At 67.3% G+C, this 56,938-nt stretch carries 57 protein-coding genes (2 of these 57 cut by a window edge); 44 read left to right on the top strand and 13 right to left on the bottom strand.

The annotated features are described in order from the left end of the window. Nucleotides 1-763, bottom strand: partial view of an aldo/keto reductase gene (locus tag AWC31_RS17170; RefSeq protein WP_085145296.1) — the 5' portion only. The gene continues 89 nt to the left of window position 1, outside the view; only the first 763 of its 852 coding nucleotides appear in the window; its start codon is at nt 761-763; the stop codon falls past the left edge of the window. A 5-nt stretch (nt 764-768) separates the two neighbouring features. Further along, entirely contained in the window at nt 769-1,596 is an 828-nt protein-coding gene (locus AWC31_RS17175; protein ID WP_085145297.1) for an aldo/keto reductase, read from the bottom strand. A 13-nt stretch (nt 1,597-1,609) separates the two neighbouring features. Here AWC31_RS17175 and AWC31_RS17180 point away from each other — a divergent pair, with 13 nt between their 5' ends. The 11 genes from AWC31_RS17180 (at nt 1,610) to mutM (ending at nt 12,396) form a co-directional block, all read left to right on the top strand. Continuing rightward, nucleotides 1,610-2,734 carry an alpha/beta hydrolase gene (locus AWC31_RS17180; protein WP_207626370.1) on the top strand — a complete coding sequence of 375 codons (1,125 nt, stop codon included), beginning with the start codon at nt 1,610-1,612 and terminating at the stop codon, nt 2,732-2,734. Nucleotides 2,735-2,767: 33 nt separating this feature from the next. Beyond that, a complete protein-coding gene (locus AWC31_RS17185) occupies nt 2,768-3,520 on the top strand; it encodes a thioredoxin domain-containing protein (protein ID WP_085145299.1) in 753 nt (250 codons plus the stop codon). After that, entirely contained in the window at nt 3,517-4,149 is a 633-nt protein-coding gene (locus AWC31_RS17190) for a vitamin K epoxide reductase family protein (RefSeq protein ID WP_085145300.1), read from the top strand. The genes AWC31_RS17185 and AWC31_RS17190 overlap by 4 nt, the downstream gene beginning before the upstream one ends. Nucleotides 4,150-4,183: 34 nt before the next feature. Further along, nucleotides 4,184-7,567 (top strand): pyruvate carboxylase, encoded by a 3,384-nt coding sequence (locus AWC31_RS17195; RefSeq protein ID WP_085145301.1) that lies wholly within the window; start codon nt 4,184-4,186, stop codon nt 7,565-7,567. After that, nucleotides 7,564-8,118 carry a 16S rRNA (guanine(966)-N(2))-methyltransferase RsmD gene (gene rsmD / locus AWC31_RS17200; RefSeq protein ID WP_085145302.1) on the top strand — a complete coding sequence of 185 codons (555 nt, stop codon included), beginning with the start codon at nt 7,564-7,566 and terminating at the stop codon, nt 8,116-8,118. The genes AWC31_RS17195 and rsmD overlap by 4 nt, the downstream gene beginning before the upstream one ends. Before the next feature lie 36 nt (nt 8,119-8,154). After that, nucleotides 8,155-8,631 (top strand): pantetheine-phosphate adenylyltransferase, encoded by a 477-nt coding sequence (coaD, locus tag AWC31_RS17205; RefSeq protein WP_067854153.1) that lies wholly within the window; start codon nt 8,155-8,157, stop codon nt 8,629-8,631. Between the two features lie 85 nt (nt 8,632-8,716). Continuing rightward, nucleotides 8,717-9,283, top strand: a complete 567-nt coding sequence (locus AWC31_RS17210) for a hemerythrin domain-containing protein (protein WP_085145504.1) — start codon at nt 8,717-8,719, stop codon at nt 9,281-9,283. A 187-nt stretch (nt 9,284-9,470) separates the two neighbouring features. Further along, a complete protein-coding gene (sepIVA, locus tag AWC31_RS17215; protein ID WP_067854155.1) occupies nt 9,471-10,208 on the top strand; it encodes a cell division protein SepIVA in 738 nt (245 codons plus the stop codon). 58 nt (nt 10,209-10,266) lie between these two features. Continuing rightward, entirely contained in the window at nt 10,267-10,857 is a 591-nt protein-coding gene (locus AWC31_RS17220) for a YceD family protein (RefSeq protein ID WP_085145303.1), read from the top strand. After that, nucleotides 10,854-11,546 (top strand): ribonuclease III, encoded by a 693-nt coding sequence (gene rnc, locus AWC31_RS17225; protein WP_067854160.1) that lies wholly within the window; start codon nt 10,854-10,856, stop codon nt 11,544-11,546. Before AWC31_RS17220 ends, rnc begins: the two co-directional genes overlap by 4 nt. Then, complete coding sequence (gene mutM / locus AWC31_RS17230) at nt 11,539-12,396, top strand: bifunctional DNA-formamidopyrimidine glycosylase/DNA-(apurinic or apyrimidinic site) lyase (RefSeq protein WP_085145304.1); 858 nt, start codon at nt 11,539-11,541, stop codon at nt 12,394-12,396. Before rnc ends, mutM begins: the two co-directional genes overlap by 8 nt. A gap of 4 nt (nt 12,397-12,400) precedes the next feature. Here mutM and AWC31_RS17235 read toward each other — a convergent pair whose 3' ends face one another. Then, nucleotides 12,401-13,156 carry an Rv0361 family membrane protein gene (locus AWC31_RS17235; RefSeq protein ID WP_085145305.1) on the bottom strand — a complete coding sequence of 252 codons (756 nt, stop codon included), beginning with the start codon at nt 13,154-13,156 and terminating at the stop codon, nt 12,401-12,403. Between the two features lie 140 nt (nt 13,157-13,296). Between AWC31_RS17235 and AWC31_RS17240 the strand changes: the two genes are divergently transcribed. From AWC31_RS17240 to AWC31_RS17270, 7 genes are all read left to right on the top strand, one after another. Further along, nucleotides 13,297-13,704 carry an OsmC family protein gene (locus tag AWC31_RS17240; protein WP_067854169.1) on the top strand — a complete coding sequence of 136 codons (408 nt, stop codon included), beginning with the start codon at nt 13,297-13,299 and terminating at the stop codon, nt 13,702-13,704. Beyond that, the gene (locus AWC31_RS17245; protein WP_085145306.1) at nt 13,701-13,997 is read left to right on the top strand and encodes an acylphosphatase; all 297 of its coding nucleotides are present in this window, start codon (nt 13,701-13,703) and stop codon (nt 13,995-13,997) included. Before AWC31_RS17240 ends, AWC31_RS17245 begins: the two co-directional genes overlap by 4 nt. 26 nt (nt 13,998-14,023) lie before the next feature. Further along, on the top strand, nt 14,024-17,614 hold the full coding sequence (gene smc / locus AWC31_RS17250) for a chromosome segregation protein SMC (RefSeq protein WP_085145307.1): 3,591 nt from the start codon (nt 14,024-14,026) through the stop codon (nt 17,612-17,614). 54 nt (nt 17,615-17,668) lie between these two features. Beyond that, nucleotides 17,669-19,039 carry a signal recognition particle-docking protein FtsY gene (gene ftsY / locus AWC31_RS17255; protein WP_085145308.1) on the top strand — a complete coding sequence of 457 codons (1,371 nt, stop codon included), beginning with the start codon at nt 17,669-17,671 and terminating at the stop codon, nt 19,037-19,039. 196 nt (nt 19,040-19,235) lie between these two features. Next, entirely contained in the window at nt 19,236-20,585 is a 1,350-nt protein-coding gene (locus tag AWC31_RS17260; protein WP_067854182.1) for an ammonium transporter, read from the top strand. A 33-nt stretch (nt 20,586-20,618) separates the two neighbouring features. Then, on the top strand, nt 20,619-20,957 hold the full coding sequence (locus tag AWC31_RS17265) for a P-II family nitrogen regulator (RefSeq protein ID WP_003881099.1): 339 nt from the start codon (nt 20,619-20,621) through the stop codon (nt 20,955-20,957). A gap of 100 nt (nt 20,958-21,057) precedes the next feature. Further along, on the top strand, nt 21,058-23,517 hold the full coding sequence (locus tag AWC31_RS17270; protein ID WP_085145309.1) for a [protein-PII] uridylyltransferase: 2,460 nt from the start codon (nt 21,058-21,060) through the stop codon (nt 23,515-23,517). Between the two features lie 7 nt (nt 23,518-23,524). Here the strand turns inward: AWC31_RS17270 and AWC31_RS17275 are convergent, their stop codons facing one another. Beyond that, complete coding sequence (locus AWC31_RS17275; protein ID WP_085145310.1) at nt 23,525-25,708, bottom strand: molybdopterin-dependent oxidoreductase; 2,184 nt, start codon at nt 25,706-25,708, stop codon at nt 23,525-23,527. Between the two features lie 84 nt (nt 25,709-25,792). On the opposite strand from AWC31_RS17275, the gene AWC31_RS17280 reads away from it, so the two are divergent. From AWC31_RS17280 to AWC31_RS17290, 3 genes are read left to right on the top strand one after another with little or no spacing between them, the layout of a single operon-like run. Further along, nucleotides 25,793-26,425, top strand: coding sequence for a TetR/AcrR family transcriptional regulator (locus AWC31_RS17280; RefSeq protein ID WP_110775117.1), 633 nt, complete (start codon nt 25,793-25,795; stop codon nt 26,423-26,425). Nucleotides 26,426-26,469: 44 nt separating this feature from the next. Next, entirely contained in the window at nt 26,470-28,029 is a 1,560-nt protein-coding gene (ffh, locus tag AWC31_RS17285; RefSeq protein WP_067854191.1) for a signal recognition particle protein, read from the top strand. After that, a complete protein-coding gene (locus AWC31_RS17290) occupies nt 28,029-29,099 on the top strand; it encodes an amidohydrolase family protein (protein ID WP_085145311.1) in 1,071 nt (356 codons plus the stop codon). The genes ffh and AWC31_RS17290 overlap by 1 nt, the downstream gene beginning before the upstream one ends. A gap of 61 nt (nt 29,100-29,160) precedes the next feature. Here AWC31_RS17290 and AWC31_RS17295 read toward each other — a convergent pair whose 3' ends face one another. From AWC31_RS17295 to AWC31_RS17305, 3 genes are all read right to left on the bottom strand, one after another. Beyond that, nucleotides 29,161-30,774, bottom strand: coding sequence for a diflavin oxidoreductase (locus AWC31_RS17295; protein ID WP_085145312.1), 1,614 nt, complete (start codon nt 30,772-30,774; stop codon nt 29,161-29,163). 102 nt (nt 30,775-30,876) lie between these two features. Further along, nucleotides 30,877-31,692 carry a D-alanyl-D-alanine carboxypeptidase gene (locus AWC31_RS17300; RefSeq protein WP_085145313.1) on the bottom strand — a complete coding sequence of 272 codons (816 nt, stop codon included), beginning with the start codon at nt 31,690-31,692 and terminating at the stop codon, nt 30,877-30,879. Between the two features lie 93 nt (nt 31,693-31,785). Next, nucleotides 31,786-32,673, bottom strand: coding sequence for a D-alanyl-D-alanine carboxypeptidase family protein (locus AWC31_RS17305; RefSeq protein WP_085145314.1), 888 nt, complete (start codon nt 32,671-32,673; stop codon nt 31,786-31,788). A gap of 32 nt (nt 32,674-32,705) precedes the next feature. Here AWC31_RS17305 and AWC31_RS17310 point away from each other — a divergent pair, with 32 nt between their 5' ends. The 5 genes from AWC31_RS17310 to trmD all read left to right on the top strand — a co-directional run bounded on the left by AWC31_RS17310 (nt 32,706) and on the right by trmD (nt 35,249). Further along, nucleotides 32,706-33,125: a nuclear transport factor 2 family protein gene (locus tag AWC31_RS17310; protein WP_085145315.1), complete on the top strand. Its 420-nt coding sequence runs from the start codon at nt 32,706-32,708 to the stop codon at nt 33,123-33,125. 183 nt (nt 33,126-33,308) lie between these two features. Next, nucleotides 33,309-33,776 (top strand): 30S ribosomal protein S16, encoded by a 468-nt coding sequence (gene rpsP / locus AWC31_RS17315; RefSeq protein WP_085145316.1) that lies wholly within the window; start codon nt 33,309-33,311, stop codon nt 33,774-33,776. 8 nt (nt 33,777-33,784) lie between these two features. Continuing rightward, entirely contained in the window at nt 33,785-34,027 is a 243-nt protein-coding gene (locus AWC31_RS17320; RefSeq protein ID WP_003881089.1) for an RNA-binding protein, read from the top strand. Nucleotides 34,028-34,037: 10 nt separating this feature from the next. Beyond that, on the top strand, nt 34,038-34,559 hold the full coding sequence (gene rimM / locus AWC31_RS17325) for a ribosome maturation factor RimM (RefSeq protein ID WP_067854213.1): 522 nt from the start codon (nt 34,038-34,040) through the stop codon (nt 34,557-34,559). Between the two features lie 12 nt (nt 34,560-34,571). Beyond that, on the top strand, nt 34,572-35,249 hold the full coding sequence (gene trmD / locus AWC31_RS17330) for a tRNA (guanosine(37)-N1)-methyltransferase TrmD (protein ID WP_067854216.1): 678 nt from the start codon (nt 34,572-34,574) through the stop codon (nt 35,247-35,249). An 11-nt stretch (nt 35,250-35,260) separates the two neighbouring features. Here trmD and AWC31_RS17335 read toward each other — a convergent pair whose 3' ends face one another. Next, nucleotides 35,261-36,205, bottom strand: a complete 945-nt coding sequence (locus tag AWC31_RS17335; protein WP_085145317.1) for a serine hydrolase — start codon at nt 36,203-36,205, stop codon at nt 35,261-35,263. 311 nt (nt 36,206-36,516) lie between these two features. Here AWC31_RS17335 and rplS point away from each other — a divergent pair, with 311 nt between their 5' ends. The 5 genes from rplS (at nt 36,517) to AWC31_RS17360 (ending at nt 40,149) form a co-directional block, all read left to right on the top strand. After that, nucleotides 36,517-36,858 (top strand): 50S ribosomal protein L19, encoded by a 342-nt coding sequence (rplS, locus tag AWC31_RS17340; protein WP_067854222.1) that lies wholly within the window; start codon nt 36,517-36,519, stop codon nt 36,856-36,858. 67 nt (nt 36,859-36,925) lie between these two features. Beyond that, nucleotides 36,926-37,762 carry a signal peptidase I gene (lepB, locus tag AWC31_RS17345; RefSeq protein ID WP_085145506.1) on the top strand — a complete coding sequence of 279 codons (837 nt, stop codon included), beginning with the start codon at nt 36,926-36,928 and terminating at the stop codon, nt 37,760-37,762. 22 nt (nt 37,763-37,784) lie between these two features. Continuing rightward, nucleotides 37,785-38,546, top strand: coding sequence for a ribonuclease HII (locus AWC31_RS17350; RefSeq protein WP_165765992.1), 762 nt, complete (start codon nt 37,785-37,787; stop codon nt 38,544-38,546). 65 nt (nt 38,547-38,611) lie between these two features. Continuing rightward, nucleotides 38,612-38,917 (top strand): DUF2469 domain-containing protein, encoded by a 306-nt coding sequence (locus tag AWC31_RS17355; RefSeq protein WP_019346355.1) that lies wholly within the window; start codon nt 38,612-38,614, stop codon nt 38,915-38,917. Nucleotides 38,918-38,943: 26 nt separating this feature from the next. Then, on the top strand, nt 38,944-40,149 hold the full coding sequence (locus tag AWC31_RS17360; RefSeq protein ID WP_207626382.1) for an amidohydrolase: 1,206 nt from the start codon (nt 38,944-38,946) through the stop codon (nt 40,147-40,149). Here AWC31_RS17360 and AWC31_RS17365 read toward each other — a convergent pair. Together AWC31_RS17365 and AWC31_RS17370 are read right to left on the bottom strand one after the other, a co-directional pair. Further along, nucleotides 40,136-40,840, bottom strand: a complete 705-nt coding sequence (locus tag AWC31_RS17365; protein ID WP_067854228.1) for a dienelactone hydrolase family protein — start codon at nt 40,838-40,840, stop codon at nt 40,136-40,138. The genes AWC31_RS17360 and AWC31_RS17365 overlap by 14 nt on opposite strands. A gap of 42 nt (nt 40,841-40,882) precedes the next feature. Next, complete coding sequence (locus AWC31_RS17370) at nt 40,883-42,358, bottom strand: protein adenylyltransferase SelO (protein ID WP_085145319.1); 1,476 nt, start codon at nt 42,356-42,358, stop codon at nt 40,883-40,885. A gap of 103 nt (nt 42,359-42,461) precedes the next feature. Here AWC31_RS17370 and AWC31_RS17375 point away from each other — a divergent pair, with 103 nt between their 5' ends. After that, the gene (locus AWC31_RS17375) at nt 42,462-43,127 is read left to right on the top strand and encodes a DUF899 domain-containing protein (RefSeq protein ID WP_085145508.1); all 666 of its coding nucleotides are present in this window, start codon (nt 42,462-42,464) and stop codon (nt 43,125-43,127) included. A gap of 11 nt (nt 43,128-43,138) precedes the next feature. Here the strand turns inward: AWC31_RS17375 and AWC31_RS17380 are convergent, their stop codons facing one another. Together AWC31_RS17380 and AWC31_RS17385 are read right to left on the bottom strand one after the other, a co-directional pair. Next, nucleotides 43,139-43,525: a DUF2237 family protein gene (locus tag AWC31_RS17380; RefSeq protein WP_085145320.1), complete on the bottom strand. Its 387-nt coding sequence runs from the start codon at nt 43,523-43,525 to the stop codon at nt 43,139-43,141. Nucleotides 43,526-43,689: 164 nt separating this feature from the next. After that, a complete protein-coding gene (locus AWC31_RS17385) occupies nt 43,690-45,330 on the bottom strand; it encodes a PucR family transcriptional regulator (protein WP_085145321.1) in 1,641 nt (546 codons plus the stop codon). A gap of 121 nt (nt 45,331-45,451) precedes the next feature. Between AWC31_RS17385 and AWC31_RS17390 the strand changes: the two genes are divergently transcribed. From AWC31_RS17390 to AWC31_RS17410, 5 genes are all read left to right on the top strand, one after another. Continuing rightward, the gene (locus AWC31_RS17390; protein WP_085145322.1) at nt 45,452-46,954 is read left to right on the top strand and encodes a CoA-acylating methylmalonate-semialdehyde dehydrogenase; all 1,503 of its coding nucleotides are present in this window, start codon (nt 45,452-45,454) and stop codon (nt 46,952-46,954) included. A gap of 13 nt (nt 46,955-46,967) precedes the next feature. After that, the gene (locus AWC31_RS17395) at nt 46,968-48,353 is read left to right on the top strand and encodes an aspartate aminotransferase family protein (RefSeq protein WP_085145323.1); all 1,386 of its coding nucleotides are present in this window, start codon (nt 46,968-46,970) and stop codon (nt 48,351-48,353) included. A gap of 137 nt (nt 48,354-48,490) precedes the next feature. Continuing rightward, a complete protein-coding gene (locus AWC31_RS17400; protein ID WP_085145324.1) occupies nt 48,491-49,264 on the top strand; it encodes an HAD-IIA family hydrolase in 774 nt (257 codons plus the stop codon). 112 nt (nt 49,265-49,376) lie between these two features. Beyond that, nucleotides 49,377-50,105, top strand: coding sequence for a GntR family transcriptional regulator (locus tag AWC31_RS17405; protein ID WP_085145325.1), 729 nt, complete (start codon nt 49,377-49,379; stop codon nt 50,103-50,105). Next, complete coding sequence (locus AWC31_RS17410; protein WP_085145326.1) at nt 50,102-50,563, top strand: RidA family protein; 462 nt, start codon at nt 50,102-50,104, stop codon at nt 50,561-50,563. Before AWC31_RS17405 ends, AWC31_RS17410 begins: the two co-directional genes overlap by 4 nt. Before the next feature lies 1 nt (nt 50,564). Here AWC31_RS17410 and AWC31_RS17415 read toward each other — a convergent pair whose 3' ends face one another. Next, nucleotides 50,565-51,152, bottom strand: a complete 588-nt coding sequence (locus AWC31_RS17415; RefSeq protein ID WP_085145327.1) for an SRPBCC family protein — start codon at nt 51,150-51,152, stop codon at nt 50,565-50,567. A gap of 146 nt (nt 51,153-51,298) precedes the next feature. Between AWC31_RS17415 and AWC31_RS17420 the strand changes: the two genes are divergently transcribed. The 7 genes in view from AWC31_RS17420 to AWC31_RS17450 are tightly spaced (at most 54 nt apart) and all read left to right on the top strand, a layout consistent with a single transcriptional unit that may run on beyond the window. Beyond that, on the top strand, nt 51,299-52,246 hold the full coding sequence (locus tag AWC31_RS17420) for an LLM class flavin-dependent oxidoreductase (RefSeq protein ID WP_234816887.1): 948 nt from the start codon (nt 51,299-51,301) through the stop codon (nt 52,244-52,246). Next, a complete protein-coding gene (locus AWC31_RS17425) occupies nt 52,239-52,523 on the top strand; it encodes a hypothetical protein (protein ID WP_085145328.1) in 285 nt (94 codons plus the stop codon). Before AWC31_RS17420 ends, AWC31_RS17425 begins: the two co-directional genes overlap by 8 nt. 54 nt (nt 52,524-52,577) lie before the next feature. Continuing rightward, nucleotides 52,578-53,561 (top strand): ABC transporter substrate-binding protein, encoded by a 984-nt coding sequence (locus AWC31_RS17430; protein ID WP_085145329.1) that lies wholly within the window; start codon nt 52,578-52,580, stop codon nt 53,559-53,561. Between the two features lie 34 nt (nt 53,562-53,595). After that, nucleotides 53,596-54,396, top strand: coding sequence for an ABC transporter ATP-binding protein (locus tag AWC31_RS17435; RefSeq protein ID WP_067854262.1), 801 nt, complete (start codon nt 53,596-53,598; stop codon nt 54,394-54,396). Next, nucleotides 54,393-55,244 (top strand): ABC transporter permease, encoded by an 852-nt coding sequence (locus AWC31_RS17440; RefSeq protein WP_085145330.1) that lies wholly within the window; start codon nt 54,393-54,395, stop codon nt 55,242-55,244. The genes AWC31_RS17435 and AWC31_RS17440 overlap by 4 nt, the downstream gene beginning before the upstream one ends. Beyond that, a complete protein-coding gene (locus tag AWC31_RS17445) occupies nt 55,241-56,038 on the top strand; it encodes an ABC transporter permease (protein ID WP_085145331.1) in 798 nt (265 codons plus the stop codon). The genes AWC31_RS17440 and AWC31_RS17445 overlap by 4 nt, the downstream gene beginning before the upstream one ends. Next, nucleotides 56,017-56,938, top strand: the 5' portion of a protein-coding gene (locus AWC31_RS17450; RefSeq protein WP_085145332.1) for a xanthine dehydrogenase family protein molybdopterin-binding subunit. It continues 1,412 nt past the right edge of the window; the window shows 922 of its 2,334 coding nt (coding positions 1-922); the start codon lies at nt 56,017-56,019; its stop codon lies beyond the right edge, outside the window. Before AWC31_RS17445 ends, AWC31_RS17450 begins: the two co-directional genes overlap by 22 nt.

Raw genomic sequence — 56,938 nt, forward strand, 5'->3', positions numbered from 1 at the left:
CGAAGTCGAACACGTTCAGGTTCGACGCGATGCGGTCCGGATTCGCCGATCGCGGGATCACGATGTTGCCCAGTTGCACACTCCAGCGAATGAGCACCTGCGCCGGGGTCTTGCCGTGCGCCTCGGCGACGGCCGTGACGGCGGGGTTGTCGAGCAGGCGGCCGACGCCGAGCGGCCCGTACGCCTCGGTGGCGATGTTGTGTTCGGCGTTGGCCGCGCGCAGCTCGGCCTGGTTGAGCAGCGGGTGCAACTCGATCTGGTTGACCGCGGGAGTGAAGAACGTCAGATGGACGATCGTCGAGAGGTCGTCGGCGCTGAAGTTGCTGACGCCGATCGAGCGGGCGACGCCGTCCTCCTTGGCCCGCATCAGGCCGCCCCAGCTGTCGACGTACTTGCTGGTGTCACCGCCGGGCCAGTGGATGAGGTACAGGTCGACGTAATCGAGGCCGAGACGTTCGAGGCTCGCGCGGGCCGCGTCCTGCGACGACTGGAAGCCCTGGTCGCTCGTGGCGAGCTTCGTGGTCACGAAGATCTCGTCCCGGGGGAGGCCCGACGCGGCGATCGCGCGCCCGACGCCTGCCTCGTTGCCGTAGGCGGCGGCCGTGTCGATCAGCCGGTAGCCGGCCTCCAGCGCGGCCGAGACCGAGCGCTCGGCCTCTGCGTCGGACAGTTCGCCGACACCGAGGCCGACGACCGGCATCGTGTTGTCGTCGTTGAGCGTGACGGTGGGAATTGCTGCCGCCTGCCCATGGGACGAGGTCATGTCACCTACCCTGTGAAATTGAAGGTTCGTGGATCGGGACCCAAACGTGTTCCGTTTTCCAGCGACGCGATGGACGTCATGTCCTCTTCGCTGAGATCGAAATCGAACACGTCGAAATTGCTCACAATCCGTTCTGGGTTCACCGACTTGGGGATGACGATATTACCCAGGTGTATATGCCACCGAATCAGCACCTGGGCGGGCGTTTTCCCGTGCCGATCGGCGATGCCCGTGATCACGGGGTCGGACAGCAACGATCCCTGCCCGAGCGGACTCCACGCCTCGGTCGCGATGCCCAATTTGGCGTGCACGTCCCGCAGTTCCTGCTGAGGCATTAGCGGGTGGAGTTCGATCTGGTTCACCGCGGGAACGATGCCCGTCGCGTCGATCAATATGTTCAGGTGTTCGGGCTCGAAGTTGCTGACGCCGATCGAACGAACACGTTGCTGGTCGTGTAGATGTGCGAATGCCTTGAACGTGTCGATGAAGGTGTTTTTCGCAGGCATCGGCCAATGGATGAGGTAAAGGTCGAGGTAGTCGACTCCGAGCCGCTCCAGGCTCGCGTCGAAGGCCGCGAGCGTGGAGTCGTACCCCTGGTCGCTGTTCCAGAGCTTGGTCACGAGGAAGATGTCCTCGCGCGGCACACCTGAGTTGGCGATCGCGCGGCCGGTTTCGGTCTCGTTCTGATACGCCGCCGCGGTGTCGATGTGTCGGTAGCCCGCCTGCAAGGCCGCGGTGACGGCGCGTTCGGTGTCTTCGGCAGGCGTCTGCCAAACTCCCAACCCGACCTGCGGTATCGAATTACCGTCGTTGAGCGTGACGCGAGGATTCACAGAGGAAGCTGCCATGACCAGAAGTCTGCCAGGCGAGGACGTCGCTGTCGGAAGTCCAGGTGAACGGACCGGAACCGTCCGAGACATGCTGCTGGGCCGCGCCACCAAGTTCACGCTCAACGCCATCCCGAACATCTCGGACCGGCGTAAACGCCTGCTGCTCGGCGGGCGCACCGTAACCATCGACGGCAACACGCTGGACACCACACTGCAGTTCATGCTGGCCGCCCAGCAGTCCGCCGGTTTGGCCGGCCTCGTGGCGGATTTCACCCCGGTTTCCGGGGTGGCCGTATCGCGAGCCCAGTTGCGCACGACCGCGGCCATGATGCCGGGCAGCATTCACGTGGACGTGAGCGACATGTCCATCCCTGGCCCCGCCGGGCCGATGGCGGCGCGGCGTTACATGCCGGTCGACGCCGGGAAAGTCACCGCACTCCTGCTCTTCTTCCACGGGGGCGGCTTCGTGATCGGCGACATGGACACCCACGACGGCTTGTGCCGGCTCATCTGCCGTGACGGCGGTATCCAGGTGGTTTCGGTCGACTACCGCCTCGCGCCGGAACACAAGGCTCCGGCGGCGGCGGAAGATGCCTATGCCGCCTACCAGTGGGCGCTCGACCATGCCGCCGGACTGGGCGCGACACACATCGTGGTGGGCGGCGACAGCGCCGGCGGCAATCTCGCCGCGGTCGTGTCCCAGTGGGCGCGTGACGACGAACTGCCGCTGCCGGCACTGCAGCTGCTGCTGTACCCGGTCACCGACTTCTCCAGCGAGACGCGTTCGCGGACGCTGTTCTCCGACGGCTATTTCCTGACCAAACGCGATATGGACTGGTTCAGGGACCACTATCTGGATGGCGCGGACGTCACGGCCGAGGATCCGGCGGTATCGCCCCTGTTGGCCGAGGACCTCTCCGGGCTTCCGCCCGCGCTTGTGATCACGGCCGGGTTCGATCCGCTGCGTGACGAAGGCAACCGTTACGCGCATGCCATGCGAGATGCCGGGGTGCTGGTTGACCTGCGAGAAGAGCGCTCGCTGATCCATGCCTTCGCCAACTTCTTCCCACTCGGCGGCGGCAGCGCAAAAGCGACCGCGGCCATGATCTCGGCGCTGCGGGCTCATCTGAGCCACGCCTGAGGTGGCGGTCGTCGTCGCCGGTACGCTTGATCCGTGGCCAAACCGAAGAAGACCGCCAAGTACGACCTCAAGGCAGCCGACCGCAAGCGCAACCTGTGGGTGCAAATCGGGCTGACCTCGGTCGTCGTGCTGTTCGCCGTCGCACTGGTGCTCTACATCGTGATGACCGGTGAAAAGCGGCCCGACGCGAATGCGGGCAAAGCCGTCCGGGTGGCGTCGAGCAACGTGATCACAAACGAAGGCTCGAGCGATCCGAAGGCCGTGATCGGCCTCTACGAGGACTTCCTGTGCCCCGCGTGCGGCAACTTCGAGCGTCAGTTCGGTCCGACCATTCGCAAGCTCATCGACACCGGCGCGGTGGCCGCCGACTACTACATGGTCGGCATCCTCGACCGCGCCGGCAACGGCTACTCGTCGCGGGCCGGTGGTGCGGCCTACTGCGTCGCCGACGAGTCGAACGACGCATTCCGTCGCTTCCATGAGGCGCTCTACACCAAAGAGCTTCAGCCACAGGAGAACAGCGGCATCTACCCGGACAACGCCCGGCTGATCGAACTCGCCCGGCAGGCCGGCGCCGCCGGCGGCGTGGCCGACTGCATCAACAACGGGCGCTACGTCGAGATGGTCCAGGGCATGGCCGGCGCGACGGGCATCAACGCCACCCCGACCATCCGGATCAACGGTGAGGACTACGAGCCGTCCACGCCGCAGGCCCTGGTGGACAAGATCAAGGAGATCGTCGGCGACGTGCCGGGTCTCGAAGCCGTGGCACCGGCACCGCAATGACCGTCACCGCACGGCCGGCAGCTGACTCCGAGCACACTCCCGACGACCGCCCGTCGGGGGTGCCGGTCGCGCGGGCCAGCGCGGTGTGGGTGCTGATCGCCGGCGTGATCGGCCTGGCGGCATCGTTGACGCTCACGGTCGAGAAGATCGAAATCCTGATCAACCCGGCGTACGTGCCGTCCTGCAGCATCAATCCGGTGCTGTCGTGCGGTTCGGTGATGGTCACCCCGCAGGCGTCGGCGTTCGGGTTCCCCAACCCGCTCATCGGCATCGTCGCGTTCACGCTCGTCACGGTGACGGGCGTGCTGGCGGTCGCCGGCATGCGGCTGCCACGCTGGTACTGGGGCGGGCTGGCCGCAGGGACGCTGCTGGGTGCCGCGTTCGTGCACTGGCTGATCTTCCAGAGCCTCTATCGCATCGGTGCGCTGTGCCCGTATTGCATGGGTGTCTGGGCGGTGACGATCCCGCTGCTCGTCGTGGTGAGCTCGATCGCGCTGCGTCCCCTGGCAGGCAACGCGGTCGCGCGGGGCATCTACCAGTGGCGATGGTCGCTCGTGGCGCTGTGGTTCACGGGCCTGATACTGCTGATCCTGGTCCGGTTCTGGGATTACTGGTCAACACTGTTGTAACACTGCGGAAACATCTGGGCGGTTAGGGTTACGCGTGATCTCCAAGGTGCTGGTAGCCAATCGTGGCGAGATAGCGATCCGTGCGTTCCGTGCTGCATACGAGATGGGCATCGCCACGGTGGCGGTGTATCCGTATGAGGATCGGAATTCACTGCATCGCCTGAAGGCAGACGAGTCGTACCAGATCGGCGACGTCGGTCATCCGGTGCGGGCCTATCTGTCGGTGGACGAGATCATTCGGGTGGCCAAGCATGCCGGCGCCGATGCGGTGTATCCCGGCTACGGCTTCCTGTCGGAGAACCCCGAGCTCGCCGCGGCATGCGCCGAGGCGGGCATCACGTTCGTCGGCCCGTCGGCCGAGGTGCTTGAGCTGACGGGCAACAAGTCGCGTGCGATCGCTGCGGCGCGGGCGGCGGGCCTGCCGGTGTTGGCGTCGTCCGAGCCGTCGTCGTCGGTCGAGGATTTGGTGGCGGCCTCGGCCGGCATGGAGTTCCCGCTGTTCGTCAAGGCGGTATCGGGTGGCGGCGGGCGCGGCATGCGCCGGGTCACCGACCGCGAGGCGTTGGCGGAGGCGATCGAGGCGGCTTCGCGCGAGGCCGAGTCGGCGTTCGGCGACGCGTCGGTGTATCTGGAGCAGGCGGTGCTCAATCCCCGCCACATCGAGGTACAGATCCTGGCCGACGGGCAGGGCAATGTGATGCACCTGTTCGAGCGCGACTGCAGTGTGCAGCGGCGCCATCAAAAGGTCATCGAGCTCGCGCCCGCACCCAACCTGCCCGAGGAACTGCGCGCCAAGATCTGTGCCGACGCGGTGGCGTTCGCGCGCCAGATCGGTTACTCGTGTGCGGGCACCGTCGAGTTCCTGCTCGACGAGCGCGGCCATCACGTCTTCATCGAATGCAACCCGCGCATCCAGGTCGAACACACGGTGACCGAGGAGATCACCGACGTCGATCTGGTGGGTTCGCAGTTGCGTATCGCGGCCGGCGAGACGCTGGCCGACCTCGGCCTGAGCCAGGAGCGGTTGGTGTTGCGTGGCGCGGCGATGCAGTGCCGCATCACCACCGAGGACCCCGCGAACGGTTTCCGCCCGGACACCGGCCGCATCACGGCATACCGGTCGCCGGGCGGGGCGGGCATCCGGCTCGACGGTGGGTCGAACCTGGGCGCCGAGATCAGCGCGCATTTCGATTCGATGCTGGTGAAGCTGACGTGCCGGGGCCGGGACTTCTCGGCGGCGGCATCGCGGGCGCGCCGGGCGTTGGCCGAGTTCCGTATTCGCGGTGTGTCGACGAACATCCCGTTCCTGCAGGCCGTGATCGACGATCCGGATTTCCGGGCGGGTCGGGTCACGACGTCGTTCATCGACGACCGGCCGCACCTGCTGACCTCGCGCGAGCCCGCCGATCGCGGCACCAAGATCTTGAACTATCTGGCCGATGTCACGGTGAACAAGCCGAACGGGGAGCGGCCCTCGGCGGTGTATCCGCAAGACAAGCTGCCGGTCATCGATCTGGAGGCGCCGCCCGCGGCGGGCTCCAAGCAGCGCCTGGTCGAGCTGGGGCCGGAGGGGTTCGCTCGCTGGATGCGTGACAACCCGGCGGTGGGGGTCACCGACACGACGTTCCGCGACGCCCATCAGTCGTTGCTGGCGACGCGGTTGCGGTCGACGGGTCTGCTCAAGGTGGCGCCGTACGTTTCGCGGATGATGCCGGAGTTGCTGTCGATCGAGTGCTGGGGCGGGGCGACTTACGATGTGGCGCTTCGCTTTTTGAAGGAAGACCCGTGGGAGCGGCTGGCCGCGCTGCGCGAGGCGGTGCCCAACATCTGTCTGCAGATGCTGCTGCGGGGCCGCAACACCGTCGGCTACACGCCTTACCCGGAGATCGTGACGTCGGCATTCGTCGAGGAGGCGACGGCCACGGGCATCGACATCTTCCGGATCTTCGATGCGCTCAACAACGTGGATTCGATGCGTCCGGCGATCGATGCGGTGCGCAACACCGGCACCGCGATCGCCGAGGTCGCGATGTCCTACACCGGTGATCTGAGCAACCCGGCCGAAAACCTCTACACCCTGGACTACTACCTGCGGCTTGCCGATCAGATCGTGGAGGCGGGCGCGCATGTGCTCGCGATCAAGGACATGGCCGGGCTGTTGCGGCCGCACGCCGCCCACACGTTGGTGAGCGCGCTGCGCAGCCGGTTCGATCTGCCGGTGCACGTGCACACCCATGACACGCCGGGCGGGCAGTTGGCCACGTATCTGGCGGCCTGGCAGGCCGGGGCGTCGGCGGTCGACGGCGCGGCGGCGCCGTTGGCGGGCACCACGAGCCAGCCGGCGTTGTCCTCGATCGTGGCGGCTGCGGCGCACACCGACCGTGACACCGGGCTGGACCTGGGTGCCGTGTGCGAGCTCGAGCCGTATTGGGAGGCGCTACGAAAGGTGTACGCGCCGTTCGAGTCTGGGCTGCCCGCCCCGACCGGCCGGGTGTACTCCCATGAGATCCCGGGCGGTCAGCTGAGCAATCTGCGCCAGCAGGCGATCGCCCTCGGGTTGGGGGACCGGTTCGAAGACATCGAGAACGCGTACGCCGCGGCCGACCGGATCCTGGGCCGGCTGGTCAAGGTCACGCCGTCGAGCAAGGTGGTCGGCGACCTCGCGCTGTCGTTGGTGGGCGCGGGGATCAGCGCCGAGGAGTTCGCCGCCGACCCGGCGCGCTTCGACATCCCCGACAGCGTCATCGGCTTCCTGCGTGGCGAGTTGGGTGATCCGCCGGGCGGCTGGCCGGAACCGTTGCGCACCAAGGCTCTTGAGGGCCGCGGCCCGGCGAAGCCGACCGAGGAGCTGTCGGCCGAGGACGAGGCGCTGCTGGCGGCGCCCGGGGTCAAGCGGCAGGCCGCGCTCAACCGGCTGCTGTTCCCCGGCCCGACCAAGGAGTTCGAGGCACACCGCGAAACCTACGGCGACACTTCGTCGTTGAGCGCCAACCAGTTCTTCTACGGGCTGCGCCACGGTGAGGAACACCGTGTCGCGCTGGAACGCGGTGTGGAGCTGCTGATCGGTCTGGAAGCCATCTCGGATGCCGACGAGCGCGGCATGCGCACGGTGATGTGCATCCTCAACGGCCAATTGAGGCCGGTGCTGGTGCGCGACCGCGGCATCGCCAGTGAGATCCCGGCCGCCGAGAAGGCCGACCGGAACAATCCTGACCACGTCGCGGCACCGTTCGCCGGGGTCGTCACGGTCAACGTGGCCGCCGGTGACACCGTCGAGGCGGGCGCGACGATCGCCACGATCGAGGCCATGAAGATGGAAGCCGCGATCACCGCGCCCAAGGCAGGCACCGTCGACCGTGTCGCCGTGTCAGCGACCGCACAGGTCGAGGGCGGAGACCTCCTGGTGGTCGTGCGCTGACCCGGATCATCGCCGGGGCCCTCGGTGGTCGCCGAATCGCGGTGCCGCGCAGCGGGACACGGCCCACGTCGGATCGTGTGCGCGAGGCCGTGTTCAACGCGCTGACGGCGCGCGTGGATTTCACTGGGCTGGCAGTGCTCGACCTGTACGCGGGCTCGGGAGCGCTTGGCCTGGAAGCGCTTTCGCGTGGCGCGGCCTCGGCACTGTTCGTCGAGGCCGATCAGCGGGCGGCGGCCGTCATCGCCAAGAACATCGCGGCATTGGGCGTGACTGGTGCGACGGTGCGGCGGGGGACCGTCGCGTCGCTGCTCGCGGCCGGTACCGATCGGCCCGTCGACCTGGTGCTGGCCGATCCGCCGTATGACGTCGAGGCCGCTGCCGTCGATGCGATGGTCACCGCACTGGCCGACGGTGGATGGGTCGGCGAGGGAGCGGTGGTGATGGTCGAACGGCGTGCGACAAGTGATCCGGTCGCCTGGCCGGACGGCTGGACCGCGCTGAGCGCACGTCGATACGGCGACACCCGTGTCGAGCTCGCCGAGGTGGGGTAGCCCCCGCCGCGTGGCGACCCTGTACCGTCGTCACCCATGAGCGGCGCGGTGTGCCCAGGATCCTTCGACCCGGTGACCCTCGGGCATATCGACATTTTCGAACGCGCGGCCGCGCAATTCGACGAGGTCGTGGTGGCGGTTCTGGTGAACCCCAACAAGAAAGGCATGTTCGACCTCGACGAGCGGATGGCGATGATCGTCGAGTCGACGGCCCACCTGCCGAACCTCCGGGTGGAGTCCGGTCAGGGTCTGGTGGTCGACTTCGTGAAGTCGCGCGGACTCACCGCGATCGTCAAGGGCCTGCGCACGGGTACCGACTTCGAATACGAGCTGCAGATGGCTCAGATGAACAAGCATGTGGCAGGCGTGGACACGTTCTTCGTCGCCACCACACCGCAGTATTCGTTCGTGTCGTCCTCGCTCGCCAAGGAGGTCGCCTCGCTCGGCGGCGACGTTTCGGCACTGCTACCCGAGCCCGTCAACGTCCGGCTCCGGGCAAAACTGAACGGTTAGCGCACACCGGTAAGCGGGTAATCAGCGAGCGGCGCACAGCCCATGGCGCCCACTCGTCCAAGCCCGATTCCCGGAGGTGGCCACCGTGTCCAACACATTCGTCCAATCCACCGACGACGTCGTCAAGTTTCTCCGCGACCAGCACAACCTGATCAAGGATCTGTTCGAAGAGGTGTTCTCCGCCTCGACCGACGAGGCGCGCGAGAAGGCCTTCATCGAATTGCGTCAGCTACTGGCGGTCCACGAGACCGCCGAGGAGATGGTGGTGCACCCGCGGGTCCGGCGTGAGGTTGCCGACGGCGAAGAGATCGTCGAGGCCCGGCTCCACGAGGAGCACGCCGCCAAGGAGCAGTTGTCCAAGCTCGAGAGCATGGACATCGGCTCCGAGGAGTTCATCACCGAGCTCACGAAATTCCGTGAGGCCGTCATCGATCACGCGGACCACGAGGAGCAGGAAGAGTTCAACAAGCTCCAGCGCAAGCTCGACGCCGACGACCTGGAGCGCATGGCCAAGGCTGTGCAAGCGGCCGAGGCCATCGCACCGACGCGGCCGCACGCCGGTGTCGAGTCGGCTACCGCGAACTTCGCCATCGGTCCGTTCGCGTCGATGCTCGACCGCGCTCGCGACCTGATCGGTGCCGCGCTGCGGTAACTCATAGCTGTTCGGCGCCCCGGCGGTCACCCGGCGGGGCGCCGACGCATGTGTCCCATTGCCATAATGGCGTCGAGGCGAATGTGCTGGGTGTGGCCGTGCGAGCGACACACCGCCAGTGCTCCACAGTCACAGGCGTAACACCAGGCACACTAGTCACTAACAACGACGCCTGGAGGGTTTTGCCGTGTACCGAGTTTTTGAAGCGCTCGACGAGCTCGGCGCGATCGTCGAAGAAGCGCGCGGTGTGCCGATGACCGCGGGTTGTGTGGTGCCCCGCGGTGACGTGCTCGAGCTCATCGACGACATCAAGGACGCCATCCCCGGCGAACTCGACGACGCGCAGGATGTCCTCGACGCGCGCGATTCGCTGCTTCGGGAAGCCAAGGAGCATTCCGAGTCGGTGATGTCCAAGGTCAACGCCGATGCCGACGGCATGATCAACCACGCCAGGGCCGAAGCCGATCGGTTGCTGGCCGATGCGAAAGCACAGGCTGACCGGATGGTTGCCGAGGCGCGCCAGCACAGCGAGCGCATGGTGGTCGAGGCGCGTGAGGAAGCTGCCCGGATGTCGGCGGCAGCAAAGCGCGAATATGAGGCGAGCACCGGCCGGGCCAAGGCCGAGGCCGACCGTCTCATCGAGAACGGCAACATCTCCTATGAGAAGGCCATCCAAGAGGGCATCAAGGAGCAGCAGCGCTTGGTGTCCCAAACGGAGATCGTCGCGACCGCCAATGCCGAGGCCACCCGCGTCATCGACGCCGCGCACGCCGAAGCGGACCGGCTGCGCGGTGAATGCGACATCTATGTCGACAGCAAACTTGCCGAGTTCGAGGAGTTCCTCAACGGAACGCTGCGCTCGGTGGGCCGAGGCCGTCATCAGCTACGCACCGCCGCGGGTACGCACGACTACGCGACTCGCTGACGGCCCCGTCAGCCATAACGCGTCGTCGTTCGCTGAAGCGTCGCCGTAGGATTGCTGCATGGCGACGCATGCGAGCGCGGGAAGGCACCGCGAGTCACGATCGCCGCTGGTGATCAGTGTTTCCCGACTGGGCCGGCGGCCGGGATCGATGCTGACTCACCGCGAGACGGTGCCAAGCCCCGCACGAATCGGTCTGGAACTGGTCGGAATCGAGGCCGGTGCCCCGCTCGATCTCGACCTTCGGCTGGAGTCGGTGTCGGAGGGCGTGCTGGTCACCGGAACGGTGTCGGCGCCGACGGTCGGGGAATGTTCGCGCTGCCTGACCCCGATCACCGGTGACGTCGAGATCGATCTCACCGAGCTCTTCGCCTACCCCGACAGTGCGACCGATGAGACGACTGAGTCCGACGAGGTCGGGCGGGTCGTCGATGACACCGTCGACCTGGAGCAGGCGATCGTCGACGCGGTGGGATTGGCGTTGCCGTTCGCGCCGCTGTGCCGGCCGGATTGCGCCGGGCTGTGCTCGGAGTGCGGCATCGCGCTGGCCGACGCCGAACCCGGGCATCACCACGAACGGATCGATCCGCGCTGGGCCAAGCTCGCGGCGATGCGGCCGGCCGACGAGGATCCCAGCGGGAGCGGCGAGTGACGGATTCGCACGCGGCGCTGCTCGCGGCGCTGGGGGTCGCGCTGCCCGAAGAGCTGCTGACCATCGCGCTCACCCATCGCAGCTATTCCTACGAGAACGGTGGTCTACCCACCAACGAGCGCCTGGAGTTCCTCGGCGACGCGGTCCTCGGGCTCACCATCACCGAGGAGCTCTACCACCGCCACCCCGACCGATCCGAAGGCGATCTGGCCAAGCTGCGCGCGAGCATCGTCAACACCCAGGCGCTCGCCGATGTCGGCCGCGGGCTCAGCGACGGTGGGCTCGGTGCGCACCTGTTCCTGGGCAAAGGCGAGGAGAACTCGGGTGGCGCCGACAAGTCGAGCATCCTTGCCGACGGTGTCGAATCTCTGCTCGGCGCAATCTATCTGGAGCACGGTCTGGAGGTCGCCCGCGAGGTCATCCTCCGGCTCTTCGGTGAGCTGCTGGACACGGCGCCGACGCTCGGGGCCGGGCTGGACTGGAAGAGCAGCCTGCAGGAGCTGACCGCGGCCCGCGGGCTCGGCGCGCCGTCCTATGTGGTGACGTCGACCGGCCCGGACCACGACAAGGAGTTCTCGGCGACGGTGGTGGTCGGTTCGGTCGAATACGGCAGGGGCGTCGGGCGGACGAAGAAGGAAGCCGAACTCAAGGCGGCCGCCAACGCCTGGCACGCGCTCGACGATGCCTGAGCTGCCCGAGGTAGAGGTCGTCCGGCGGGGGCTGCAGGAGCACGTCGCCGGCCGATCGATAACCGCTGTGCGAGTGCATCATCCACGCGCCGTTCGTCGCCACGATGCCGGGCCCGCCGACCTGACCGCACGGCTGTTGGATGCTCGCATCACCGGAACCGGTCGCCGGGGCAAGTACCTGTGGTTGACGCTCGACGAGACCGAAGCGCTTGTGGTGCATCTCGGGATGAGCGGCCAGATGCTGCTCGGCCCCATCCGCGACGACCGGCATCTTCGCATCGCCGCGGTACTCGACGACGGCACCGCACTGAGTTTCGTCGACCAGCGCACGTTCGGCGGCTGGCAACTGGCCGACATGGTCACCGTCGACGGCACCGATGTACCGCAACCGGTGGCGCACCTGGCCCGGGATCCGCTCGATCCGCTGTTCGACCGGGAACGTGTCGTCACGGTGTTGCGCCACAAGCATTCTGAGATCAAGCGGCAACTGCTCGACCAGACCGTGGTGTCGGGCATCGGCAACATCTACGCCGACGAGGCGCTATGGCGGTCGAAGATCAACGGCGCCAAGATCGCCGCGTCTCTGCCGCGCCGCCGCCTCGGCGAGCTGCTCGACGCGTCGGCCGAGGTGATGCGGGAAGCCCTCGGTCAGGGCGGCACGTCGTTCGATTCGCTCTACGTCAACGTCAACGGCGAATCCGGCTACTTCGAGCGGTCATTGGACGCCTACGGCCGCGAAGGCGAACCGTGCCGGCGGTGCGGCGCGGTGATGCGCCGCGAGAAGTTCATGAACCGGTCGTCGTTCTACTGCCCGAAATGCCAGCCCCGCCCGCGGGTGGTGACGCGGTAGTCGGTCAGGGCAATCCCGCGATGTCGGCCAGATTGGGCGAATCCGTCATGCAGATCTTCCAATCGCCGCTCTCTTTGCGGAAATGCATTGTGCCCGAGCCGCTGTCGCTTTCGACCTTGGCCGTGGCGGTATCGCCGTCGACCTTGATGTCGCCGATGGTCGCGGACTCGTCCGGCTTCTCCATCGGAAGACTGTTGATGTCCGGCGGTTCGATGCCGAGGTCTTCGAGAACGGAGAAGTTGAACAGCTCCTGATCGCCCGAGCAGAAGTACTGGTCGAGTGCGGCCGAGAAGTCCTCGGTCGAGCCGACGTCCTTCAGCAGCTGCCCGATGGCCCGTTCGTCGCTGGACGGCATCACCATCGCGATCACGACGCCGACGATCACCACGAGCGCCACGACCGCCGCCACCACACCGCCGATGATCAGGCCCTTGCGATTGCCGCCCGACGGCTGTGGCTGCGGATACGGATAACCCGGCTGCGGCGCGCCGTAACCATACGGCTGTTGCGGTGCGCCATATGGCTGCTGCGGCGCGCCGTACTGCTGCCCGTACGGCTGCTGCGGCGCGCCGTACTGCGGCTGCTGCCCGTAAGGCTGGCCGGGCGCCCCGTACTGCGGTGCACCGTATGGCGGCTGCGCCCCGTACTCAGGCGCACCGTATTGCTGCTCACCGTACGGCGATGGTTGCTGCGGCGGCTGCCACGGGCCATCGGGGCCGGGCGGCGGCGAGGCGGGCGGGTTGTTCGGGGGGTAAGTCACTGTGCTCCTTGACGGATGGCGGTACGCCAGTCTATCCCCAGCACGTGGGCCGGGGGTGGCCGAGAAACCGCGCGCCGGAGCCGTGATGTGGGGACCTTGCTGGGGGAATACCGGTTCGCCGCGGAGTGTAGAAATACCCCATGACCGAACTTTGGGTTGAGCGCACCGGCGTGCGCCGCTATACCGGGCACAGCTCGCGGGGTGCTGAGGTGCTCGTCGGCAGTGAGGACGTTGACGGCGTGTTCACGCCGGGCGAGCTCATGAAGATCGCGCTTGCGGCCTGCAGCGGGATGTCAAGCGACCAGCCGCTGCGCCGGCGCCTCGGCGACGACTATCCGGCGACGATCCGTGTGTCCGGTCCGGCCGACCGCGAACAGGAGCGTTATCCGCTGCTGGAGGAAAAGCTCGAGATCGATCTGTCGGGCCTGTCCGAGGCCGATGTGGCCCGGCTGCTCACGGTCGTCGAACGTGCCATCGACCAGGTGTGCACGGTGGGACGCACGCTCAAGTCGGGCACCGAGGTCAAGTTCGAGGTCACGCCCACATGACCGGTCCGGAACCCGCAAACCCCGAGGTGCGGCTGAGCGCCTGGGTGCATGGACATGTCCAGGGCGTCGGGTTCCGGTGGTGGACGAGATCACGGGCGCTGGAACTCGGGCTCACCGGGTTTGCCTCGAACCGGCCGGACGGCCGGGTGCATGTGGTGGCCCAGGGTCCGCGCGACGCGTGCGAGCGTCTGCTTGACCTGCTGCAGAGTGGGGAAACCCCAGGTGCGGTGGACAAGGTCGTCGCCGATTGGTCCGAACCCGACGCCCCGATGGCGGGGTTTGGCGAACGGTAGCCGGCTCGGCGGTAGGGTTTGACCCCGTGCACCTCAAGAGTCTGACGCTGAAGGGCTTCAAGTCCTTCGCCTCGCCGACGACTCTGCGTTTCGAGCCCGGCATCACCTGCGTCGTCGGCCCCAACGGGTCGGGTAAATCCAACGTCGTCGACGCCCTGACCTGGGTGATGGGTGAGCAGGGCGCCAAGACGCTGCGCGGCGGAAAAATGGAGGACGTGATCTTCGCCGGGACCTCGTCCCGGGCGCCGTTGGGCCGCGCCGAGGTCACGCTGACCATCGACAACTCGGACAACGCACTGCCCATCGAGTACTCCGAGGTGTCGATCACCCGCCGGATGTTCCGTGACGGGGCAGGCGAATACGAGATCAACGGCAGCAGCTGCCGGTTGATGGACGTGCAGGAGCTGCTGAGCGACTCGGGCATCGGCCGGGAAATGCATGTCATCGTCGGGCAGGGCAAGCTCGCCGAGATCCTGGAGTCGCGCCCCGAGGACCGGCGGGCGTTCATCGAAGAGGCCGCCGGGGTGCTCAAGCACCGCAAACGCAAGGAAAAGGCGGTCCGCAAGCTCGACTCGATGGCGGCCAACCTCGCCCGGCTCACCGACCTGACCACCGAACTGCGGCGCCAGCTCAAACCGCTGGGCCGACAAGCCGAGATGGCCCGCCGGGCCCAGACCATCCAGGCCGATCTGCGCGACGCGCGTCTGCGCCTGGCCGCCGACGATCTGGTGCGAAGACAGGTCGAGTTCCACAACACCAATCAGGCCGAGACGATGCTGCGGCGCGAGCACGAAGAGGTCGCTGCGCGCCTGCAGACCGCGACGGCCGAGCTCGAAGCCCACGAGAGTGCGGTGGCCGAGCTGACGGCACGCGCCGAAGCCGCACAGCAGACCTGGTTCCGAGCGTCGGCACTCGCCGAACGCGTCAGCGCGACGGTGCGCATCGCCACCGACCGGGCGCAGCTGCTCGATTCCGAACCCGAGGCGTCGAGCGGGCGCGATCCCGACGCCTTGGAGGCCGAGGCCGACGAGGTCGCCGAGCTCGAGATGGAACTGCTCGGTGAACTGGAGGAGTCACGCATCGCGCTGGAGACCGCCCGCGCCGAATTGGCCGAGCGGGAACGGGTCGCGGCCGAGGCCGAGCGGGCACATCTTGCCGCCGCGCGCGCGGAGGCTGACCGACGCGAGGGCCTGGCCCGGCTTGCCGGCCAGGTCGACACCATGCGCACGCGCGTGGAGTCCATCGACGAGGGTGTGCTGCGGCTGTCGGTCAGCATCGAGGAAGCCGCCGCGAAATCCCAACAGGCCCAAGCGGAATTCGAGACGGTGGAAAGCCGGGTCGGTGAACTCGACGCCGGTGAGGTAGGTCTCGACGAGCACCATGACCGCTCGGTGGCCGCGTTGCGGCTCGCCGACGAACGGGTCGCCGAACTCCAGGCGGCCGAGCGCGCCGCCGAGCGTCAGGTCGCGTCGTTGCGGGCCCGTATCGAGGCACTGTCGGTAAGCCTGGACCGCCGGGACGGCGCCGCGTGGCTGCAAAAAAACCACACGGGCGCAGGGCTTTTCGGCACCATCGGCGATTTCTTGAAGGTGCGCCCCGGCTACGAAGTGGCGGTAGCCGCGGTGCTCGGTGCGGCCGCCGACGCGCTGGCCGCAGAGAACTTCGGGGCCGCGGCCTCGGCTGTCGCCGCACTCAAGGAATCCGACGGTGGCCGCGCGGCCATCGTCCTTGGTGACTGGCGTACCGACGGATCGTCGTCGCCCGCGGTCCCGCTGCCGGACGGCGCGATCTGGGCCACCGAGCTCGTCTCGGTTCCGGATCGGTTGCGCGGTGCGGTCACCGCGATGCTGGCCGGGGTCGCGGTGGTGCGCGACATGCCCGCGGGGCTGCACCTGGTGTCCACGCGGCCCGAGCTGCGCGCGGTGACCACCGAAGGCGATCTGGTGGGCCCCGGCTGGGTCAGCGGTGGTTCCGACCGCAAGCCCAGCACACTGGAGATCGCCTCCGAGATCGACAAGGCCCGTGCCGAACTCGAAGCCGCCGAGAAGCAGACCGACGAGCTGGGTGCGGCGTTGGCGGGCGCGCTGGCCGAACAATCGGCCCGACAGGATGCCGCCGAGCAAGCGCTGGCCGCGCTCAACGAATCCGATGCCGCGATCTCGGCGATCTACGAACAACTGGGCCGGCTCGGCCATGAGGCGCGCGGCGCCGAGAACGAATGGCAGCGCCTGATCAAGCAGCGCGACGAGCTCGAGGTCGGCCGCACCAAGACCGTCGAGGAACTCGTCGAACTCGAGAACCGGCTGCGAAATGCCGAGCAGGCGCCGCTCTTCGAAGCCGAGCCGGTCGACCGGCAGGAGTCGGTGGCCGCAGCCGAGGCGGCCCGCTCGGTCGAGGTGGAGGCCCGCTTGGCCGTCCGTACCGCCGAGGAGCGGGCGAATGCCGTTCGGGGACGGGCGGATTCGTTGCGGCGGGCGGCGGCCTCCGAACGGGAGGCGCGCCTGCGGGCACAGCGTGCGCGCGAGGCGCGCGAGCACGCCGCGCGGGTGGGTGCTGCCGTCGCAGAATCGGGACGCGTTGTGGCGCAACGGCTGAGCGCCGTCGTTGCGGTGGCGGCCCGTACCCGTGACGAACTCGCCACCGAACGCCAGGTCCGGGTCGCAGCGCTGGCCAAGGCGCGCGAGGAGACGACGGAACTCGGCTCCCGCATCAATGCCCTGACCGATGCGCTGCACCGCGACGAGATGGCCAAAGCCCAAGCGTCGCTGCGTATCGAGCAGTTGGAAGCCCAGGTGCTCGAGCAGTTCGGGATGCCCGCCGCGGACCTGATCGCCGAGTACGGGCCGCAGGTGCCGCTGCCGCCAACCGAACTCGAGATGGCCGAGTACGAACAGGCACGGGAGCGCGGCGAGCAGGTCACCGCACCCGCGCCGATGCCGTTCGACCGGCCGACGCAGGAGCGGCGCGCCAAGCGGGCCGAACGGGAACTCGCCGAGCTCGGCCGGGTCAATCCGCTCGCGCTCGAAGAGTTCGCCGCATTGGAGGAGCGGTACAACTTCCTGTCGACCCAGCTCGAGGACGTCAAGGCCGCCCGGACCGACCTGCTCGATGTGATCGCCGAAGTCGACGCCCGCATCCTGCAGGTGTTCGCCGAGGCGTACGCCGATGTGGAGCGCGAGTTCGAGCAGGTCTTCTCGACGCTGTTCCCCGGCGGCGAAGGCCGGCTGCTGCTGACCGATCCCAGCGACATGCTCACCACCGGCATCGAGGTCGAGGCCCGGCCGCCGGGCAAGAAGATCAAGCGGCTCTCGCTGCTGTCCGGTGGCGAGAAGTCGCTGACCGCGGTGGCGATGCTCGTCGCGATCTTCCGCGCCCGCCCGTCGCCGTTCTACGTCATGGACGAGGTCGAGGCGGCCCTCGACGACGTCAACCTGCGCCGTCTCATCAGCCTGTTCGAACAGTTGCGGGAGCGGTCACAGCTGATCGTCATCACCCACCAGAAGCCGACGATGGAAGTCGCCGACGCGCTCTACGGCGTGACCATGCGCGGCGACGGCATCACGACGGTGATCTCACAGCGCATGCGCGGCCAGGAACTGGTCTCCAACCCGGGCTGAGGCCGCGCGTGAGGGCGTGCCGTCGCCGATCAACGGCCCTGAGACAATGGCAGCGTGACTGATGGTGCGTTGATAGGTCTGTGGATCGCGATCGCGGTCGTCGCTGTGCTGCTGATCGTTGCCCTGGTCGTCGGCCTGGTGCGTTATCGGCGGCGGCGGGTCAGCCTGTCCGAACCCGACAAACCGGCCTCCATCGACCGCTCAGGCGGCTATACGGCGTCGTCGGGCATCACCTTCAGTCAGTCGACGACCCCGACCGTCGAACGCATCGACACGAGCGGGCTACCCGCCGTCGGCGACGACGCGACCATCCCTCGTGACGCGCCCAAGCGGCCGATCGCCGACGTCCAGCTGCCTGACGCTCCGGTAGCGCCGCCCGCCGAACCGCAGGCCCCTCCGGCGCCCGCCGAGCCGACCGCTCCTGCTGAGCCGCAAGCACCTGCCGAACCCGCGCCAACCGAGGCGCCGGTCGACGAGGCCGCCCCGTCCGTCATCGAGGACATCGCGCCGCCCGAGGGCCGGCTCGACCGGCTGCGCGGCAGGCTCTCCAAATCCCAGAACGCGCTCGGCCGCAGCATGCTCGGCCTGCTCGGCGGCGGCGACCTCGACGAGGACTCGTGGGAAGCGGTCGAGGACACCCTGCTGATCGCCGATCTCGGACCGGTGGTGACGCAGTCCGTCGTGGCTTCGCTGCGGGCCAAGATGGCCAGCAAGGGCGTACGGAATGAGGCCGATGCCCGCGCGGTGCTGCGCGAAGTGCTCATGTCGGAGCTGCGGCCCGAGCTGGACCGCTCGATCAAGGCCCTGCCGCATGCCGACAAACCGTCGGTGCTGTTGGTGGTCGGCGTCAACGGAACCGGCAAGACGACGACCGTCGGGAAACTCGCCCGCGTCCTGGTCGCCGATGGCAGGCGGGTGGTGCTCGGCGCCGCCGACACCTTCCGCGCAGCCGCGGCCGACCAACTCCAGACCTGGGCGGCCAGGGTCGGCGCGGACGTGGTGCGCGGTCCCGAGGGCGCCGACCCCGCGTCCGTCGCGTTCGACGCCGTCGACGAAGGCATCTCCGAAGGTGCCGATGTCGTCGTCATCGACACCGCGGGCCGGTTGCACACCAAGACCGGCCTGATGGACGAACTCGGCAAGGTCAAGCGGGTGGTCGAGAAGCGTGCCGCCGTCGACGAGGTGCTGCTGGTGCTCGACGCGACGATCGGTCAGAACAGCCTGCCGCAGGCCAAGGTTTTCGCCGAGGTCGTCGACATCACCGGCGTGGTGCTGACCAAGCTCGACGGCACGGCCAAGGGCGGCATCGTATTCCGCGTGCAACAGGAACTCGGTGTGCCCGTCAAGCTCGTGGGCCTCGGCGAAGGACCCGACGATCTGGCGCCGTTCGAGCCGGGGGCATTCGTCGACGCGCTCCTCGGATAGCTGCTCGAAACTGCGGTTTACACCTGCGGGTTTCGGTGCATCGGGCGTGGTGAGCGACCGGGAAACATGAGCGTAACAGTGATCCGGACTGCGTTCACTTTCCGGAAACGCAACTGCATCACCGATGAAACGCCAGCAATCGAATCTCATCGGGAGGCCGATCCGTCGGCGCACTTCCCAAGGAGGTTCACACAAAGTGGTCTTAGCCCTACCTGACGAATCGTTCGCCGCGTTCGACAGCGGCGATACGGCGTGGGTGCTCGCAAGCGCCGCGCTGGTGTTGCTGATGACGCCGGCCCTGGCGTTCTTCTATGGCGGACTCTCCCGGCAGAAATCCGTACTGAACATGATGATGATGTCCTTCGGAGCCCTGGGTGTCGTCAGCGTCATCTACGTGCTGTGGGGCTACTCGATGTCCTTCGCGTCGGCGCACACCAAAGAGTCCGACATCCTGGGCATCTTCGACAATCCGTTCTCGTTGTTCGGCGTCAGCCAACTGCTGGAAACCCGCGAGATCGGCGGTGAGGAACTACACGTGATCGGCGGATTCGGATCCGTACCGGCCATCGTGTGGGTCGCCTTCCAGCTGACCTTCGCGGTGATCACCGTCGCGCTGATCAGCGGTGCGCTCGCCGAGCGCGTCAAGTTCGGCACCTGGCTGGTGTTCTCCGGCGTGTGGGTCACCTTGGTGTATTTCCCGCTCGCACACATGGTTTGGGGCGGCGGCCTGCTGTCCAACAATGAGCGTGGCTTCGCGTCATGGTTGTTCGGCACCACGGTCGGGGACGACGGGACCGCGACCGCGACGGTCGCGCCGATCGACTTCGCCGGCGGCACGGTGGTGCACATCAACGCCGGTATGGCCGCGCTGGTGCTGGCGATCCTGGTGGGCCGGCGTCGCGGCTTCGGCAAGACGGCGTTCCGTCCGCACAACATCCCGTGGGTCATGCTCGGTGCGGCGCTGCTGTGGTTCGGCTGGTTCGGGTTCAACGTCGGTTCGGAAGGCGCGGCCGACGCGGTCGCCGGCTTGGTGTGGGTTAACACCACGGCCGCCACCGCCGCCGCGATGCTCGGCTGGTTGCTGGTGGAGCGGATCCGCGACGGTCATCCGACCAGCGTCGGTGCGGCCTCGGGCATCGTCGCCGGCCTTGTCGCCATCACGCCGGCGTGCGGTGCGCTCAGCCCCGTCGGGTCGCTGTTCCTCGGCGCGATCGCCGGTGCGCTCTCGGCACTCGCCATCGGCCTGAAATACAAGTTCGGCTACGACGATTCGCTCGACGTCGTGGGTGTTCACCTCGTCGCGGGCCTGTGGGGCACCGTCGCGATCGGCTTGTTCGCCACCGAGACCGGCCTGTTCTACGGCGGCGGAATCCAGCAGTTGGTCGTGCAAATCGTGATCGCCGTCGTGGCAACCGCATTCACCGCGGTGATGACTGCCATCATTGCGTTGGCCCTCAAACCACTGGGCTGGCGTGTCACAGATGAAGATGAGGCCACCGGTATTGATGAGACCGAGCATGCGGAAACCGCTTACGAGCTCGCCTGATCGGGAACAATTGCCCTGGAAGGGATGGAATTTATGAAGCTGATCACTGCGATCGTCAAGCCGTTCACGCTGGAGGATGTCAAGACCGGCCTTGAGCAGACGGGCATTCTCGGGATGACCGTCAGCGAGGTGCAAGGCTACGGTCGCCAGAAGGGCCACACCGAGGTGTACCGAGGCGCCGAGTACTCGGTCGACTTCGTGCCCAAGGTCCGGGTCGAGGTCGTCGTCGACGACTCCGCGGTCGACAAGGTCGTGGATGTCATCGTGCAGGCCGCCCGCACCGGCAAGATCGGTGACGGGAAGGTGTGGGTCAGTCCCGTTGACACTGTCGTCCGCGTCCGCACGGGGGAGCGCGGCGCCGACGCCCTGTAGTCGCGGAGCGGTCCGGACTCCGTGCCGGAGTGATCGACCGCGTCTCCCGGCCAAGGGCAGTGTCAGTGGTAGTTGGTGATTGGCCGGGGGAGGATGCGAAATGACAGAGCACAAACCAGAATCCGCCGGAGCCTCACATGAGGCTCCGGCGGGCTCGTTACGGCCCGCGACCGATCTGGCCGCGGCATCCGAACAATTGATTTCCGGTGCCCGCCAACTTGATTCGGCGGCGCTGCGCGACGCACTTCTCGATCTGCACGAATTCTGGCTCACTACAAAGGCGACCGAGATCGGCATCACGCCGACGAGTGGGTTCGCGATCGTCGCCACCGGAGGTCTCGGCCGCGGTGAGATGTTGCCGTACTCCGACCTGGATTTGATGCTGCTGCACGACAACATGCCGACGGACGTCGTCAGCGAGATCGCCGAGAAGCTGTGGTACCCGTTGTGGGATGCCAACATCCGCATCGATCACAGCGTGCGCACGGTTCCCGAAGCGCTGCAGGTGGCCGGTGACGACATCTCGGTGGGGTTGGCGATGCTCGATGTCCGGCACATCGCCGGCGATGCCGACCTGTCATCGCTACTGGTCGGTGGCGCCCGGCGGCAGTGGCGCATCGGAATCGCCTCGCGTTTCGACGAACTGGTCGAACACGCGCAGGCTCGCTGGCAACGCAGCGGTCAGATCGCGCACCGGGCCGAGCCGGACCTGAAGTCGGGGCGTGGCGGTCTGCGCGACGTTCAGCTTCTCAACGCGCTGGCGATCGCACAGCTCGCCGACGTCTATCCGAGCCGGGCGCTGGCATCGCCGACCGGCACGTTGGGCGGCGCGCACCTGGCGCTACTGAACGTGCGCACCGAACTGCACCGGGTGTCCGGGCGCGGCCGCGAGCTGCTGCTGGCCCAGCACGCCGACGAGATCGGCGCGGCGCTGCGGATCGGCGACCGGTTCGATCTGGCGCGCATGCTCTCCGATGCCGCCCGCACGGTGAGCTACTACGTCGACTCGGGCATCCGTACTGCCGCAAACGCGTTACCGCGACGCGGGTTCGCCGCGCTACGGCGCCCGGTGCGCCGCCCGCTCGACGAAGGCGTCATCGAGTACGCCGGCGAGGTGATCCTCGCGCGCGACGCCCGGCCCGAGCGGGATCCCGGCCTGATCCTGCGGGTCGCGGCGGCCTCGGCGTCCACGGGTCTGCCGATGGCGGTGTCGACTCTCAGTAGGCTCGCCGAGACGGCACCCGAACTGCGTACGCCGTGGCCGCGGCAGGCGCTCAAAGATCTGCTGGTGCTGCTGGCGGCGGGCCCGGCCGCGGTCGCGACCATCGAGGCGCTGGACCGGACCGGCTTGTGGGGCCGGCTGTTCCCGGAATGGGGCGCGGTGCGCGACCTTCCGCCCCGCGACGTCGTCCACATCTGGACGGTGGATCGCCACCTGGTCGAAACCGTATCGCGGGCAAGCGCATTCACCACGCGGGTGTCGCGGCCCGACCTGCTTTTGCTCGGTGCGCTGTGCCACGACATCGGCAAGGGCCGCGGCGGTGACCACAGCGTCATCGGTGCGGAACTGGCCACCCAGATCGGCACCAGGCTGGGCCTGTGGCCGTCGGACATCGACGTGCTGTCCAAGATGGTGCGCTACCACTTGCTGTTGCCCGAGACCGCGACACGGCGGGATCTGCAGGACCCCAAGACGATCGACGGTGTCGTCGCGGCGCTCGGCGGCGACATGGTCCTCCTTGAGTTGCTCGACGTGCTCGCCGAAGCCGATTCGCTGGCCACCGGGCCGGGCGTGTGGGGTGACTGGAAGGCATCCCTGATCGGCGACCTGGTGCGGCGTTGCCGGCTGGTGATGGCCGGTGAGCCGTTGCCGCAGCCGGATCCCGTCGACCCTCGTTTCCTGGAACTGGCGGCCCAGGTCGGTGTTCACGTCGAGCTGACCCAGGGCGACGGTCCGCACATCTACAACGTCACGATGATCGCCCCGGACCGGCGCGGGCTGCTGTCCAAGGCGGCCGGGGTGCTGGCGCTGAACTCGCTTCGGGTGCACTCGGCGTCGGTGAACAGCCACGAGGGTTCGGCGATCAATACGTATGTGGTGTCACCGCATTTCGGTGCGCCGCCGGCCGCCGAGCTACTACGTCAGCAGTTCATCCTCGCGCTCGACGGCGAGCTCGACGTGATCGCCTCGCTGGAGAAGCGCGAACGCGACGCGGCTCAGTATCCGACAACGCGCGCGGGGGAGATTCTCGCCGCGGTACCCGCCAACCACGTTCCGGCGCGTCCACGGATCCTGTGGTCGGAGGGCAGTGTGCCGGGCGAGCTCATCGTGCAGATCCGCACGATCGACCGGGCCGGTCTGCTGGCCCGCCTCACCGCGGTATTCGAGCGCGACGGCGTCGACATCGCCTGGGCGAAGGTCACGACGCTGGGATCCTCGGTGGTCGACGCGTTCGGTATCACGACCACCGGCAGTCTGGCGCGCGACGACCTCGAACGCGATCTGTACGCGGTCCTGCCCACACCCGCGCCTGCCAAACCGGCCGAACAGGCGAGCTGACGGCGGTTCAGCGGGCGGCGACCGCGACCCAGGTGTTGTTGACCGCGGCCGTGCCGGTGAAGGAGTCCACTCGATCCGGGTCGTGCAGCAGGTTCACATTGGCGCCCGGCAGCGTGCGGGCATGGCGCCAACCGCTGCGTTGATGTCCCCAGCCGTGCGGAACGGCAACGGTACCGGGCCGGATGTCGTCGCTGACGTCGAGCGGCAGTTCGATGGCCCCGACGGCCGAGGCGACGGTCACGGTGTCGCCCTGTGCGAGGCCACGTGCGGCGGCGTCGTCGGGGTGCATGAGCACCGTGCAGGTGTTGTTGCCGCCGGTCATGGTCGGCACGTTGTGCAGCCAGGAGTTGTTGCTGCGCAGTTGCCGTCGCCCGATCAGCTGGAGGTCGTAGCGCTGACCTGGACCGCGTGCCGCCTTGTCGAGCAGGGCGCTCGCGGCGTCGACGAACTCCTTTGGGGCCAGATGGATCTTCCGGTCGCCCGTCGCGATCACTTTCCTCAAGCGGGGTCGCAGCGGCCCGAGGTCGATACCACCGGCGCTGTTCTTGAGATCGCTCATCGTGACTGCGTTGCGGCGGCGACGGATCCGGCCATACGGGCCGGTGGCGATGGCCAACGACGCCAGCCGCAACGGATCGATCGACCTGATCAAGCGGTCGCGCAGCGGCTTGGTCAACTGCCGGACGGGGGAGGGGAGCAGCTCCATCGCCAGCCGGGTCAGTATCTCCCAGTCCTCCTTGGCGCCGGCCGGCGGCTCGAACGCGCGGTGTTGATAGCGAATGTTGTTGTGCACACTGAAGATCGGGATGAGAAGTCCGACGTCCTCGCGTTCCAGCGGGGACACCGGCGGCAAGATGAAGTCGGCGTGGCGGGTCGTCTCGGTGACGTACATGTCGACGGCCACGTACAGCTCCAGTTGCGACAGCGCTTCGTCGAGGCGGCCCTTCTGCGGGATCGACGACACCGGGTTGCCCGCGTAGGTGATCATCGCGCGAATCTGCCCCTTGCCGGGGTTGAGAATCTCGTCGGCCATGATGATGGCGGGCAGTTCGGCGCGGAAAGCCTTGTGCCGACCGGACCGGTCCGTCCACAATCCGTGTCCCACGGGGATGTAGCGCGCGAGCCTCGGCACATCGACGACGGGCGTGGAGAACATCGTGCCGCCGGCCCGGTCGACATTGCCGGTGACGGCGTTGATGACCATCACCAGCCAGCTGACCAGGGTCCCGGTCTCCTGTTGACAGATGCCGATTCTCGCGTAGATCGCCGCCGATTCGGCCGCCGCGTGCTCGCGGGCCAGGGCGCGGATGTCCTCGGCGCTGACACCGGCCCGCTCCGCCACTGCCTCCGGTGTGGCGTCGGCCACCAGGGCGGAAAGTTCGGAGAATCCGGCCGCGTTCTCGACCGCGTATGCGTCACAGAGCTTTTCGTCGATCAGCACGTGCAGCATGCCGAGCAACAGGTACGCATCGCCACCGGGCCGGACCGCCACGTGCTGATCGGCCATCCGGGCGGTCTCGGTTCGCCGCGGGTCGATCACGACGACCTTGCCCCCGCGGTCCCGGATCGCCTTGATGCGGCGTTTGGCCCCGGGCATGATCGACAGCGACCCGTTGGACACCGCCGGGTTGGCACCCAGAATCACCAGTCGCTGGGTGCGGTCGATATCGGTGATCGGCACCAGGACGTTGGAGCCGAAGACCTTCCACGCGGCGTACTCGTGCGGCATCTGGTCGATCGAGGATGCGGTGAAGAAGTTCGGGGTCAGCAGCGCGGTGCGCAGCAGGAATCCGTACAGCGCACCCGAGCTGTGCGCGGCCGGATTGTCGAGATACATTCCGAGCGAACGGAATCCGTGCTTCCTGCGGATCCGCCGGAGGCGGGCGCCGATTTCGGCCAGTGCGTCGTCCCAGCTGACCGGTTCGAACGCGTCGCCGACCCGCCGCATCGGGGTGCGCAACCGGTCCGGGTCATGGTGCAGGCCGCCCATCGCCGTGGCCTTGGGGCAGATGTATCCCTTGGAGAAGACGTCGTCGGGGTTGCCCGCGATGCGGGTGACCGTTCCGTCGGTCACGGTGACGTGAAGGCCGCAGTGCGCCTCGCAGAGCGTGCACTGACTGACGACCGTCGTACTCGAGGCGTCGCGGAGGGCGCCGCGTTCGTCGTGGAGGGGGACGTCGATTGCGGTCATGCGAGCCTCTCGGCCGATCTGTCATCGAGCGTTGATAGATGTGACGAGGCTAACAATCTGTCTACGCGTGTGTCAAGATTGGGTGTGGGCGGAGCGCGACGGTACGGCGGTGCCACCGGTGAAGAGCGGATTGCCGAGCGGCGCAATCGTTTTCTCGACGCCGGCCTGCAATTGATGGGCACCAGGGGCATCGCCGCGACCACGGTGCGCGGGGTCTCCGACGCCGCCGGCCTGGCGCCGCGTTATCTCGCCGAATCGTTCCCGACGATCGAGGATCTACATATCGCGGTCTTCGAGCGCATCGCCGATGAGATCGAGACGGCGTGCCTGGCCGCGATCGCGCAGGCACCGGACAACCCGCGGGCCCGGACCTGGGCCGCGCTCGCGGCACTGACCGACCTGATGCTCGGTGACCCGCGCAAGGGACGGGTCATGCTCACCGAATCCGCGTCCTCACCTGCGCTCGGCCCGCATCGCCGCGCCGGGGCGCAGCGGTTCGCTGCCATCCTGGCCGATCTCGCGCGCGGTGGTCCCGGCGACCGTGAGTTGCTCGAAGACCGGCTCGCCGCGCACTTCATCATCGGCGGGGTATCGGAGGCCCTGGCCGCGGTGTTGGCCGGGGAAATCGACATCGACCGCAGTCACCTCATCGATCGGCTCACCGCGCTGCTCTTCGGTGTGACGGTCGGCAGCCGGTCCCCTCAGCGTCTCGGTTGAGTGGGCGGACGTCCGCTCGACCCGCCGACCGTTAGGCTGGTCACGTGTTTGAAAGCCTGTCTGACCGGTTGACCGGAGCCCTGCAGGGCCTGCGTGGCAAGGGGCGGTTGACCGACGCCGATATCGATGCCACGACCCGCGAGATCCGGTTGGCGCTGTTGGAGGCCGACGTCTCGCTGCCCGTGGTGCGCGCGTTCGTCGCGCGCATCAAGGACCGTGCGAAGGGTGCCGAGGTATCGGCGGCGCTGAATCCCGCTCAGCAGGTCGTCAAGATCGTCAACGAGGAGCTCATCGGCATCCTCGGCGGCGAGACCCGCCAGGTGGCGTTCGCCAAGACCCCGCCGACCGTGATCATGCTGGCAGGCCTGCAAGGCGCCGGTAAGACCACGCTGGCCGGCAAGCTCGCGAAATGGCTTAAGGGACAAGGACACACACCGCTCCTGGTGGCGTGTGACCTGCAGCGCCCCGGCGCCGTCCACCAGCTGCAGATCGTCGGTGAGCGGGCCGGTGTCTCGGTTTTCGCGCCGCACCCAGGCACGTCTCCCGAAGGGCTCGAGAACGCCGGGCACGGCGACCCCGTCGCGGTGGCGGCGGGCGGTCTGGCCGAGGCCAAGGCCAAGCACTTCGACGTCGTCATCGTCGACACCGCGGGCCGGCTGGGCATCGACGAGGAGCTGATGGGCCAGGCCGCCGCGATCCGCCAGGCCGTCGACCCCGACGAAGTGCTGTTCGTCCTCGACGCGATGATCGGTCAGGACGCGGTCGCCACGGCCGAGGCGTTCCGCGAGGGCGTCGGCTTCACCGGCGTCGTGCTGACCAAACTCGACGGCGACGCCCGCGGTGGTGCGGCGCTGTCGGTCCGCGAGGTCACCGGCGTACCGATCCTGTTCGCCTCCGCGGGCGAGAAGCTCGACGACTTCGACGTCTTCCACCCAGACCGCATGGCCAGCCGCATCCTGGGCATGGGCGATGTGCTCACCCTGATCGAGCAGGCCGAGCAGGTCTTCGATCAGCAGAAAGCCGAGGAGGCCGCGGCCAAGATCGGCTCGGGCGAGCTGACGCTGGAGGACTTCCTCGAGCAGATGCTGGCGATCCGCAAGATGGGCCCGATCGGCAACCTGCTCGGCATGCTGCCCGGCGCGGGCCAGATGAAAGATGCGCTGGCGGCCGTCGACGACAAGCAGCTGGACCGCGTGCAGGCCATCATCCGCGGTATGACGCCCGCCGAGCGCGCCGACCCGAAGATCATCAACGCCTCACGGCGCCTGCGCATCGCCAACGGCTCCGGCGTCACGGTGTCCGAGGTCAACCAGCTCGTGGACCGGTTCTTCGAGGCCCGCAAGATGATGTCGTCGATGGCCGGGCAGATGGGCATGGGCTTCGGGCGCAAGAGTGCGACCCGCAAGGCGGCCAAGGGCAAGAACAAGCAGGCAGGCAAGAAGGGCCGCAAGTCGGGGAAGGGGCCGACCCCGCCGAAGGCGCGCAACCCGCTGGGTATGCCCGGCGGATTCCCCGACCTGTCGAACATGCCGAAGGGGCTCGATGAGCTGCCGCCCGGCCTTGCCGACTTCGATCTGTCCAAGCTGAAGTTCCCCAAGAACTAGTGCTCCACGTCAGGGGACGCGGCCTGCCCGATGGCGAACCCGTCGAGTGGTGGGTGGCGCACGGGCTGCTGTCGGCCGAGCCAATTGCCAACGCCGAGACGGTTTTCGGGGCCGATGGGGATGGCGGCTGGATCATCCCGGGGCTGGTCGACGCGCACTGCCACGTCGGCCTGGGTCCGGGTGGCCCGGTGTCGACGGACGAGGCCGTCGTACAGGCCGAGACCGAGCGCGACGCCGGTGCGCTGCTGTTGCGCGACGCGGGATCTCCGGTCGACACCCGCAGCTTCGACGATCGTGACGACCTGCCGCGCATCATCCGCGCGGGACGGCATCTGGCCCGGCCCAAGCGCTACATGCCGGGATTGCCGATCGACATCGAGGACGAGTCGCAGCTGCCCGAGGCCGTGGCCGAGCAGGCCCGGTGGGGTGACGGGTGGGTGAAACTCGTCGGCGACTGGATCGACCGGGGGATCGGCGATCTCGCGCCACTGTGGTCCGACGACGTCCTCAAGGCCGCCATCGACGCCGCGCACGCCGAGGGCGCCCGGGTCACCGCCCACGTGTTCGGCGAGGACGCCCTGCCCGGCCTGATCAACGCGGGCATCGACTGCATCGAGCACGGCACCGGCATCACCGACGACATCATCGAGCTGATGCTGGCGCAGGGCACCGCGCTGGTGCCGACGTTGATCAACATCGAGAACTTTCCGGGCATCGCCGACAAGGCCGCCAAATATCCCACGTACGCCAAGCACATGCGCGATCTGTACGCGTCGTGCCATCAACGCGTCGGCGCGGCGCACGAGGCCGGGGTGCCGATCTTCGCCGGAACCGATGCCGGCGGGATGATCGCCCACGGCCGGATCGGCGACGAGATCAAGGCGCTCGGCAAGGTGGGCCTGAGTCCCACCGATGCGCTTGGCGCGGCGTGCTGGGATGCGCGGGCCTGGCTCGGCCGGCCGGCGCTGGAGCACGGCGCGTCGGCCGACCTGCTGTGTTTTGCCGACGATCCCCGTGTGGTCGGCGTCGACCGTCCCGATCTGGTGATCCTGCGCGGCCGCGTGTTCTGACCCGGTGATTTGTGCACCTGCCGTAACGCCCACCGTTACCGCAGGTGCACAAGTCGCCTGACTAGTACACGTCGCGGACGTATCGGTGCGTCTTGATGAGGTCGTTGACGTAGGCGTGCGCGGCGTCGGCGTCCATCCCGCCGCATCGCGCGACGATGGCGTGCAGTGTCGCATCGACGTCTTTGGCCATGCGGTCGGCGTCGCCGCACACATAGACGTGGGCGCCGTCCTGCAGCCAGGCGAACAGTTCGTTCGCGTTCTCCGACATGCGTTGCTGGACATACACTTTCGTGTCCTGGTCACGCGAGAACGCCAGATCCAGTCGGGTCAGGGTGCCGGACTCGACGAAGCCCTCCAACTCGTCGCCGTAGAGGAAGTCGGTGGCGCGGCGGCGGTCGCCGAAGAACAGCCAGGACCGGCCAGGAGCCTGCGTGGCCCGGCGCTCCTGGAGGAATGCGCGGAACGGTGCGATACCGGTGCCCGGGCCGATCATGATGATCGGTACGTCGTCCGCGGGCAGGCGGAAGTTGTGGTTCGGGCGCAGGTGTACCCGCAGCGCCTGGCACCGCTCGGCCAGGAATGTCGAGGCCACGCCGCCGTGGTGACGATCTTCGTTGGTGTAGCGCACGGTGGCCACGGTCAGGTGCACGCGGTCGGGGTGGACAAGCGGACTCGACGCGATCGAGTAATCGCGGAACTGCAGTGGACGCAAGGTGTCGACGAACTCGTCGACCGACAGTGCGGCCAGCCGGATCAGATCGAGCACGTCCTTGCCGTACAACCACGAACCTTCGCCGGTAGTGGCGTCGGCGCCGAGTGCAGCAGCCACGCGCGGGTTGCGGGTGCGCGACGCCACCAACGCCTGCAGCGCCCGCGAGGGGGTTCGGATCTCCAGCTGCTCGGTGAGCAGGATCCCGAGAGGCTCGTCGTGGTCGGCGACAGCGTGGTCCGGCCCGACGCCGAGTTCGGCCAGGATCTCCGCGACGAGGGCGGGATCGTTGGTGGCGTGCACGGCGATCGAATCGCCTGCGTGATAGGTGAACCCGCCGGGGAGATCCACCTCGTAGTGGCGGACCTCCTTGTCGGACGCCGATGCGGTGAGTAGCCGGTTGACGCTCAGCCGGGCATCGACGGGTTCATGATGGCGATCGCGGCTCGGCTGTTCGGTGCGCTCGGGTGTGCTCGCGACCATTGCGCCCGCGGCCGGGGCGGCGTGTTCGGCGGCCAGCAGTTTGACGAGGTCGGTCGTCCACGCCTTGGCCGGCTGTTCGTAGAAGCCGTCGACGTCGATGCGCTCCAGCATCCTTGTGGCGCCCAGCGTCTCGAGCCGCTCGTCGAGCAATTTGCCTGCGTTGCAGAACAATTCGTATGAGCTGTCGCCGAGTGCGAGCACCGCGAAGCTCATGTGCTCAAGGCGGTCGGTGTCGGCGCTGATCGCCTCCCAGAACAAGGTGGCGTTGTCGGGGAATTCGCCGTCACCGAAAGTGGAGGTGACCACGACGAAGTGCGTGGCCTGCTGCAGTTCCGCCACTTCGATCTGGTTGAGTTCGCGCGCCTCGGATTCGATGCCGAGCGTATCGGCTGCGGCCTCGCAGAAGGTCATGGCGGCATCTTCGGCATTGCCCATATCGGTGCCGAAGGCGACGATCAGCGAGAAGTCGCGTCGGTCGGTCACATGGCTCCCCTCAATCGCGCGCCGCGGATGGACGGGCGCTAAATTTAGGGTGACCTTACTTTGGCGAGGCCGGTTGCGGGGCTCTCCCTTCGGCGGCTGGGACTACTGACCGAATCCGTAGTCGAACAAGTTGATCGCCTGGCCGTACAGGTCGCCGGTGCCGTACATCTGGACGACGACCAGGCGGCGGTTACCTCGTTGTGCAGCACCGACATAGGTCTTGCGCGCCAAGTTCGTGTAGCCGGTCTTGCCGCCGATGTCGCCGGGATAACGCGTCAGGAGCTCGTTCTGGTTGGTGATCGTCTTGCCGGGAAACTGCGCCGACGGCTGGCGCATGATGTGGGCGATCAGCGGATACTTCAACGCCGCGCGGAAGATCACCGCGAGGTCGTGCGGCGTGGTGATCGACTCCCATCCGGGTCCGTCGAGACCCGAAGGGGAGGAGGCGCGCGTGTTGCGGGCGCCGACGGCGGCGGCCTTGCGGTTCATCGCCGCGACGGTGGCGCGTTGCCCGCCCAGCATGTCGGCAAGCATGTTCGCCGCGTCGTTGCCCGACACCATGAGCAGCGCCTCGAGCAGTTGGCGCGTCGTGTACGGGCGGCCGGGCTCGAGTCCGACACATGAGCACTCGACTTTGGTGTGAGATGCGTTGGCGCGCGCGAAGTTATCGGGCCTGAGGTGGTCGAGCACGACCATCGCGAGCAACGGTTTGATCGTGCTCGCGGGTGCGTAGGAACCGTACGGGTCTTTCGATGCGAGGACGCGGCCGGTGTCGAGGTCGGCAACGAGCCACGCCTTCGCCGGCCCGTCCGCGATCGCTTGTGCGCCCGCGGGTTCCACGGCCGGCTGCGCTGCCACGGCGGGCGCCGAAACGATCGCGCCGAGGGCGAGCGCGGCCGCCGCGAACAGTCTTCGCACGAGCGCCGAGGCTACGGAACCCAGGACTCGTTCAGCGCGCGATCAGGTTTCCGTACGGTCTCGACGGCAGACCCGGTTCGCTACGGCGTGGTGTTACAGGGCCCCGACGCTTGCCGACCGGTCCTGCGCGAACCCCCAGTCCAGCAGCGCGGCGGCCTGGTCCCAATACGTCGGACCGCCCTCCTTGACCAGCCCGAACATCAGCGCGACGACCAGACGCCGCCCGTCACGCTGGGCCGCGCCGACGAACGTCTTGCGGGCGATGTCGGTGAATCCGGTCTTGCCGCCGATGGCGCCCGGGTAGCGGTGCAGCAGCTCGTCTTGGTTGACGAGCACCCGGTCGCCGGTCTTCGTCGGAAACACCGTCGAGGGCATGGCGGTGATCTGCGCGAACACCGGATTGGCCATCGCGGCTCGGAAGATCACCGCGAGGTCGTGGGGTGTGGACCAGAACGGCATGCCGGGCCCGTCCAGTCCGGACGGCGTCACGACGTTCGTGCCGTGCGCGCCCAGCGCCGCGGCCTTGGCGTTCATCTTCGCGACCGCGGCTTCCTGGCCGCCCAGCATGCGCGCCAGCGTGTTGGCCGCATCGTTGCCCGAGGCCAGGAGCGCGGCCTCCAGGAGCTGGCGCGCCGTATACGTGTGACCGGGCGCGACGCCCGCGCAGTTGCACTCGACGTGGGTGTCGGCCTCGTCAGCGACGATCGTGGCGTCGAGCGGTACCTCGTCGAGCACCACCTGGGCCAGCAGCGTCTTGATCGTGCTCGCGGGCGCGTAGCGGACGTTCTCGTTGCGTCCGGCCAGTACCTGCCCGGTGTCCATGTCGGCGACGATCCACGCCTGCGCGGGCCCGTCCGGAATGGGCACCGAGCCCACCTGCTGTACGTCGATGTCGGCACCGGCCAGCGGCGCCGAGACAGTCGTCAGAGCGGTGAACACGGCGGTGACGGACACGATGAGCGCGCAGACGATCCTCCCCATGGCGGGACAGCGTAATCGTGTTGAATCGAGACATGTTGAGCCTGGCGGAGATTTCGGATCGACTGGAGATTCAGCAACTTCTCGTGGCCTACTCCACGGCGATCGACCGGCGGCAGTTCGATGACCTGGACTCCGTGTTCACCCCGGACGCCTACATCGACTACCGCGCCATGGGCGGCATCGACGGCCACTATCCGGAGGTGAAGGCGTGGCTGGCCGAGGTACTGCCGAACTTCCCGGCCTACGCCCACATGCTCGGCAACTTCGATGTGCGGATCGACGGTGACACTGCGTCGTCGCGCACCATCTGTTTCAACCCGATGGTGCTGGGCGGTGACGACCAGCAGGTGCTGTTCTGCGGGCTCTGGTACGAGGACGAATTCATCCGCACCGCCGACGGCTGGCGCATGAGCCGGCGCGTCGAGACCAAGTGCTTCGACCGCGTGATCTGACGATTGCGCCGAACAGCGGCGATTTTGGGCTGCACTGCCTGCTCTGGCACAATGAACGGCTGTCTGTCGTGCGACCCGTTAAATGTGCTGCACGGCGGTCATACACGTAAGGCAAAACCGGATCGGGCAATTCCGCCCGCATCGCCGAATTGCAGCGTGACACCACAGGAGAAACGCTTAACCATGGCTGTCAAGATCAAGCTCACCCGGCTTGGCAAGATCCGCAATCCCCAGTACCGCATCGCCGTCGCCGACTCGCGCACCCGCCGCGACGGCCGCGCCATCGAGGTCATCGGCCGCTACCACCCCAAGGAAGAGCCGAGCCTGATCGAGATCGATTCGGAGCGCGCGCAGTACTGGCTGGGCGTCGGTGCTCAGCCCACCGAGCCGGTTCTGGCCCTGCTGAAGATCACCGGTGACTGGCAGAAGTTCAAGGGTCTGCCTGGCGCCGAGGGCACGCTGAAGGTCAAGGAGCCCAAGCCGTCGAAGCTCGATCTCTTCAACGCGGCTCTCGCCGAGGCGGAGAGCGGTGGCACCACCGAGGCCACCACGCCGAAGAAGAAGAAGGCTCCGAAGAAGGACGAGGCGCCCGCCGAGGCTCCTGAGGCCAAGGCCGACGAGCCTGCTGCCGAAGCAGCAAGCGAGAGCTGAGCAGCCCGGTGAGTTCTGTCGTGGTCGACGCGGTCGAGCACCTCGTCCGCGGAATCGTGGACAACCCCGACGACGTGCGTGTGGACATGGTGACCAGCCGTCGCGGCCGGACCGTCGAGGTGCATGTGCATCCCGATGATCTCGGCAAGGTCATCGGCCGCGGTGGCCGCACCGCCACCGCGCTGCGCACCCTGGTCGCGGGCATCGGTGGGCGCGGTATCCGCGTCGACGTGGTGGACACCGACCAGTAGTAGAAGTCGTATGGACCTCGTTGTCGGGCGGGTCGTCAAAGCTCACGGGATCTCCGGTGAGGTCGTCGTCGAGGTCCGCACCGACGATCCGGACGCCCGTTTCGCGCCGGGCGGCGTGCTGCGCGGCCGGGCCAAGGGCGGTGCCGAGCGTTCGTTCACGGTCGAATCGGTCCGTGAGCACGGCGGCCGGTTGCTGATCCGGCTCGCCGGGGTCGCCGACCGCAACGCGGCCGACGAGCTCCGGGGAACCGTGTTCCTGGTCGACACCGCCGAGTTGCCTGCGATCGACGATCCCGACGAGTTCTACGACCACGAACTCGAAGGGTTGCGCGTCGTGACGGTCGACGGCGCACCGGTGGGCTCGGTCACCGAGGTACTGCACACCGCGGCGGGGGAGCTGCTCGCGGTGAAGGCCGACGGTGACGGGCGCGAGGTGCTGGTGCCGTTCGTCGGCGCCATCGTCACATCCGTCTCCCGGGAGACCGGAACGATCGTCATCGACCCGCCCGAGGGTCTGCTGGAACTGGGCTGAGGATGGCCGACCGTGCGTATTGATGTCGTCACGATCTTCCCGGCCTATCTCGATCCCATTCGGCAGTCGTTGCCGGGCAAGGCAATCGATGCCGGGATCCTCACGCTGAACGTGCACGATCTGCGGTCCTGGACCCACGACGTGCATCGCTCGGTCGACGACTCTCCGTACGGCGGGGGACCCGGAATGGTGATGAAGGCCCCGGTCTGGGGTGCGGCGCTCGACGAAATATGCACCGAGGACACGCTTCTGGTGGTTCCGACACCGGCGGGCCGGCTGTTCACGCAGGAGATGGCCCAGCAGTGGAGCGGTGAGCGGCACCTGGTGTTCGCGTGTGGCCGGTACGAGGGCATCGACCAGCGCGTCGTCGACGATGCCGCCCGGCGCATGCGGGTCGAAGAGGTGTCGATCGGCGACTACGTGTTGACCGGTGGCGAATCGGCTGCGCTCGTGATGATCGAGGCGGTGGTCCGGCTGATGCCCGACGTACTGGGCAATCCCGCGTCACACCAACAGGATTCGCATTCCGACGGGCTGCTGGAAGGGCCCAGTTACACCCGGCCGCCGAGTTGGCGCGGCCTCGATGTCCCGCCGGTCCTGCTGTCGGGCGACCACGCCAAGGTCGCGGCCTGGCGGCATGAGCAGTCGCTGCAACGGACCCGGGAACGACGGCCCGATCTGCTGGACTGACCGGCCAGAGCTCAGATGTGCCCGTCGGGGAACATCGTCTTGACCGCGTCGGTGATGGTCCTGCGGGCGGTGGACGAGTCGGTCGGCTGTAGCGCGCCGATCACCATGACGAAGCGGCGGTCGGGGCCGATCACGCCCGTGGACAGGTGCATCCAGTCCGAGCCGATGCAGCACATCCAGCCTTGCTTGACCGCGACGGGCTCGCCGTAGAGACCGTCGGGGATGCCGAACCGTTGGGGGTAGATGCCCCCGGGCTGGGTGCCGTCGATCGCATTCGGAGTCGACTGCGCGAGGTTGGACAGGATGACGTTGGCCTGTTCGGCGGGCAGCCCGCCGCTGCCGTTCATCAGCATGTCGTAGTAACGCACCAGGTCGGCCGCGGTGCTGATGGTGTTCCACCACCGGCCGTCATTGGGCGGTCGGGTCGAGCCCAGGCCGTAGCGCGCAGCCACCCGGGTGACGATCGAGTCGCCGCCACTGCGGTTCCAGAAGACCTCGGCCGCGCTGTCGTCGGACGACCGCAGCATGACGTCGAGTTGCTTGCGGTCCTCCGGGCTGATGACCGTCTCGCCGTTGGCCTCCTGCAGCAGCAGGTCGTCGGCGATGAACAACTTCACGACCGATGCGATCGCGATGGTGGTCCCGTTGCCGTTGGAGACGAGTTGACCGGTGTTGCGGTCGAGCACCAGAACGGTGATGTCGGCTCCGGCGTCCGACGCGACCGCCGTCGCCTGCTGGGCGCGGTCCTGAAGGCCCTGAAAGCTCATGGGGGGCTCGTCGAGCGCGGCTTCGGGGAGCGGCGCCATGCCGCCCTGCGGGACAACGACGGTGAGCTGTGGCGCGTCCGGGGTATCCGACGGTGTGCCGTACACCCGGGCTTCGCATCCGGTTACGACCAGCAACGCAGCCGCGCTGAGCGCTGCCGCCGACTTGCGTATCGACGGCCGCCGTTCCATCGCCCTCCCTCGAACCTCGCTGGAACTTCGTGCAGCCTAACCGCTGGCGGGCAGCCTCGCGTAGTTAGGCGTACTCATTGTTGGCGGTAGTGATGTTGCCGGTGGTGATGAGGCGTAAACGATCGAGGCTGTCACCGGATTTCACTGGACGGGGTCCCATCTGGCACAATTGAGCAGTTGTCTGTGCAGGACTGGGACGGGTCAACCTCCCGCCCGCTGCGAGATGCACCCCGATACACCCGAAAAGATAGCTCTGGCTGCGCGACTGCGCGCACTCGACCGGAGCCGCGAACAACAAGGAAGTGTCACCGATGAACACGCTGGACTTCGTCGATCAGACGTCGCTGCGCGACGACATCCCGACCTTCAGCCCCGGCGACACCGTCAACGTGCACGTGAAGGTGATCGAGGGCTCCAAGGAGCGCATCCAGGTCTTCAAGGGCGTCGTGATCCGCCGCCAGGGCGGCGGCATCCGCGAGACCTTCACCGTGCGCAAGGAGAGCTACGGCGTCGGCGTCGAGCGGACCTTCCCCGTCCACTCGCCGAACATCGACCACATCGACGTCGTCACCCGCGGTGACGTGCGCCGGGCCAAGCTGTACTACCTGCGCGAACTTCGCGGCAAGAAAGCGAAGATCAAGGAAAAGCGCTGAGCGACGCGTCGCGCATGGCGCAGCTGTCGTCACAGAGCCTGATACGACGCTCGCTACTGTGGACCCCGTGACCGGATCCACCGACTCAACCGACGCGTCGTCGGAGGACGAACTCGACACCGATCCCGATACGTCCCACTCGGTGGCCGAAGAGGACAAGCCCCAGAAGCGCAAGCACTCCGCGTTGCGCGAAGGGGCCATCCTCGTCACCATCGCGCTCGTCCTGTACTACGTGATGCTGACGTTCGTCGCCCGTCCGTACCTGATTCCCTCGGAATCCATGGAGCCGACTCTGCACGGCTGCCCGGGCTGTGTCGGCGACCGGATCATGGTCGACAAGCTCACCTATCGGTTCTCCGAGCCGGAACCCGGCGACGTCGTGGTGTTCAAGGGCCCGCCGTCGTGGAACATCGGCTACAAGTCGATCCGCTCCGACAACACCGCGATCCGGTGGGTGCAGAACGCGTTGTCCTTCGTGGGATTCGTCCCGCCGGACGAGAACGACCTCGTCAAGCGAGTCATCGCGGTGGGCGGACAGACCGTGGAGTGCCGTGCGGCCACCGGTCTGACGGTCAACGGCAAGCCCTTGAACGAGCCGTACCTGAATCCGACCACGATGATGGCCGATCCGAACATCTACCCGTGTCTCGGCAACGAATTCGGTCCGGTGACCGTGCCGAAGGACCGTATCTGGGTGATGGGCGACAACCGCACCCACTCCGCGGATTCGCGGGTGCACTGCACGAATCTGCCCGCGGACGCGCAGAAGGGTCTGCTGTGCACGGGTGACCCGATGGCCGGCACCGTCCCGGTGGAGAATGTGATCGGTAAGGCACGATTCATCGCATGGCCGCCCTCCCGGTGGGGTGGGATCAGCAGCGTGAATCCGCAGACCAACTCTTAGGAGCAGCCTCGTGCCCTCCGAGGTGAAGATGTCGTGGCCGCCTCGAACGGTGATCCGGAAGTCCTCGGGTCTGCGCACGCTGGAGTCTGCGCTCTATCGCAACGGCCTCGGTCCGGTTGCCGGGGTCGACGAAGTGGGCCGGGGTGCCTGTGCCGGGCCGCTTGTGGTCGCGGCGTGCGTGCTGGGGCCGAACCGGTTGGAGAGCCTGGCCGCGCTCGACGATTCGAAGAAATTGGGCGAGAAGGAACGCGAACGGCTGTTCCCCCTGATCCGCCGCTACGCACTGGCGTACCACGTGGTGTTCATCCCGTCTGTCGAGGTCGACCGCCGGGGAGTGCATGTGGCCAACATCGAGGGCATGCGCCGCGCCGTGGCGGGTTTGGCGGTGCGGCCCGGCTACGTGTTGTCCGACGGTTTCCGGGTGCCCGGCCTTTCGGTGCCGTCGCTGCCGGTCATCGGTGGCGACGCCGCGGCAGCGTGCATCGCCGCGGCGAGCGTGCTCGCCAAGGTCAGCCGCGACCGCCTGATGGTCGAGATGGAGCGGGACCACCCTGGTTACGGGTTCGCCGAGCACAAGGGGTACAGCACGCCCGCCCACACCGCGGCGTTGGCCGAGTTGGGTCCGTGTGTGGAGCACCGCTACTCGTATGTGAACGTGCGGCGGGCCGCAGCGACGACGAACGTGGGGCGGGCCGCCAAGACGGGCGCACCGATGCGCAGTGGCGATGGGACGTACGCAAAGATGGGCAACGAATGCCTGAGCGAAGAGCAGACTACTGGGTGAGCGCTTGGGCGAAGAGCGGACAATGTGACTGAGGCCGTGGATCTACGAGAAGGACAGCAGAGCAGATGAGCGCCGAGGATCTCGAGAAGTACGAAACCGAGATGGAGCTCTCGCTGTACCGCGAATACAAGGACATCGTCGGTCAGTTCAGCTACGTGGTGGAAACCGAGCGACGGTTCTACCTGGCGAACAGCGTGGAGTTGATTCCGCGTAACTCCGACGGCGAGGTGTATTTCGAACTGCGCTTGGCCGACGCCTGGGTGTGGGACATGTACCGCCCGGCGCGCTTCGTCAAGCAGGTCCGCGTGATCACGTTCAAAGACGTCAACATCGAAGAAGTCGAAAAGCCCGAGCTGCGGCTCCCGGAGTAGCCGGGATGGGCAACCGGGTCGATGCGGTGCTGGCGGGCTTGCCCGACGTGCGTGCCTGGCAGGAGCCGTTGTACCGGGACCTGCATCAGCACCCGGAACTGTCGCATCAGGAGCATCGCACGGCCGGTCTGGTGGCCACGCGGTTGGCCGATGCGGGTGTGGACGTCCATACCGGTATCGGTGGCACCGGGGTCGTCGGCGTCCTGCGCAACGGGGACGGGCCGCGGGTCCTGCTGCGTGCCGACATGGATGCGCTTCCGGTGACCGAAGCGACCGGGCTGCCCTACGCGAGCGCCGAACCCGGCGTCATGCACGCATGTGGCCACGACGTCCACGTGACGTGCTTGCTGGGTGCGACTGAATTGCTTGCCCGCGCAACGCAACACTGGAGCGGTACGCTCGTCGCCTTGTTTCAGCACGCCGAGGAGGTCGGTGACGGCGCACGAGGCATGGTCGATGACGGCCTGGCCGATCTGGTGGGTCCGGTCGACGTGGCGCTGGCCCAGCATGTGGGGCCCGCGCCGGCCGGCATGCTCGGTGTGCACAGCGGGCCGTTCCTGTCGGCCGCCGACAGCATGCGCATCACGGTGTACGGCCGCGGCGGCCACGGCTCCATGCCGCAGGCGACCGTCGATCCGGTCGTGTTGGCGGCGATGATCGTCATCCGGTTGCAGACGATCGTGTCCCGCGAGATCGCACCCACCGAGACGGTCGTGCTGACCGTGGGGAGCATCCGGTCGGGCATGAAGAGCAATGTGATCGGCGACCATGCGGTGCTCGAACTCAACCTGCGGACCTACGATGCCGCGGTGCGGACGGCGGTGCTCGATGCGATCCGGCGCATCGTTGTCGCCGAATGCCAGGCCTCGGATTCGCCGCCGAAGGACCCCGAATTCGAGCTGTACGACAGCTTTCCGCTCACCGTCAACGACGACGACGTCACCGCCCGGGTGCACCAGGCGTTCACCGAGTTCTTCGGCGCGCGGGTGCAGACGATCGGTCAGGCAACTGCAAGCGAGGATTTCAGCGACATCCCCGCCGCGTTCGGTGCGCCCTACACGTACTGGGCGATCGGTGGTATCGACCCGCAGAAGTACCGGACCGCCGCCGAGGCGGATCGTGTGAGCATCGACATTCCGGTGAACCACTCACCCGGGTTCGCGCCCGAGATTCAGCCGACGCTCGATGTCGGCACGCAGGCCCTCGTGGTGGCTGCGCTCAGCTGGCTTTAGGCCGCAGGTGCTGTCCGAAGAACGCGAACACGCGTGACCAGGCGTCGGCGGTGGCCGCTTCGTCGTAACCGAAACCGGTGATGCGCATCAGGGGCTGCGCCGGCAGTTGGTTGGCGAAGCTGTGGCCGGCCTGCGGGTACACCTTGATGTCGGCGGGGATGTTGTTGGCCTGGACGACCTTGCGCAGCTTCGCCGGTGCGCCGATGCCCATCGGGTCGCGGCGGCCGAAGCTCGCCACGATGGGGCAGGACGCGTCGAGCGTCTCGTCGAGACGACGGGGGAGCGGCGTGCCGTAGAACGGCGCCGATGCGGCGAAACCCTTGGGCCCCATGATGAGTGCGAACTGTCCGCCCATGCAGAAGCCGACGATGCCGACGGTTCCGGTGCACTGCGGATGTGCGAGCAGGTGATCGCGTGCGGCCAGGATGTCGTCGAGTGCGCGGCCCCGCTGGGTCAGCAGTTCGCGGAACACCCGCGTGATGCAACGCGCGCGGCCGCCGCGCGAGTACAGGTTGGGGGTGATCGCCAGGTAACCGGCGGCCGCGATGCGCGTGGAGATCGACTCGTTGTCGGGCCCGTAGCCGATCGCGTCGTGGATGACCACGACACCGGGCCACGGCCCCGCGTCTTCCGGAGTGCCCAGCAGGGCGTCGATCGGACCGTCGGGGGTGGTGATCGAGATCGTCGTCACGCCACCGAATGTAGCGGCTCGGCGGCCGCGGGTCACCGGCGATCAGGTTCCGCAGAACGTGCGGTAGGCGCCGAAGTCCTGCGGGGCGGGCGCGGCATACCGGTCCAGGCCCGCGCGTTCCCGGTACGGAGCGGCAAGAACTTCCAAGAGCCGGTGCACCGGTTCCAGGTCGCCCGCCGTCGCCGCGCCCAGCGCCTCCTCGACGATGTGGTTGCGCGGTATGTAGATCGGGTTGACCTCGTCCATCGTGTCGGCGGATGGGCCGAGTGTGCGCCAGCGCCCGAGCCATTCGTCGAGTGTTGACGGCACGGCGAACAGATCGCGGACAACCGAGGTGTCACCGCGCGCGGCGCGGCCGAGGGCTCGGAAGAACGATGTGTAGTCGATCTGATTCTGCTGCAACAGCACCAGCAGTTCGTCGATCAGTGCCCGGGCCGCCACGTCGTCGGCCTCGGCGGGAAGTCCCAGCTTGGCGCGCATGCCCGTCGACCACGCGTGATCGAACTTCGCGCGGAACCCGCTGAGCGACTCGGTCAGGATCGCGACCGCCTGCTCGCCGTCGTCGGCGATCAGCGGCAGGAGGGTTTCGGCGAACCGGGCGAGGTTCCACTGGGCGATCGCGGGCTGGTTGCCGTAGGCGTAACGGCCACCTTGGTCGATCGAGCTGAAGACGGTGTCCGGGTCGAACGCCTCCATGAAGGCGCATGGCCCGTAGTCGATCGTCTCACCCGAGATCGTCATGTTGTCGGTGTTCATCACGCCGTGCACGAACCCGACGAGCAACCATTGCGCCACCAGGCTCGCCTGGACCGACACCACGGCGTCGAACAACGCGAGACAGCGGTTCTCGGCTTCGGCGGCTTGGGGGTGGTGGCGGGCGATCGCGTGGTCGGCCAGACGCCGCAGCAACTCGAGATCCCGTGCGGCATTGCAATATTGGATGGCGTACTGGAAACTGCCGACGCGCAGATGGCTGCTCGCGGTGCGGGCCAGCACCGCGCCGGGCAACTGGGTTTCGCGCCACACGTCGCGCCCGGTCGCCACGACGGCAAGCGATCGCGTGGTCGGAATGCCCATGGCGTGCATCGCCTCGCTGACGATGTACTCGCGCAGCATCGGGCCGACGGCGGCCAGTCCGTCGCCGCCGCGCGCGAACGGGGTGCGGCCCGACCCTTTGAGATGCAGATCCCGCGGACACCCGTCGCGGTCGGTCAATTCGCCGAGCAGCAGCGCCCGGCCGTCGCCCAGCCGTGGCACGAAACCGCCGAACTGGTGGCCCGAGTACGCCTGTGCGACGGGCGTGGCGCCACTGGGAACAGCGGTGCCCAGCAACAGGCCGAGCCCCTCGGGTCCGCGCAGCCAATCCGGATCGAGTCCGAGGGCGGCGGCCAGCCGTTCGTTGAGCACGAGCAGCCGCGGGTCCGGCGCCGCTTCGGCCTGCCAGGGCACGGCCATCTCCGGCAGTTCGCGCGCGAAGCGGTTGTCCAGGACCACCGCCGTCTCCGGTGTCGCACTCACTCCCCGAGCCTACGGAGAATTCCGGCCGGGTCACACCGATGAATTCTCGGCGCAGTGCTTGTCTGCATACCTGAGCACCAGAAGCGGGAAGGCGGAAATGGTCATGAAGACACCTCCGATCGTGTCGCACGCCGAGTGGGAGCGCGCGCGGCAGGAGCTGCTGGTGAAGGAAAAACAGTTGACCCGGGCCCGCGACGAGGTGGTCGCGCAGCGCAGGCGCATGCCGTGGCTGGAGATCGAGCGGGACTACCGGTTCGACGGTCCGGACGGGCAGGCGAGCCTGCTGGATCTGTTCCACGGACGCCGGCAGTTGATCGTCTATCGGGCGTTCTTCGAACCCGGCGTGCACGGCTGGCCCGACCACGCCTGCCCCGGCTGCTCGATGCTCGCCGATCAGGTCGCGCATCTCGCGCATCTCAACGCCCGCGACACCACCCTTGTATTCGCCTCGCGCGGAACGCAATCCGATATCGCACGGTTGAAGGACCGGATGGGATGGGTGATGCCGTGGTACACGATCACCGACACCTTCGATGTCGATTTCGATGTCGACGAATGGCATGGCACAAATGCGTTCATCCGTGACGGCGACCGGGTCTTCCGCACCTACTTCGTCAACAACCGCGGCGACGAGGCGATGGGCAGCACGTGGAGCTACCTCGACATCACCGCGCTCGGACGTCAGGAGACGTGGGAGGATTCACCGTCGGGCTATCCGCAGACGCCGCCGTATGACTGGTGGCGCTGGCACGACGACTACCCGCAATAGGCGTCGGCGGTTCAGATGTCGGCGAGGTCGTCGGGCACGTCGACCGCGTACTGCGAGAGCACCTCGAGTGGCACCACATCCATCGTGCGCTCGTGAGTGGCCGCGAGCACGACCGGTGCGGCGTGTCCGTCCTCGTGTGCCCGCAGCCAGTTCGCCGCGGTGACGCACCAGCGGTCGCCGGGCACCAGGCCGGGGAACCGGAAATGCGGTGCAGGCGTGGACAAGTCGTTCCCGATGGATCGCTGGTGTTCGAGAAACTCGGCGGTCACGACGGCGCAGATGGTGTGTCGGCCGAGGTCGGCGTCGCCCGTCGAGCAGCAGCCGTCGCGGTAGAACCCGGTCAACGGGTCGGTGCCGCATTCCTCCAGCGGGCCGCCCAGCACATTGCGATCAGCCATGACACCAGTATCGCGCGGCGTTGCTCAATCAGCCGCCACATCCCAGGCGACCGTGAGTTCGTCGCGTGTACAGCTCCGAGTGTGCATCCTCGGCGCCGAGCGTGCGCCAGGGGCGGCCGCACAGCCGATTGACCGCCCTCAGCGCACACTGGTCGCGCACGGGTTCACCGCAACGATTCAGGGCTCGCGCTGCGCTGAGCGTCGAGTATCAGCAGCGCCACGTGCAACGACGTCATCGACTCACCGTCGTCGAGGTCGACGCCGAGGCGGCGCTGGATCGAGTCCAGCCGGCTGTAGAGCGCCGGTCTGCTCATGTGCAGCCGCTTGGCCAGTGCCGATTTGTTGCCGGCCAGCTCCAGGTAGCCCCGCAGGATGGCCATGTCGTTCTCACCGTGGTCGGCGTCGTGGATCAGCAGTGTCTTGAGTTCGGTTTCGGCGAACGTCTGCACGCGCGGATCGTCATGGAGCAGCGTGATGAGCCCGCGCAGGCGCACATCGGAGGCCCGCACGAACGGACGTTGCAGCCCTGTCATCGACATCGCCACCTCCGCGACGTGCGCGGCCTCGCGCAGCCCCGGCACGGCCTCGGCGAACGCAGATGCGCTGCTGCCGACGGCGACCGTGATCCTCGGGCTGGCCTTAGGTCCCGCCTTCGTGCCGACCCGGTCTGCTTCGCCGCCGCGGCCGATCGCTTCGCGCAGACCTTCGGCGAGGCGGGCGAGCGCCGCGTCCTGACTCATGCCGCGCCGCGTCGACACCGCCAGCACGAGGCCGACCTCGCCGTCTTGGCGGGTCGAGCAGATTGCGGTGTGCCCCTGGGATTTGACGCTGTGGGTGACCGCGTCGAGGATGCGGATGTTGCGTCGTTGCACGGCAACCGGATCGAGCCGGTCGGCCGGTGCGGCCACGCGCACCGTGACCGGGAGGTAAGGACCGGTGGCACGGAGTCCGAGCGCGACGGCGCGGGCGTCGGCCTCACGGTCGTCGGCGATCCGCCCGCCGAGCACGTCGTCGATCAGGCCGCTCTGCGCCTGGTTCTCCAGTCCGGAACGGCCCCGCTCGGCCATGCGGTGCAAGGCGAGGGCCTGCGCCGCGCGCTCCAGGACCATCTTGGCCTTCGCCGGCGCGGCCGGGGTGTGCGGAATGATGAGCCGCCCCCACTCCTCGGTGCGGGGACCGACCGTGGTCGTCGACCAATCCTCGGTCATCGCCCTCGAGCGTCGCTGCCAATCGGTCAGTACCGCGGTGGCCGGTTCGCCCCGTGGCGATATCGCCAGCACCTGGTGAGACAGATCTTCGAGCACGACCGATTCGTCGACCATGTCGGCGGCCGCCCGCACGATGTCGGCGAGCGAAGCGCGCTTCATGCTCAGATCGGTGAAGGTCTGATGCGTGCGGTGGGCGAAAGCCAGCTCCTCGTACTGGTCGGCGACGATCATCCGGTGCACCGCCTCGGTGACCTCGACGAACTTCGTCTCCCGGTGCAGCAGCACGAGCGCGAGACCGAGCGACTGGGCGATGCGCCCCACCGAGGCGGGCAGGGATTTGATGCGGGTGCCCAGTTCCACGACCACGCCGACCGCACCTGCGGCGCGCATGCGCTCGAGGTAGTCGCGAGGCGCGTCGCGCAGCGCCGAGCCGGTGGTCAGCACGAGTTCGCCGCCCTGCAGCAGGCCGGAGAGGTCGGGCATGTCGCTCACGTGCACCCATCGCACCGGTCTGTCGAGGTGCTCGGAGCTGACGACCTCGGGTACACCGGCTTGCACGACAGGCAGCTCGATGACGTCGCGCACGGTCGGGATCATTTACAGAGTGTAATCAACGGCTTCTCATCGAATACAGATTGACGCTCGATGACAGGTAGTCGGTGCCCCAAAGTGGTGCAGGAAAGAGCAGTGAACCATCGCCATAGAGAGGTTTCGATACATGAGCACAGTCATCCAGCATTGGCGCGACGGCAAGGTGTTTGCCGGCAGTTCGACGGCCACGGCGCCGGTGACGAATCCGGCGACGGGTGCGGTGACCGGTGAGGTCGCGTTGGCCAGTGTGGAGGATGCGCGTGCGGTGATCGATGCGGCGGTGGCGGCGTTTCCGGCCTGGCGGGACACGTCACTGGCCAAGCGGACGTCGGTGCTGTTCGCCTTCCGGGAGTTGCTCAACGCCCGCAAGGACGAGCTGGCCGCGCTCATCACCGCCGAGCACGGCAAGGTGCTCTCCGATGCCCTCGGTGAGGTGAGCCGTGGCCTGGAGGTCGTCGAGTTCGCCTGCGGCATCCCGAGTCTGCTCAAGGGCGGGTTCACCGAGAACGCCTCGACCAATGTCGATGTGCATTCGGTGCTGCAGCCGCTGGGCCCGGTCGGCATCATCTCGCCGTTCAACTTCCCGGCCATGGTGCCGATGTGGTTTTTCCCGATCGCGATCGCGGCGGGCAACACCGTGGTGCTCAAGCCCTCGGAGAAGGACCCGTCGGCGTCGCTGTGGATGGCGCGGTTGTGGGCCGAGGCCGGTCTGCCCGACGGCGTGTTCAACGTGCTGCAGGGCGACAAGACCGCGGTCGACGAGCTGCTGACCAACCCGAAGATCAAGGCGATCAGCTTCGTCGGGTCCACCCCGATCGCCCAGTACGTCTACGCCACCGCGACCGCGACCGGCAAGCGGGTGCAGGCACTGGGCGGGGCCAAGAACCACGCGGTGATCTTGCCGGACGCCGATCTGGACCTGGCCGCCGATGCGATGGTCAACGCCGGCTTCGGGTCGGCCGGGGAGCGGTGCATGGCCATCAGTGCGGCGGTGGCGGTCGGCCCGATCGCCGATGATCTGGTCGCCAAGATCGCCGAGCGCGCCGCCACGATCAAGACCGGGGACGGCACCAAGGATTCGGACATGGGTCCGCTGGTGACCAAGGTTCACCGCGACAAGGTGGCCTCCTACATCGATGCCGGTGAGGCCGCGGGCGCCAAGGTGGTGCTCGATGGGCGCACGGTGCTGGGCGAGGACGGTCAAAGAGATCCAGCCGGGTTCTGGCTGGGGCCGACGCTGCTGGACAACGTCACCCCGGAGATGAGTGTCTACACCGACGAGATTTTCGGGCCGGTGTTGTCGGTGCTGCGGGTCGACACTTACGACGAGGCCCTTGAGTTGATCAACAGCAACCCGTACGGCAACGGTACGGCGATCTTCACCAATGACGGTGGGGCGGCGCGGCGGTTCCAGAACGAGGTCGAGGTGGGCATGGTCGGGATCAACGTGCCGATCCCGGTTCCCATGGCCTACTTCAGCTTTGGTGGGTGGAAGGCCTCGCTGTTCGGTGACAGTCACGCCCACGGTGCCGAAGGCGTGCACTTCTTCACCCGCACCAAGGCCATCACCACCCGCTGGCTCGACCCCTCCCACGGCGGCATCAACCTCGGTTTCCCCGAAAACAAGTGAGAGACTGGAATTCATGACTGTGACTCAAGAGTCCGCCGTGCTTCCCAACGGTCTGAGCATCGAGGAAGCCAAGGCGGAGGCTGCGCGCGCCTACGAACTGGACCGCGCACACGTGTTCCACTCCTGGTCGGCGCAAGAGGAACTGTCGCCGATGACGATCACCGCGGCGCAGGGGTCCTATGTGTGGGACGGCCACGGGAACCGGCTGCTCGATTTCTCGTGTCAGCTCGTCAACACCAACATCGGACATCAGCACCCGAAAGTGGTTGGCGCCATTGCCGAACAGGCGGCCAAGCTGTGCACGGTCGCGCCGCAGTATGCCAACGCAGCGCGCTCCGAGGCGGCCCGGCTGATCGCCGAGCGCACCCCCGGTGAGTTGAACAAGGTGTTCTTCACCAACGGTGGCGCCGATGCCGTCGAGCACGCGGTCCGCATGGCCCGCCTGCACACCGGCCGGTACAAGGTGCTCTCGCGGTACCGCGCCTATCACGGCGGCACCGAGACGGCGATCAACCTGACCGGTGATCCGCGCCGCTGGCCCAACGATCACGGCAACGCCGGCGTGGTGCACTTCTTCGGCCCGTTCCTGTACCGGTCGCAGTTCCACGCGACCACGGAGGCCGAGGAGACCGAGCGGGCGCTGGCCTACCTCGACCAGCTGATCCGGCTCGAGGGTCCGTCGACCATCGCGGCCATCATCCTGGAGTCGATCCCCGGCACCGCGGGCATCATGGTTCCGCCGCCGGGATACATGGCAGGCGTGCGGGAGATCTGTGACCGCTACGGCATCGTCTTCATCGCCGACGAAGTGATGGCTGGGTTCGGCCGCAGCGGAAAGTGGTTCTCCATCGACCACTTCGACGTCGTGCCGGATCTGCTGACGTTCGCCAAGGGCGTCAACTCCGGTTACGTGCCGCTGGGTGGTGTGGCGATCAGCCCCGCCATCTACGAAACCTTCGCGCACCGCGCATATCCGGGCGGCCTGACGTACTCGGGCCATCCGCTGGCGACCGCCGCGGCCGTGGCCACCATCAATGCGATGGAAGAAGAAGGCATGGTCGACAACGCCGCCAAGATCGGGGCCGAGGTCATCGGGCCCGGCCTGGCCGAGCTGGCGGCCAAGCATCGCAGCGTCGGCGAGGTCCGCGGTGCCGGTGTGTTCTGGGCCGTCGAACTCGTCGCCAATCAGGAAACGCGGGAACCGTTGGCGCCCTACGGCGGATCCAGCCCGGCGATGAACGCCGTCATCGCGGCGTGCAAGGCAGGCGGCCTGCTGCCGTTCGCCAACTTCAACCGCATCCACGTCGTGCCACCGTGCAACGTGTCGGCGGACGAGGTGCGCGAGGGCCTGGCAATCCTCGACAAGGCGCTCGACGTCGCCGACGAACACGCGAGCTGACGCTCCGCGTCTTCATTCAACGGGACTGCGCTCAGGGACAGAAATCGCGAGAGATCTGTCCCTGAGTCAGTTTCGGTGGGCGGCGTTGGCGTCCGGTTAGCCCGTGAACTGCCGCCCGACTTGAGACACTGGGACTCGTGCGTTCACATGCCCAGTGCTGGCTGACCGATATGGATGGTGTCCTGGTTCGCGAAGAACACGCGTTACCGGGTGCCGCGGAGTTTCTGCAGACGTTGGCGGACAAGGAACGGCCGTTCCTGGTGTTGACCAACAATTCGATCTTCACGCCGCGCGATCTGGCCGCGCGGCTCACGCGTTCGGGCCTCACGGTGCCCGAGGCGTCGATCTGGACCTCGGCGCTCGCGACCGCGACATTCCTCGACGATCAGCTCCCCGGCGGGTCGGCGTATGTCATCGGCGAAGCCGGGCTGACCACCGCACTGCATGAGGTCGGCTACACCCTGACCGATACCGAGCCCGATTTCGTGGTCCTCGGCGAGACCCGCACCTACTCGTTCGAGGCGATCACCAAGGCCATCCGCCTGATCCTCGGCGGTGCCCGGTTCATCGCCACCAATCCCGACGTGACCGGTCCGTCGGCGGAGGGACCGCTGCCCGCAACCGGGTCGGTGGCCGCGATGATCACGAGGGCCACCGGCCGTGATCCGTATTTCGTCGGCAAGCCCAACCCGATGATGTTCCGCAGCGCGCTCAACCGGATCGAGGCCCATTCGGAGAACACCGTCATGGTGGGGGACCGCATGGACACCGACGTGGTGGCGGGCATCGAGGCGGGTCTCGACACCATCTTGGTGCTCACGGGTTCGACATCCGTCGACGACATCGAGCGCTATCCGTTCCGGCCGAGCCGCGTGCTGCCGTCCATCGCCGAGGCGATCGACCTCATCTGACCGCGCCATGGGCGGCAACGTGGAGGTTTACCGGCCCGAAACGCGCGGAGGACATGGCACCGGGACCGGTTGATCGCATAGAGTATCCAATATCAGCGAAAGCGAGACCCCGATGCCACCGCGAACAGCCAACCGACGCACTGCCCCTCAGTCTGCCTCCGGCAACGGCAAGTCGGACTTCGTCAGGCCCAAAACCGCGCAGCAAGCAGTGGCCGAGGCGCTGCGCCGGGACATCACGAGCGGCAAGCTCGCGCCGGGCAGCTGGATCGTGCAGGAGAGCCTCGCCGAGCATTTCGGCATGTCTCGGATCCCGATTCGCGAGGCGCTGAAAACGCTTGAGGCCGAGGAATACATCACCTATGTGCCGCACAGCGGATACCGCGTGGCCAAGCTGGGCCTCGAGGAGCTCCTCGAGGTGTTCCGGCTGCGCGACATCCTCGAGGCCGAGCTCATCCGCGACGCCATGCCCGAGGTCACCGACGAGGTGATCGAGCGGATGCGCGACCAGATGGCGGAGATGGATCGTGCCGCCGCCGCGGGGGATCTCATCGGGGTCGGCCTGGCCAACCGGGAATTCCACTTCCTCACATTCGAGGCGAGCCGGATGGCGCGGACCAAGCGGATCGTCAACCAGCTGTGGAACACCGCGGACGCGTACCGGCCGCTGTACGCCCATCTGATGGACCTCGACAAGGTGAACAGTGAGCACGTTCTGCTGGTCGAGGCGATGGCGGCGCGCGATGTGGAGCGGGTGGTGGCGCTCAACCACGAGCACCGCATGCACGCGATCGATCATCTGCACATCGTGTTCGGTCGCGAGGATGCTGAAGCCGACTCGTGACGCCACGGGATCGTTTGGCGGCGTTGGGATTTGAGGTTCCCGCTCCGGCTGGGCCCAAGGGCGCCTATTTTCCGAGCCGGCGGTTCGGCGACCAGCTCTGGATATCGGGGACGACGGCGCGTCGCCCGGCGGATCCCGGTGCCGTTGGCGTCGTGGGCGCCGACGTCACTGTCGAGCAGGCGCGTACCCAGGCGCGCCATGCGGCGCTGAACCTCGTGGCGGCGATCGATGCGGCCGTGGGACTCGACGCAGTGACGGCGCTGGTGCACCTGCGGGGCTACGTGCGCGCGACGTCGGACTTCGACGCACATCCGGCGGTGATCGACGGCGCCTCGACGCTTCTGCTCGACGCCTTCGGCGCGCAGTGCGGCGCGCACGCGCGCACGGCCGTCGGCGTGGCGTCGCTTCCGGGTGGAGCCTGCGTCGAACTCGAACTCGTCGCCACCGTGCGCGGCTGAGTCAGGCGAGCCGCTCGGCGGTACGCCCGATCGCCAGGCCGAGCGCGACGCCGGCGAGTGCGGTCAGTGCTATTGCCACCCAATCGTTTTCGCGCACATGCGGTCGCGGTGCGGCAGCGCCGGTCGCGGGAGCCGGTTCGGCGCCGGGCGATGCGATGAGGGCGTCGAGCCTGCGCACGAACTGCCCGATGATCCGGTTACTCACCTGTTTGATGACGCCACTGCCGAACTGGGCGATGCGGCCACCCAGTTCGAGGTCGGTGCGTACCGTCACCTCGGTGCGTCCACCGGTGTCGCGGGCAGCCATCGTCACGGTGGCCTCCGCCGTCCCGTTGCCCTTGCCGTCCCGGGCCCGCCCGCGCACCACCATCTGGTGTCCGGCGTCGTCTCGGCTGACGACGGTCGCGGTGCCGGAAAGCGTGAGCCCGACGGGGCCGACCTTGACCGCGACCTTCGCTCGGTAGTCGTCGCCGTCGTGGCCCTCGAGTTCGGCGCCGGGGATGCACGCCACCACGCGGGGGATGTCGGTGAGCGTCGCCCAGGCGACGTCGAGCGGCGCGGCAACGCAGAACTCATTGACTAGTTGCATGACGTTTTCTGGCCTCTCAATCGCCGTTTCCAGTTGTGCGACCTGAATCACCCGCTTACGATTGGATACGATATCCAACGTCGCCCAGGAGGTCGATAGTGCTGAGTAAAGGTGTTGGTCTGTTTCCGACCGAACCGGTGGGCACGATGTGTGAATACGTCCGGCTGAGTGAATCGCTCGGTTATGACAACGTGTGGTTCGGGGATTCGCAGAACATCTGGCGGGAGTCGTCGACCGTGATGGGCGCGGCGGCCGTCGGCACCGAACGCATCATCTTCGGCACCGGGGTGACCAATGCCGTGACGCGGCATCAATCGCTTCTCGCGTCGACATGGGCGACGCTCGCCGAGTTCACCGGAGGCCGCGTCGCCCTCGGGATCGGCACCGGTGACTCCTCGCTGCGCACCATGGGCCTCAAGCCGCAGAAGCTCGCCGAACTCGAACAGTCGATCCAAGAGCTCCGCACCCTGTTCAAAGGTGAGAAGGTGGTGGAGCCGACCAGCGGCGCCGAATACCACCTCAACTATCTGACTGAACCGATGGACATCCCGATCTACATCGCTGCCTCCGCACCGAAGATCCTGCGGATGTCGGGCCGTATCGCAGATGGCGTCATCGTGCTCGTCGGCACCGCACCGCATTTCATCGAAGCGGCGCTCAAGACGATCGAAGCGGGTGCGGCCGAGAGTGGCCGCACGCTCGACGACATCCATATCGTGCTGTGGACGCCCACGGCCATCGACGAGGATCGCACGACGGCCCGCGACCTCGTCCGCGCACACGTGTCGCGGGTGGCGATCCGGCCGCTGCCGGCCAAGGTGGAACCGTCGCTGGAGAAGGCGATCGACCGTATCCGCGATTCCTACGACTACTACCAGCACATGAACACCGAGGCGTCGCACGCCGACCTGGTGCCCGACGAGCTCGTCGATCTGTTCGCACTCGCAGGCACCCCGGACGAGTGCGGGCAACGGCTCAAGGAGATCGAGGCCCTCGGTGTCGACCAGGTGTCGATCGTTCCGTTCGTCCGGCCGGGGGAGAGCCGGGCGCCGACGATTCGGACGTTCGCCGAGATCGTCGGCGGGCATGGCTGACACCGGGTCTTCGGCACGGCAGTTTCCCGCCCCGGGAAGTGCCGTGCCGGGTGCGCCGCCTCCGTTGAAGCGTGTCCTCACGCCGGCCGACGGGGTGCGCGTGGCGATCCCACGGGAACCGGCAAGCTTGGCTTCGGTGCCCGATGCCACGACGACAGTTGGCGGCACGCGTTTCACGGCGGCAGCGGCACTCCTCGGTGTCGCGGTGGGGCTCGAACTCGCCGGGGTGCTCTCGCGCGCGTTCGCCGCATCACGAGCGCGCAAAATGTTGACCTAGATCACAGTAATTCGTATAGTGTATCCAATATTCACGACCCGGAGGTTGCCCCGAATGTCCTGGTTCCCCAAAGCCTTTGCCGCGGCGTGTACCGCGGTCGCCCTCATCGCGGGAGCGACGGCGTGCGCCGACGAATCCGCGGGTCCGGACACCGAGGGCACCGATGCGTTGAGCATCTCGGCCACCGGGGTCGACAGCTTGCCGTTCATGGCCATCCTGCAGGTCGGCATCGACAAGGGCTGGTTCTCCGAGCAGGGGCTCAACGTCGATCTCTACTCCGGCGGCGGTGGTGGAAATACCCTGCGGGTGGTCACCAGCGGGGACGCCGACATGGCCATCGCCGGGAACAGCTCCGTGATTCTCGCTGCGCAGCAACCGAATTCGAACCTGAAGGTGGTTGCCCCGTGGTTCCAGATCAACGACTTCTCCTGGATCTCCCCGCCGGGACGCAAGCTGGAGAATGCGACCCTCGGGTTCAGCTCCGCAGGCTCGTCCACCGAACTCATCGTCAAGGGGCTCGAGCGCAAGCTCGGCGTCAAGTCGCAGGCCGTCGGGCCGATGGGTGACAACTGGACCGCGGCCAAGGCGGGCCAGATCACCGCCGGCTGGGCCATGCAGCCGTTCATCGCCGACAAGCAGGCATCCGAGCGTGCCGAGGTGCTCGTCGACTCGCGCGACGTCGTGGGCGATCTGCCTGCCGACCTCGTCGCGGTCAACACCGAATACGCCGAACAGAACCCCGACAACATCCGCAACTTCTTCCTGGTCGCCAACCGGCTCAACGAATGGCTCGTGGCCAACCCGGACGAAGCCGCGGCCGAGATCGCACCGCTTGTCGGCGTCACGCCCGAGGTGATGAAGTCTGCCTTCGCCAACAATCCCGACCTCGCGAAGGGATACTCGTTGAAGGTCGACACCGCGGGGTTGACCAATCTCTCGGAGCTGATGGTGGGTGCGGGCCAGATCTCCGAGCCGATCGACTGGGCCACCATGCTCGACCAGCAGTATCTGCCCGACGACGCACGGGCGGACTTCTGAGCCAGCACACCCACTAACTCCGAGAGGCATACCCATGGATCGCGACGGCATCCAGATCGACGACGTGTCGGTCGTGTTCGACGCCCCGGCAGGCAAGGTGACGGCCGTAACCGGTATCACCCAGCATGTGCCGCACTCCAGCTTCGTGTCCATCGTCGGGCCGAGTGGATGCGGGAAATCGACCCTGCTGGCGGTGATCTCGGGACTGCAGAAGGCGTCGACCGGGCAGGTCCGCGTCGCCGGAAAGCCCGTGACGGGCCCGGACCCCTCGATCGGTGTGGTGTTCCAGGAGGATTCGACCCTGCCGTGGCGCACGGTCGAGGAGAACGTCGCGTTCGCCATGGAGATGATCGGTGTCGACAAGGCCTCGCGCCGTCAGCGGGCCAAGGACGCGATCGAGCTCGTCGGTCTCGACGGGTTCGAGAAGTCCTACCCGTCCATGCTTTCCGGCGGTATGCGCCAACGCGTCGCGCTGGCGCGCACGCTCGCGGTGCAGCCCGAGGTCGTGCTGATGGACGAACCGTTCGCGGCACTCGACCAGCAGACCCGGCTGTTCCTCGGCGCCGAGGTGCGGCAGATCTGGGCGCGCACCCACCAGACCATCGTGTTCGTCACGCACGACATCTCCGAGGCGATCCTGCTGTCGCAACAGGTTTGGGTGATGTCGTATCGGCCCGGTTCGATCATCGACGTCGTCGACATCGACCTGCCCGACGAGCGAGACGCGAGCATGGTCTCCACGCCTCAGTTCAACGAGCTGCAGAACCGCATCTGGACGTCGCTGCAGGCCGAATCCATGCGCGGGTTCAAGCAGCAGGAGGCTGCCAGCACGTGACGACTTCGTATGTGGCACAAGACGACTTGCCCACCGAAACCATGTCGCCCAACAATGGCCCGGCGCAGCCCGTCCGCCGCAAGCGCAAGGTCAGCAACTTCGCGCTTAGTGGCATCTCGACTGTTGTGCTGATCGTCGCGTTCCTGGTGTTCGCCGAGATCGGGGCCCGCGCCGGGTTGTGGAGCGACCGGGTCCTGCCCGCGCCATCGGTCATCCTGGCCGAACTGGGCCGGCTGCTGGGCCAGCCGCAGTTCTGGGACGACGCCGCACGCACCGGCATCGAGGTTGCGTTCTCGATCGTGTTCGGCAGCCTCTTCGGTTTCGCGGCCGGGCTGATCTTCTGGAAGTTGCCCGCCGTGGGGCGGATCTTCGAGCCGTATCTGGTCTCGTTCTACGCCGTGCCGCTGGTGCTGTTCTATCCGGTGATGATCGTGCTCGTCGGGATCAACGCCATGTCGGTGATCATCCTCGCGACCATCATGGCCGCGATCCCGATGGCGCTCAACACCGCGGTCGGGCTCAACTCGATGCCGCCGGTGTACATGAAGCTGGCCCGCTCACTCAAGGCGTCCCCGCGCCAGACCCTGTTCGCGATCGCGATCCCCGCGGCAGGTCCGTTCATCGTCGCGGGTCTGCGGCTCGCCGTGGTCTACGCGTTGATCGGCACCATCGCGATGGAGTTCACCACCGCGCAGGCCGGCCTGGGGTACCGCATCCGGTACCTCTACGAAATCTTCAACAACAACGAGATGTTCGCCTACATCGCCGTGGTGCTCGTACTCTCGTGCATTCTCACGGTGCTGCTGGCACTCGTGGAACGTGTCTTGCTGCGCGGGAGGAATCGATGACTTCGACCGAGAGCGAGCCCGTGGCGCCACCGCGGGCCGCGGCGCCATCGACGTCGCAGCGGCTGCGCGCGCTGCTCGGCAACCAGGCGGTCGGTGCGACGCTGCTGGCCGTCCTGGTGGTGCTCGTATGGGAGGTCTTCTCCGACCTGACCTTCGTGATCCCCTCGCCGGTCCAGACGATCGGCGTGCTTATCGAGAACCTGTCCGACCCGGCCTATCTGTTCGATCTGCGGGTCACCGCGCAGTCGGTGTTCCTGGCCTTCGTGATCGGAACCGCGATCGGCGGCGGGCTCGGGCTGCTGCTCGGCCTGTCCGAGCGCTTGCGGCTGATCTTCGAGCCGATCCTGATCATGCTCAACGGCATTCCCAAGATCGTGCTGTACCCGGTGTTGCTGCCGATCTTCAGCCTGACGGGTTCGAAGGTCGTGATGGGTGTGCTGTTCGCACTGTTCCCGGTGCTGATCAACGTATCCACCGGCGTGCAGGAGATCCCGCGGGTCTACTGGAAGCTCGCCCGTTCGGTCCGCGCGAACGCGTGGCAGATGCTGGTTCACATCATCATTCCCGCGATCCGGCGCCCGCTGCTGACCGGTATCCGGCTGGCGGTGAGCCTTGCGGTGGTCGGTGTGGTGCTCTCCGAGTTCTTCGCCACCAGAAGGGGTTTGGGCCGGGTCGTGCTGCAGTCCTACAGTCACGGCGACTACCCGTCGATGGTCGCCACGATCATGCTGCTGATCACCATCTCGTTCGCGATCTCGATCGCCTTGTGGCAATGGGAAAAACGACTTCATTGACCGGCTACATCGGCAGTTCGGTGCGACGTCGCGAAGACGAACGGCTGCTCGACGGGCGGGGGCAGTTCGTGGCGGACTGCGCCGCGGGTGCACACCATGTCGTCTTCGTACGATCGACCGAACCGCACGCCGCGATCAAGCGGATCGACGTGTCGGCCGCCGAGCACATGCCCGGCGTGGTCGGTGTTTTCACCGCAAGCGATCTCGGCATCTGCGGCGTGCCCATCCCGACGCTCACGACCCCTGATCCGCAGTTCACCGCGGCGACCTCCTGCGTGCTCGCCGAACAGCGACTCCCGATCCTGGCTTCCGATCGCGTGCACTACGCCGGCCAGCCGATCGCCGTTGTCATCGCCGAAGACCGGTACCGCGCCGAGGATGCCCTGGAAGCGATCGAGGTCGTCTACGAGCCCAGGCCCGCGGTCACCGATCCGTTCGAGGCGCTCGAGCCCGACTGCCCGGTGCTGTTCGATCACCTCGACGGGAACGAGGCAGCGCGGCTGAACTACTCGTTCGGTGACCCCGACGCCGCATTCGCCGCCGCCGCGACCGTCGTCACCGGCACCTACCGCATGAACCGGCACGGGGCCGTACCGCTCGAGTGCCGCGGTGTGCTCGCACAGTTCGACGCGAGGCGCGCGCGAGTCGAGGTGACCACGTCGACGCAGGTTCCGCACATGGTGCGCAACGCGATCTGCGCGGTGACCGGTTGGTCACGCCAGGAGATCAAGGTGTCGGTGCCCGATGTGGGCGGCGGATTCGGCACCAAGGCCAACGTGTACGCCGAGGAGATCCTGCTCGCGCTTCTGTCGCGGCAGACCGGACACCGGTTGATCTGGGTGGAGGATCGCCAAGAGCATCTGGTGGCCAGCGCACAGGGACGCGATCAGCTGCACCGCA

It is taken from the genome of Mycolicibacterium wolinskyi, from assembly GCF_002101965.1.
GTDB classification, from domain to species: Bacteria; Actinomycetota; Actinomycetes; order Mycobacteriales; family Mycobacteriaceae; genus Mycobacterium; species Mycobacterium wolinskyi.

What these genes read in the sequence shown, in the direction of transcription:
- rpsP (WP_085145316.1), top strand. Translation starts at nt 33,309, where the DNA reads ATGGCTGTCAAGATCAAGCTCACCCGGCTTGGCAAGATCCGCAATCCC.
- AWC31_RS17270 (WP_085145309.1), top strand. Translation starts at nt 21,058, where the DNA reads ATGACAGAGCACAAACCAGAATCCGCCGGAGCCTCACATGAGGCTCCG.
- AWC31_RS17445 (WP_085145331.1), top strand. Translation starts at nt 55,241, where the DNA reads ATGACTTCGACCGAGAGCGAGCCCGTGGCGCCACCGCGGGCCGCGGCG.
- AWC31_RS17380 (WP_085145320.1), bottom strand. Translation starts at nt 43,525, where the DNA reads ATGGCTGATCGCAATGTGCTGGGCGGCCCGCTGGAGGAATGCGGCACC.
- AWC31_RS17245 (WP_085145306.1), top strand. Translation starts at nt 13,701, where the DNA reads ATGACCGGTCCGGAACCCGCAAACCCCGAGGTGCGGCTGAGCGCCTGG.
- AWC31_RS17335 (WP_085145317.1), bottom strand. Translation starts at nt 36,205, where the DNA reads ATGGAACGGCGGCCGTCGATACGCAAGTCGGCGGCAGCGCTCAGCGCG.
- AWC31_RS17415 (WP_085145327.1), bottom strand. Translation starts at nt 51,152, where the DNA reads ATGCAACTAGTCAATGAGTTCTGCGTTGCCGCGCCGCTCGACGTCGCC.
- AWC31_RS17385 (WP_085145321.1), bottom strand. Translation starts at nt 45,330, where the DNA reads ATGATCCCGACCGTGCGCGACGTCATCGAGCTGCCTGTCGTGCAAGCC.
- AWC31_RS17405 (WP_085145325.1), top strand. Translation starts at nt 49,377, where the DNA reads ATGCCACCGCGAACAGCCAACCGACGCACTGCCCCTCAGTCTGCCTCC.
- AWC31_RS17180 (WP_207626370.1), top strand. Translation starts at nt 1,610, where the DNA reads ATGACCAGAAGTCTGCCAGGCGAGGACGTCGCTGTCGGAAGTCCAGGT.
- AWC31_RS17220 (WP_085145303.1), top strand. Translation starts at nt 10,267, where the DNA reads ATGGCGACGCATGCGAGCGCGGGAAGGCACCGCGAGTCACGATCGCCG.
- coaD (WP_067854153.1), top strand. Translation starts at nt 8,155, where the DNA reads ATGAGCGGCGCGGTGTGCCCAGGATCCTTCGACCCGGTGACCCTCGGG.
- AWC31_RS17190 (WP_085145300.1), top strand. Translation starts at nt 3,517, where the DNA reads ATGACCGTCACCGCACGGCCGGCAGCTGACTCCGAGCACACTCCCGAC.
- AWC31_RS17355 (WP_019346355.1), top strand. Translation starts at nt 38,612, where the DNA reads ATGAGCGCCGAGGATCTCGAGAAGTACGAAACCGAGATGGAGCTCTCG.
- AWC31_RS17430 (WP_085145329.1), top strand. Translation starts at nt 52,578, where the DNA reads ATGTCCTGGTTCCCCAAAGCCTTTGCCGCGGCGTGTACCGCGGTCGCC.
- AWC31_RS17240 (WP_067854169.1), top strand. Translation starts at nt 13,297, where the DNA reads ATGACCGAACTTTGGGTTGAGCGCACCGGCGTGCGCCGCTATACCGGG.
- rplS (WP_067854222.1), top strand. Translation starts at nt 36,517, where the DNA reads ATGAACACGCTGGACTTCGTCGATCAGACGTCGCTGCGCGACGACATC.
- AWC31_RS17375 (WP_085145508.1), top strand. Translation starts at nt 42,462, where the DNA reads ATGAAGACACCTCCGATCGTGTCGCACGCCGAGTGGGAGCGCGCGCGG.
- AWC31_RS17310 (WP_085145315.1), top strand. Translation starts at nt 32,706, where the DNA reads ATGTTGAGCCTGGCGGAGATTTCGGATCGACTGGAGATTCAGCAACTT.
- AWC31_RS17395 (WP_085145323.1), top strand. Translation starts at nt 46,968, where the DNA reads ATGACTGTGACTCAAGAGTCCGCCGTGCTTCCCAACGGTCTGAGCATC.
- AWC31_RS17305 (WP_085145314.1), bottom strand. Translation starts at nt 32,673, where the DNA reads ATGGGGAGGATCGTCTGCGCGCTCATCGTGTCCGTCACCGCCGTGTTC.
- AWC31_RS17390 (WP_085145322.1), top strand. Translation starts at nt 45,452, where the DNA reads ATGAGCACAGTCATCCAGCATTGGCGCGACGGCAAGGTGTTTGCCGGC.
- AWC31_RS17275 (WP_085145310.1), bottom strand. Translation starts at nt 25,708, where the DNA reads ATGACCGCAATCGACGTCCCCCTCCACGACGAACGCGGCGCCCTCCGC.
- AWC31_RS17425 (WP_085145328.1), top strand. Translation starts at nt 52,239, where the DNA reads ATGGCTGACACCGGGTCTTCGGCACGGCAGTTTCCCGCCCCGGGAAGT.
- AWC31_RS17435 (WP_067854262.1), top strand. Translation starts at nt 53,596, where the DNA reads ATGGATCGCGACGGCATCCAGATCGACGACGTGTCGGTCGTGTTCGAC.
- AWC31_RS17265 (WP_003881099.1), top strand. Translation starts at nt 20,619, where the DNA reads ATGAAGCTGATCACTGCGATCGTCAAGCCGTTCACGCTGGAGGATGTC.
- rimM (WP_067854213.1), top strand. Translation starts at nt 34,038, where the DNA reads ATGGACCTCGTTGTCGGGCGGGTCGTCAAAGCTCACGGGATCTCCGGT.
- mutM (WP_085145304.1), top strand. Translation starts at nt 11,539, where the DNA reads ATGCCTGAGCTGCCCGAGGTAGAGGTCGTCCGGCGGGGGCTGCAGGAG.
- AWC31_RS17420 (WP_234816887.1), top strand. Translation starts at nt 51,299, where the DNA reads ATGTGTGAATACGTCCGGCTGAGTGAATCGCTCGGTTATGACAACGTG.